This window comes from Alteromonas sp. KUL150, from assembly GCF_009811475.1.
Taxonomy (GTDB): Bacteria; Pseudomonadota; Gammaproteobacteria; order Enterobacterales; family Alteromonadaceae; genus Alteromonas; species Alteromonas gracilis.
The window spans coordinates 1-54,629 of the sequence record NZ_BLIJ01000036.1; the positions used below are offsets into that span (position 1 = coordinate 1).

Sequence of the window (54,629 nt, forward strand, 5' to 3'; positions counted from 1 at the left end):
ACTGGTATTACAAGAGTGAGAGGTCGCTCAGAAGGTTGGAAGGCTTGAAAGTTAAATGGAAAGAGGGCAGTAGAGTAAATGCGCGTTGGCATCTAATGTTTTAAGTACCTCGTCTTCCTCTAAATTCAAAATACGCAATATAGTTTTTACTTCGATACTTTTTAGCAAAACGTAGAAGTCGTGCGTGAGCAAGCATGATTTTGCCAATGAAAACCCCAGCAGAATAATGGCTTGTTCTTTTTGTAAGGATTTAGGCACTTCGCTAGTTGGCTTGTTGCACTGATGAATAACGGCGCGCCACGTCGAGTTTTGATGCCAACTCCCAGCAAGTTCAGATGCTATTGCAAGCCAAGGGGTGCCTGATTTTACTTTGAATGCGCTGTTAACGGTGACATTTTTAGTTTTATCTACGGGAAGCGACTGGGCCACTTTGAAGCCAGGTAACGTAAAAAGCGGAGAGCATACAAACGTCATGCTCAATGCCGCTGACTGAGGCGAAAATTTAGTATTCGCCGCTTGAGCAAAGTGGCTGGCAAATGAACAAGCGAGTAGGGTGACTTGTTTGCACATGGCCATCAGGGGGAATTGATTTTGCGTCAACCTTTCTAATAAGGCGAACTGAATAAGCATATCACCGACACGCTCAATACCGTAGGTCAATACCGCTTGCTTTAAACTTTTTACAGGAAGCTGTAGTCGATTATCTTGGCTCGCAGTATGTATCAGGAATTGATTGAAAGTTGGCACTTGTTCAATCTTATCGCAGAGCGTTGGAATATCTACATCAGGTTTTTGCAACGAATCTATGATGCCCAGTAACGCTTTTGGGGGGTGCTGTATAGCGTAGGTGGAGGGCACAAACGAACTACCACCGTGGCTTAACCTCGCCTTGGCGGTGTCAGTGTAAAGGGCGACAAAATGTTCGAATGGCACCGTCAATTTGACAGGGCTATGGATAGATGAAAGCGGGACCCATTTGCCATCTACATCTTCGTTACTTAAGGCAAACACAAAGGCATGGCTCTGTTGTCTGTCTACAATCACCCCAGGAATTCCGTTTGCGTAAACTTTTGCGCCTGGCAAAGGATATTCAAATAACAACATCAAAGAGGCGATGTAATGCCTGTGCTGAACAGGAATACGAGATGCTATTAGCGTGAACAGCAAAGCATGTTCTGTTTTGTCTGATTTAAAAGCAAATACTCCGGCAAGTAAACAAAGGCGCTGGGCAATGTTAAGCCTGTTATCTGCGATGTATTTCATTTGTCTTTCAGACTGGAACGCTTTCTGTAAGCGAAGCGTATCTAACCAAATTGTCAGATTGTGCTGTCGTAAAAAACGAACAACGTCAGCAATTTTGCTTTTATCTTTCTCGATATCAGTGAACCAATGCGTCGCGAGCAACGACCCGATAATGTGCTGCAAATAATGGTCATTTAAACGACAAAGTTTTCCAAACAATGCTAACAGTAAGAGTTGTTGGGTGCCCTTGGGGAGCTCATTGTCAAGATGAAGTAAAGACGCTGGGATCGCCGGATTTCCATTTATCAAAGCAAGAATGCGTTTAGCACTTTTTAACCAATGGTTTATGCGCTCTTCAACATTGAGCGACGCATCGCCTTGTTTTGCAAGTCGCTTAAGCGTGGAAATGATATCGCTCACTCCCCATCCTTTTAACTTTTTTGGTAACTGGAATAGGCTCCTTCGCCCCAAGCAATTAACTTGTCATTCTCGAACAACAATGGCGTACATTCGTCTTGCGTAGTCAAGCCATCCGCGCGCACATGTTGGGTGCGAAAAAACATAACTTGGATGGCCATAGAACCTTGACGCTTAGCCTCTGTGATATCTGGTGACCCAAGGAGAGCGAGAACTTCTTCTCGCGTACTTCCTAGTTTCAACTTGGTGATTTGAACTCGATTATATTCTTCACGATCTTTCCAATCCATGTTTTCTGGTTTATCGGGGTAGAAAGCGATAACCATAAAAACAAACACCGCGTAAAGCGCGACGCCAGCTAAAATTAGACGAATAACCTTGGTGTTCATGACCGTTACTTCTCAATTCTGAGTTCTTAAATACATGCGTGAGGCATGGATATCATATTGAACTTTGTCGACTCTTTATTTACTGCATAGCGCATTGAACCCACAATAAGGACACTCAATGTGCGTTATACAATTATCTACAGCACTCTTTTAAACAGTGTACCGCAAAACGCGCGGGAAACATAAGTGGTAATCGTAAGCAAATACGTCTTAAATAGCGTGCCTTTAATTCGTATCTTTCACCACATAACAGGGCTCATAAGCACTACCTGGTAACTTCATTCTGTGTTGCTTTACGAAGGACTCTAACAGTACATCCACTTTTTTCATTAGCGCGCTATCACCGGTAAGTTCAAACGGACCATGCTTTTTAATCTGTGCAATGCCTTCAGCCTTCACGTTACCGGCTACAATCCCAGAAAATGCTTTGCGCAGGTTTGCTGCAAGCTCGCTTTTGTTCTGGTCGAGGTGAAGTTTGAGGCCCGACATACTTTCATGGGTTGGGATGAAGGGTTGCTGGAAATCGTGCTCAATTTTCAATGACCAATTAAAACTGAAGGCGTCTCCCATTGCTCCTCTAAATTTTTTAACTTTCTCAAGTTCTGAACATAGAGTACGGGCCACTTCTTCGGGGTCGTTGACGATGATTTGATACTTTGATTGAGCTTCAGCGCCTAGGGTAGCGCCAACAAATTCATCAATAGCTTCAAAGTATTCCTCACTGCCCGCGGGGCCGGTTAATATGAACGGAAAAGGTTGTTGAGCATTGCGTTCGTTCACAAGAATACCAAGAAGATAAAGTAACTCTTCAGCAGTGCCTACCCCACCTGGAAAAACAACGATGCCATGTCCTAACCGAACGAATGCTTCCAAACGCTTTTCGATGTCAGGCATGATTATCAATTCATTTACGATTGCATTAGGTGGCTCAGCCGCGATGATGCTTGGTTCGGAAATGCCGATGTAGCGTCCTGCTTTATGTCGCTGTTTAGCGTGACCTATTGTTGCGCCCTTCATAGGACCTTTCATAGCTCCTGGCCCACATCCAGTGCAAATATTCATATCGCGAAGACCAAGCTGATAGCCGACTTCTTTTGTATATTTGTACTCTGTTTGATTTATCGAGTGGCCGCCCCAGCAGACGATAGTATTTACACCGTCATTGCCTTCAAGTGCCTTGGCATGGCGTAGCATATCAAACACCATGTCTGTGATTTCATTACCTTCGGCGGGTGCTGTTTGGTGAAGAAAAGCGTACTTGTTTCCCATATAAAGCAAATCGCGAAGCACTGCGAACAAGTGTTCATGTACACCACGTACTAATTTTCCATCGACAAAGGCGACTTCAGGGGGGTTAATCAGCTCAATTTTCACCCCTCGTTCACGACGTATTAGTTTAATTTCAAAACTTTCGAAAGGTGCAAATAGGGCTTCGAAATTGTCTTCGTCAACGCCACTATTTAAGACCGCTAGGCAACAATTTCTGAACATATCGAAAAGTTCGCTATTCGCTGCATCTTGAAGTCGAGCGACCTCTACCTGAGAGAGTTGGCTCATCCAGCCAACGGGATTAAGCTGTACCTTTTTCATACATCTACTTCCTATAAATCAGCGCTTAGGTCAGTCACAACAAGATTACGGCCGTCACGTTTTGCTTTATAAAGATATTCATCGGCCCGTTCAAATACAGATTCCGTGGTATCTTTTTCACCGAAGCAGGTTGCGCCGAAAGATGCGGTGATTTTTACTTTTTCCTGCTTAAACTTAAACGGCATGGCTGCGAGTTTAGTTCTGATTTCGTTAAGTTTTTTGTCAATATCTTGCATCGGTATTTCCGGCAGCAACATCACAAACTCTTCACCTCCCCACCGTGCAATAAACTCATTGTCTGAGAGGTTTTGCTTTAGAAACTTGCTAACCACTTGCAAGGTTTTATCGCCCGCGGCATGACCAAATCTGTCATTTATAGATTTGAAAAAATCAATATCGACAACTGCCACGGCTAAGCTACCGCCGGTTGCTTTATAATTGCTATATGCTGTTTCTAGACGCTCGTTGTAAGCTTGTCTGTTAGGTAAGCGCGTCAGTGCATCCGTTCGACTCTGCATCGCTTGTTCAGCGATTTTCTTTTTATAAATAACGGTTTGCTGCTGCAGTGTGTCAATACGGGATTGCATAGCGGAGAGTAAGGCCAATAACTTTTCTTGGCCTTCTTTATCATTATCTTGCTGTTCGCTTAGGGTATTCGCTAGCTCTTTTACACAGGTTTGGGTTTGTTCTTTTAGCCGTTCAAAAGACTGGCTTTCAGAGACCGCCTCTTCAATATGGCTAATGTGGCGGATAAGTTGTTCGTTGCCAGCGCGCCTTTGTTCAAACTGTGATTGGCTGCTTTCTATGGTGCTGTTGACATCGTTACTTACTTCGCCAAGTGAACGATGAAGGCTTTGGATAACCTTACCTGTCAAGCTAGCCTCTGACATGGCGTCTTGTACTATCATGCGTAAAATAACGACGCAGCTTTTTAATAACTGGCCTTCATCCATGCCTTCATCAAGTCGTTTCTTAATATCATTTAACTGCTGGTCGTTAGGCTTCTTTTGTGCATAAGAGGTTATCAGGTGGTTTAGCTCAACAAGAATAGAGCGGTAGTGTGGGTTGTCGTCTTTGACAGAGCGGGCTTGCCCGCGAGCATTTGTTTTTGCGTCGTTGTCAGGCGCCGCGACTGGCGACAATCCAACCATTTCTTTGTTAAGCGCGATACGGTGCAATGCTATGGCTTTAGCATATAGCTTGTAAATGCTGAAAATATCGGTAACAGGCTGGTTTAGCTTTATGAGCTCTTGGGTAGTAAGGCTTTTGAGTTCATTATCTTCAAACACAATTTTCTGCAGCTGTTTCATTGCGTCTTCTAACGAAGAAACGGTATCAACACTGTATTTTCTCAGCGTTATTTCTTGGTGTTGCAGCGAGTTGTTTAATTTTTCTATGCTTACTGCGGCCAGACTAAAATTGGGGGTGCCGGAAAGGTGCCCTCTTAATATTTTGAGCTCGGCATCTATTTTATCGGAAAAGCCCTCATAAAAAGCGGAGAGCTTTACGATAAATTGACAAAGAAGCGTATTATTTTGCTTTAGGGTTTGTAGTTGTTTTGCTTCCATATTCTCGTCTTCATTTAAATTCGCTTCGAGGCAGAATTGTAGCTAACCCACTTTACTTAACTCACCGCTATTTTTATTGGCGGGCTTGGCGATGATTGGGATAGGGCGTCTCGAAATTTGAGCGGAAGGGGTTTATATCCAATCCTCCTCTTCGCGTATATCTCGCACAAACAGTTAACTTTTCTGGGCTGCACTTGTGCATAATGTCGCTGTAAATGCGTTCAACACACTGCTCATGAAATTCATTATGCTGCCTAAAGCTAATTAAATATTGTAAGAGCCCTTCGCGGGCTATCGCCTTTCCTTCATATCTTATTTGAATACTAGCCCAATCTGGTTGGCTTGTTATTAAGCAATTAGATTTAAGTAAGTGGGAAACGAGTGTCTCTTTCACTTCTTCGTGGCTTTCATCGACAGTTAGATAGTGCGTATTAGGTGAATATTCATCGACAGTTATGTCTAGCTCATCCAATAGAACGCCTTCGAACTCTTTAAACTGCAGTTCAGCAAAATGCTGGGGCAAGATTAAGTTTACGTCCACCGGTTGTCCGGCACATGCAGATAGATCAGCTTGTAATACGTTTTTTACTTCATCGTCAGAGGAAAACTGACTTTGGTTAAAGCTGTTTAAGTATAACTTGAACGATTTTGACTCAATGAGATTTTCTGACGTTATCGGAACACGGCATTCTAAAATAGCGACACAGGGTTTTCCCTTCGGGTTTAGCCAGGAAAGTTCGTAGCCCGTCCATGTATCTATACCTGTAAAAGGCAGTTGGTTACCATTTAGATTGAGCGTGTCACGGCTAAGGCTGCGCGGCACTCCCTGCAATAGACTTGGATTATATTCAAACTCGTAGTCAACCTGTTTTCCCAAAGAAAGGTTATCAGGTGCAGAGATAATAATTTTTTTAGGTGGGTTGTCAGTCGACATAAGAACCTTTTATATATCTACTAGAAGGCGAAGGAAATTTGCGCTGAACCTCTGTGAGTTCGAATAGCGAGTACCGTGGCCTTGATATTGACTTAACTGTTTAGTTGTATAGTGTACCCCAAAAATACGCAGGTAACGTCACAATGGCTCTAACAATTTCAGAACAATTAACTAAATTTGTATCATCTTATGTCGAAGAGGCGAAAAGCGAAGGGCTCAAAATAGTTTTCGATAGCGACTGGCCATCACCCTGCTATCAAGAGGCGGCAGAAGACGGTGACTTTGTAAGATGGAAGCCAACGTTACAAACTCCTAAACTTTCTTTCGATAATGTGGAAGAAGCGATGTCGTTGAAGCTGCATCCGGATTATTGTAGTTATTTTACTGTCTATTACAGCGATAACTTAAAAGCGAAAGCCCCACAAGGTAACTGCGAACTGCTTCAGGTATTTAACCATGAAGACTTTGAGCGGCTTCAGCAAAACTTAATTGGTCACTTATTGATGAAGCAGCGGCTAAAGCAAGCTCCAACCTTATTTTTTGGCCTTACTGATGAAGAGGATTTTATTCTTACTGTCGTAAATGACAGTGGTGAAGTTGCACTAGAACAAGTAGGTAAAGAGCCAACACAAATTCTTGCGCCATCATTAGCTGAGTTTCTAGCGCAGCTTACGCCTATTACAAGGTAATACCTATCTATGCGGACTGGTATAAAGGCTCCCATCGTGTCGTTATCTCTTTTCGTTAACGAGCTGCTGTACTATCTGCTTTAGCTCAGTGACTTCTTTTTCTAACATTGCAATTTGTTCGTAAAGGTGTCGAATAGCACTAGAAGGTAATTCAGAGACTTGTGGGGGTAACGAACCACTTTCATTCCTATCAACGGCTGGTTTGTTAGCGTTAAAACGTTTAATGGCCTCAATCGCTTCGGTTACTGACACTTTATACGGCGCCTTTGCTCGCAAAATTCCTACTGTGGGTGTTTTACCTTCATTATGCATTTGGAGGCAAAGAGCGTGAAGTTGTTGTAAGTTCGAATTATTCATTATGAAGGAATGGTAGGTTGGAATGCGGATTAGTTTAGCTTGATAAGATGGTTAATTTCACCAAAAAATTAGTGATTTCGCTAACCGCAAAAGGTGGGGAACGATAGATTTTTATTAAAATCTTTAAATATTAATTACTTAAAATCTTGGTCCTATTCTTGTTTACTTTGTTTTCAATTACTTAATACGCATTTAGCGAGTGTCGAAACGTTGTAGGTATTTCGGATTGGAACTTAATGTTGCGTCAGGTTGCAGACTTAATACCTTACAAAACCTCGCGTCAAAATTGTAAATTACTGCACAAATAAAAATAAGGAATTCACATGAAAATTATGCTTCTTTCTGCTGCTTTAGCCTCTTCACTTCTATTATCGGGATGTGTTGTATCTGTTGGCGGAGGTTCAGATAGTCATTATGGCGCTGATTGGGAAGATAGAGAGTTTAACAATCGTAAGCACATCGCAAATCTTGAGAAGGGGACAAGCTATGAGAGCGTGCTCAGAAAGATGGGTGTAGCAGACTTCAATGAACTGTTTGAAAAGCAAGATGGCACTTACCGTGTACTTTATTACCGAACGCAAAAAACCATGGGTGACGGTATTACAACGAAAGATGAATGCACGCCTCTTGTATTTAGAGATGGAAACCTCGTTGGATGGGGTGATAGTGCTTACGGTCTAATGCACTAATTGTTCTTAGAACCAGTGCGTCAAGTGCTGGGTTAAGTGTTTTTTGTTAATAAAAAGTTAACATCTTGGGGGTTTTCGCGTAGGGTAAAGTTTGAGCGGGTGAAATGGTCGATAGAGGTTTTTAATTTAAAGATCGCAATAACTCATTTCACTGTAATGGTTAAGCCACTAACAAAACTTTGCGTTTGAGGAGCCCCTATGAGTAACGAAGCGATAGATGGTGCGTTAGCCCCTCTTCAAGACATTGTCAAAGCGATATACCTAACCGTAGACGATCTCAAAGTCGCCGCCTCTATCCTTTATAACGCTTATGTCGACGACCCTTTGTTTATAGATATTTTTCAAGCTGAGAAAGAAGGTTATGAGAACCGTCTTCGCTCTGCGATTCGTGAGGAATTAAACGCATTTTGGGTAGCAGAGCAACCAATGATTGGGCTTTTTGATGAAGAAAGGCTGATTGCAGTTGCTTGCTTAACAGCGCCTGACGCAGCATTCGGCTCTGGTCGATACTGGCACTGGAGACTAAGAATGTTGCTTACGGCGGGGCTATTTGGTACCAAACAGATGCTGGAGAAAGAAGAAAAAGTCAGGTCACTGGTGCCTGCTGATAACTTCCACATGCTCAGTTTTATTGCGGTTCATCCAGATTACCAACATCATGGTCTTGGTCATATATTACTTGGCGCTATTGATAGCGTAGTTGAGGAAGATGAAAAGAGTGAAGGGGTATCAGTGTTTGTTACCATTGATAAACACCGTTCTTTTTTTAACGACGATAATTATCAGGTAGTCGGGCAGCTAAGCCTTTCTCATGTTAAAGGCGACGTAATGTTTCGTCGCACCTGATTCCTTTCCAACCTCGTTTTGTTCGTTTCTTGAACCGCTCTGGCCATCTTAATCTTCGTAACGTTAAATTTATGACAGAGTTTGTAGGATATGTCTTACAAACTCTGTGCGTGATCCTACCTAAATTCATCAATACAAAATTAGACAAAAGTATAAAGCTATTGATTTTATTGGATTTTCTTATAGTTAGTCCAAAGTAGTAAGAAAAACTTTCTAAAATTGCTGTAATTCAACATGGCGGTAATATTTAGAAGGAATACTATAAACACGTCACAAGGAAACACGACGAGTCACGGATTGAGTAAGGAAAGCGATAGGACAACTTAAGGATAAGATTCTCATAGGATAGTGAGAGAAGGGAAAAGGAAAGCAGTTAGGAAACTGCAGCGATAAGGACATTGAAGGGATAGTAAGGATTTAGGATGTTTTGTGTGATAGGACATCACGACAGGATGTAGCAAAGGAATAGGGACAAATGCTAGCAAGGAGCTAGTCGGCATGGAGCCAAGGGCGAGGAAATGTCTTTAAAGGATACTGAGTTTGCATGGACGAGCAAACCAAGGATGAATAAAGGACATGCTGAAGGATTAGCAAAGCTGTAGCAGGATGTGCAGTATATGATGGATAAAGGAAAGGAATGTCAGCGGAGCCTGACTAGGACAGCCTCAGGATGAGGAACACTGTACAACGGATGTGCAGTTATGTAGGAGCAAGGGAAGGGACCTACGCATGGATGGGTAGCTCGCACAGGAAGGCGCGAGAGTAGATGGAAAGGGGCGTATACGGATTTTAATCGGGAAGATTTTAGTCGCAAAGGATCGCGGAGAAGGATACTCAAAATTCCAGGAAAAAGGGGAGCCGTCAGGTTCCCCTTTTTTTTGTAAAAATGTCCCGTCCTGAGAACTCGTTGGAGAATTAGGAAGCGTGCCCGCTTTCCGACTTAAAGGCTTAAACTCTATGTGGTGGCACCTCTGTTCGCATAATTCTTACACCTATCAATTCAACTTCGCCGGTGTACCTGTCCTCGCCATTACTTGAAAACTCAAAATTGAATAAGCTGTGCCAGTCTGGCTTACCATATTTAAATGAGAATCGGGTTCTTGCTCGTGCCACACTCAACAATTGCAAACCGTGTTTATCGCAGTATTGTTTTAGATAAGTGTTTGTTCGTTCGGAAATAGCGCGTATACGCCAAAACTGATAGCCTGTAAATCCAATAACCAGCCACACTACTAATTCGAGTAACGTCATCTACTTTCTCGCTTGTGCAAACAGTTGTTGAAATGCGTTTGAGAGAACGTTTGAGTTTGCATTTGAATGTAAGAGCGTCAGCACTTGTCTGCGCAATTTCGGGATTTGTACTAAATCGGAGAAAAAACCTGCAAATAAAGCACCTTGATGCCCCTCTTTCTCATCAACTTTGGCTGTTTGTTCAAGAAAGGCACTCAGCAGCAACGGTTCCATTTGTTCAAAGTGACGGGCAGCAATTACGCTAAGAATATCCAGTCTTTGTGATTTTTCGTCTTTTAATAAATCAAGAAGCTTATTATTTATTAGAGCGTTAAAGGACCCTTCTGACGAGCCCCTTAGCGCTGCTAAATTAATATCGGAACGCTTATCTATCTCGTTTAAATACATGGCTAACAAATGTTCAGACAACGCTACGCTTTCACTCATTTCCATTAGCGTATCAAGAAATACATTAGAATAAAGCGATACGTTGTTTCTAATCGCATTTTCTAAAGTATCTCTTTTGGGATGTGTACTGAAGCGATACGCAAAATCCGCGACGCTCTGCATTGAGATTTGCTGCCAGTCAACAAGTTGCGGAGCTTGAATATAGGCTTCAACTTTCTGTGCTTCTTCACTTAACGGTTGCGCTAAGGTATGTTTGACCAGTGCGTTGAACTGAGCGAGTTGCGATTGATTGGGAACAAAGGAATATGGATTATCCGGCAGCTTCTGCGCGTTTTCCGTATCTTCAGCAACAGATTGCCCTAGCGCATCAACAATAATCTCTAGAAAGTGATTTCTAGCAGCGGCAACCACCAAACCTTGTTCATCAAGCGGCAATTTAACGAACCAAATATAATGTTGCGCTGAAGCATTTTTATTCCAAAATACAATGCCAAACCAAGCATGCTGCTGACGAGGATAGGGCGCATAGGCGCTGCCGTTTTCTATTTCTAGAAAAATTTGACTATCTGTAGGTTCAAGGCGGCGACCTAAATCAAAAACTAGATATTCAGTGCCTGCATGTAACAAAAACTCACTGATAGAATTAATACTGTTAGCGCTCATAACTCGTTCCAAAAAACTGCTTTGATAAAAATGTTTCAGGGCGAGCATTCTTCAATGAGATATCGCCAAGAAACATTGGTAATGGTATCACAGCATAAGAATTTCAACGATAAGCCACACTGACTTATGTTCACCTTAAGCCCCTGCTATACTGCGCGCCTCAAAATTGAAGCGTTCATGTTTTGCGGGGACATAGTGAATCAGTCAAAAGGTATGCGTTATATTGCATTTAAATGCGCGCTGGAACAGTTAGAGACTACCATGAAAGAAGAGGGGGTTTGGCCGAGCAAAACGCCGAGTAAGCAAGACCTCAACAGAGCGATGGAGAGTACAGTCCCTTTTTCTGTAGACTGTTTAACGTTTGAAAGTTGGTTAGCCTTTATTTTTATTCCTAAATTGCGTGTTTTGCTGTCGCTAGAATCTCCTCTACCGCCAATGCAAATTGCGCCTGCCGCTGAAGTTTATCTATCCAGTGCAAAGCAACGAACGCTCTATCAACTGCAAAAAATTGATGATATTGCCAATGGAGACATTGGATGAATAGGCGTAACCAACCCCAATATTCTATAGACAGTGACGCAAGGTGCCATTTGAAAACAACGTCAGAAGAAAAAGAGGATCAACAAGGCGACTTTAGCGCTCTGCATCTACCTGTGCTGTATCAAGATGAGTATATCGTCGCTATAAATAAGCCGCCGGGTCTACTTGTACACAGAAGTCCGATAGACAGACATGAAACCGTGTTTGCGGTTCAAACACTCAGAGATCAAATTGGAAGGCACGTGTTTCCTGCTCATCGCCTCGATAGACCTACATCTGGCGTGTTGGTGTTTAGTTTCAGCTCTGAAATCGCGGCAAAGCTTGGTCAGCAAATGATGGATAAGCAAGTAGTAAAAGCATATCACGCCATTGTTCGCGGTTTTGTGCATTACACTGGGTTTATCGACTACGCGCTAAAATATCGCTACGATAAAATTGCTGATAAACACAAACGTCCCCAGCAAGCTCCACAACCCGCATCAACAATGTATCAGTCGGTGGCACATTTCGAAGTACCAGAGCCTGTTGGTAAGTATCAAAGCGCACGTTATTCTCTCGTGAAGCTTTCCCCGAGTACAGGAAGAAAGCATCAGCTTCGTAGGCACATGGTGCACCTCCGTCATCCGATCATTGGCGATACGACCCATGGAGACGGTAAACAAAACAAATTTGCTAAACAGCACTTTAATTTTAACAATTTGGCCTTAAGTTGTACCCATATGGGATTCTCCCACCCGCTAACTGGAAAGTGGATAACCATTAATGGCGAGATGAATCATGGAATGCAACAATTAGTAGCGCAATTGGAACCGTTTAGGGTTTGAATCTATAAAGAAGTCAGAATTCCAGCCTGTCGCTATAGGCAACGAATATTAGTTTAAGAGGTAAAAATGGCAACATTGAAAATTATTGCGGGTACGGTATACGGGAATGCGCAACACGTGGCCGAGCAGGTAGAAGAAAGCTTAGCCGAACAGGGGGTTGACTGCTCACTAGAAAGTGACCCTTCGGTTGCCGATTTCACCGATGCAGATGCGCTCCTTATTATTACGTCTACAACCGGTCAGGGTGATGTGCCACCTAACCTAGAGTTCGTTTTTTCGGATTTGAAAGACGAAGCGCCAATGCTGAGCGGAAAGCCATTTGCGGTAGCAGCATTAGGCGACAGCAGCTACGGAGAGAGTTTCTGTGGCGCAGGTAAACAATTCCAAGCGCTACTTACAGAACTACAAGGCAGCGCAGTTGCAGATATGTTGGAAGTTGACGCGATTGAAACATTAGAGCCAGAAAAAGATGTGGTAGAGTGGGTTAACGCTATTAAAGATAAATTGCTGGCCTAAACCAGTAGACGCTTTTTGATTATGAATAGAAAGAGGCGCTTATGCGCCTCTTTTAGTTTGTGACTCTATTAGCATGTGGCTCGGCTAATTAAAACTAATCCGAGCCGTTAGCGATAAGCCAGGAATACTACTTACTCTACGCCGCGAAGTAGCGCGTTGATACCTACTTTCGCGCGGGTTTTGGCGTCTACTTTCTTCACGATGATAGCTGCGTAAAGACTGTATTTACCATCGGCGCTTGGCAGGTTACCCGCCACTACTACTGAACCTGCTGGTACACGGCCATAATGAATTTCACCGGTTTCGCGGTCATATATACGCGTACTTTGGCCGATGTAAACACCCATTGAAATTACTGAGCCTTCTTCAACAATTACGCCTTCTACAATCTCAGAGCGTGCACCGATAAAGCAGTTATCTTCGATAATAGTAGGGTTTGCTTGGAGCGGCTCTAATACACCACCGATACCTACACCGCCGGAGAGGTGAACATTCTTGCCGATTTGTGCACATGAGCCAACCGTCGCCCATGTATCTACCATAGTGCCTTCGTCTACGAATGCACCAATATTAACATAAGAAGGCATTACTACCGCATTTTTACCTACGAACGTACCTGTGCGTACAGCGGCAGGTGGAACAATGCGCGCACCGTCTGCTGCAAATTGTTCTGCGGTGTAGTTAGTGTATTTAAGCGGCACCTTGTCATAAAACTTGCTTTCCGCACCTTCAATTACATCGTTATTGTGAAGGCGGAAGAAAAGTAGAACAGCTTTTTTAAGCCATTGATGTACCACCCATTCGCCAGCAATCTTTTCCGCAACACGGCCTTTACCGCTGTTAAGAAGGTCGATAGCTTGTGCTACTGCATCTCTTACTTCATCAGGTGCAGATGAAGGGCTAATGTTGTCGCGATTTTCGAAGGCGTCTTCAATAATGGCTTTCAATTCATTCATGGTATTGTGATATCTTCAAGTTGGTCGAGTTTAAACAGGATCCGCTTTTTAAGGTTTACCTGTTGTTCTTGGGTTAATGCTTTGCCAGCGTCATTGCTGACGATAAAAATATCTTCAGCTCGCTCACCTATGGTGGCAATTTTTGCAAGCTTTAGCGTCATATTAGTATCAACGAATGCATGCCCAATTTTAGCTAAAATGCCTGGAGCGTCTAGGGCTTCTAACTCAATAAGTGTGGCTTCGTCGTTGATACTGAAAAAACGAACCTTAGTCGGAACGTCTAATTGTTTCATTTGTCGTGGTAATTTGCGCCTGTTTTCGTGTGAGCGCCCCGGTTTTTCTAATTGGGCAGAAATAGCATTTTCAATTGACGAAATACGAGACTCGGAACTTATCCGGCTACCATCGTTTTCAAGAATGAGCATACTGTCAAATACATAGCCATCACGTGTTACTGTTACGTGGGCATCATGAATTGAACAATTGCGGCTATCAAGAACAGAAGCGACTTGAGCAAATAAGGCTTTTCTGTCTTTGCCATAAACAAACAACTCAGTGCCACCTTTGGCGCTGTTATCGTTTGCTTTAACGAGAAGCCCATCGTGTTCTGGCGAAAGCCAATCATCCTGCGCCTTTATGATCTCATCGGTGTGCCAGGCAATTTGCGTGGGTTTAAAGCGAACAAAATAGTCGTCATCAAGGCGTGCCCATAATGCATCAATGGAAATAGGGTCGATAGCTCGTTCCTGTAAAATCTGTCTCGCTTGATGCTTATGGGTGGCAACGCGTTCGTTAAGCGTTACCTGACACTGCAGGCCATTGTCCAACGCCTTCTGTGTCATTAGATAAAGTTCGCGAAGTAGCGAGGCTTTCCAGTCGTTCCATAAATTGTCGTTAGTTGCTCTGATATCAGCAAGCGTAAGTGTGTAAAGCAAGTTTAGATGGTTATGACTTCTTACTGCACTTGCAAACTCACTTATTACGTCAGGGTCATAGATGTCACGACGTTGGGCTACTACAGACATAAGCAAATGATTTTCAACTAACCATGCGATCATTTCAGCGTCGTCACTTGATACATTGTGCTGCTTACAAAACTTCGCCACATCTTGTGCGCCTAACGTTGAGTGATCGCCATTTCTACCTTTTGCAATGTCGTGGAAAATCGCTGCGATATAAAGAACTTCTGGCTTATCTAGGTTTCTGCAAATTCTGCCACAGCGCGGAAAGTCTTTGTTCTCTCTCGAGAAAAAGTAATTTACATGTTTAACAAGTCTATGGGTATGTTCATCTACCGTATAGGCGTGGAACAGGTCAAACTGCATCATGCCCACAATCGTATCCCATTCAGGTAAATACGCCTGCAAAATACCGTACTGATGCATGATGTCCCAAGCAAAATCGAAGAACTCAGGCTGTTTCATTAAGCGCATGAATTTTTCACGGCACAGCGGGCGTTCTACATAATACTCAGCTTCAAACGCGCGGTGAGCATTACGCAATTGACGAATACATATGGTGCTCAGGCCTTTTACGTCAGGTAGATTGGCCACCAAATTCAAAAAATCTAAAATTGCTTCAGGTGATGAAAATACGGTTTCGTGTCGTGGCGAAATCATATTGTCGAGAAGCTCAAAGTCTTCATTAATTACAACGCTTTTTTGAACGCTTTGATTAAGCATGTCGTATTTGAAGCGTTGAAGCAGCATTTGATTTAACTCTGATACACGCGCTACCGTACGGAAAAAGTCACGCATCATTTTCTCAACGGACGATTTCCCTTCTTCACCGTAACCCATCATCTTTGCAACGTCGGGTTGATAGTCAAAAAGTAATCGGTTTTCGCTTCTACCAGCAATTAAATGAAGTGCGCAACGCATTTTCCAAAGATGCATACGACAAGCGATTAATTCACTGTGCTCTTGTTCGGTAAAGTACCCGTGACCCACCAAATTCCAGCCGTCATACTCTTTAAAGTGCTTTTTCGCTACCCAGCCTATCGACTGAATATCTCGCAAGCATCCGGGGTTTTCTTTGATGTTTGGCTCAAGGTTGTAGGCGGTGCCGTTGAATTTGGCATGACGTCGCTTCTGCTCATCATATTTAGCAGAGAAAAACGCTTTACTCGACCAAGAGTTTCTACCATTAACTTCATCCCACAATTTATCAAAGGTAGTTTCACTGCCGCAAAGCAAACGGCTCTCAACTAAATTGGTCGCAATGGTAATATCGTCTTTTGCTAGCTTAACGGTTTCTTTAATGGTCCGGACGGACTGGCCCACATCAAGTTTAATGTCCCATAATAGGGTAATAAATTGACCAATCTTTTCTTGAACTTCAGGCTTCAGCTTCTTTCTACTGACAATAAGTAAGTCAATATCTGAGTGAGGCTGCAAGTGACCTCGACCATATCCGCCTACCGCGCAAAGTGACAGTTCGTCTACGGTGTCGAGACCGTAAAGTTGCCAAAGATGACAAAGAAGCGCATCGACAAACTGCGCACGTCCAGTAACGAGTTGATTAACTGGCGTTACGTCAAAGGACTCGGTTATCCATGTATAACTGGCCTCCACGCAAGACTTAATTGCGGGGATTTCATCCACAGAGTTTATGGTGTCGATATTCTTTATCAGTGATTGCAGCGTCAAAATGCACCTTTGAATTAGACTTCTTTTTAAACGCTACGAACAATAGCATGAATTGGTAGCACTTCGCAGTAGCAAATTAATGCATAAGTTAGGTTGAATTGTGAATATTTATGGTTTTTTGTTATAGGTGTGTAGCATGACAATAAAGAAGGCTAGATGGGTGTTGAAGTAATTTGTTCCACGTATTTATTTGAAAAAAGCGGCAACGATAAATCGATGCCGCTTAAATTAAAAACCAGAGACTATGGTTCATTTTATTAGTTATGAGAAATAACCCGCTCCAACGCTTCTTCTTCTCTAAGTGTTAGCACCTCAACACCAGTCTCTGTTACAAGCAATGTATGTTCCCATTGGGCACTTAAACTTCTGTCTTTAGTTACCACCGTCCACTGGTCTGGCAGCACTTTTGAATAGCGTTTACCCGCGTTTACCATAGGTTCGATAGTAAAGCACATACCTGGCTCTAATACATCGCCTGTGCCCGGTTTGCCGTAATGAACAATCTGTGGCTCTTCATGGAAGCTAGCGCCAATACCGTGACCACAATATTCTCGAACAATTGAATAGTTATGCGCTTCTGCATGAGTTTGGCAGATGTGACCGATATCACCGAGGCGCATGCCTGGCTTCACTTGTTCTATGGCTTTATACAAGCATTCTTGAGTTACGCGAATAAGCCGCTCAGCAAGAATTGAGGGTTTACCAACTACGAACATTTTTGATGTATCGCCGTGGTAGCCATCTTTTATAACAGTTACGTCAATATTGATGATGTCGCCGTCTTTCAATTTTTTGTCGGAAGGTATTCCATGGCAGATGCAATGATTTACTGATGTGCAAATTGACTTAGGAAACGGCGGGTGGCCATAATTTAGTGGTGCTGGCACGGCCTTCTGCTCGTTTACGATGTAATCGTGGCAGATTGTATTTAACTCGTCAGTAGTAACGCCTTTCTTAACATAAGGCCCTATCATTGTGAGAACCTCGGCAGCCAGTTTACCGGCAACGCGCATTTTCTCGATTTCTTCTGGGGTTTTGATAATAGCTGTCACAGCGCCTCTCAAATCTTTTGAAACTAGTGTTGATGAAGAATTTATTTCTCTACGCATTATAGCACTAAACAGGTCATTCTTAGTAAGATGCTGAAATTAAGTGATTTTATTTGTATAGCGCTGACGAATGTAAAAGTGTGCGCTATAGCGCTTCTTTTAATAAAGCTACACCATTTTGGCCTTGCCTTTTTACCCTCAAAACTTGAGGCTAGGGTTAGATTGTGATATAAAGCGCGCGCCCTGACGGAAAGCTCATTTTGCTGCTCGCATTTAGCACCGTTTTAGAGGGTAAATTTATTCTATTAAAACACACATATACCGACACTTCGTATCGGGGTGTTCAGTTCAATCTAGGTTGGTCTGAATCGATACAAGGGGTATATGGAGGCCTAACCCCAAGAGGAAAATAAAATGGCTAATGTTTCTATGCGTGACATGCTGAAAGCCGGTGTGCATTTCGGTCACCAAACTCGTTACTGGAACCCAAAGATGAAGCCTTTCATCTTCGGCGCTCGTAACAAAGTTCATATCATCAACCTTGAAAAAACGGTTCCACTTTTCAACAACGCACTTAACTACCTTTCAGGTGTTGCGTCTAAGAAAGGTAAAATCCTTTTCGTTGGTACCAAGCGTGCAGCTGGTGAAGCGGTTAAAGATGCTGCGCTTAAGTGCGACCAGTACTACGTAAACAAGCGTTGGTTAGGTGGTATGCTGACTAACTGGAAAACAGTACGTCAGTCAATCAAACGTCTTAAAGAGCTTGAGCAGCAAAGCCAAGACGGTACGTTTGAGAAGCTAACTAAGAAAGAAGCACTTATGCTTCAGCGCGAAATGGACAAGCTTGAAAACAGCCTTGGCGGTATCAAAGACATGGGCGGTCTTCCAGACGCAATCTTTGTTATCGACGCAGATCACGAGCACATTGCTGTAACAGAAGCGCGTAACCTTGGTATTCCTGTTGTTGGTGTTGTTGATACAAACTCTAACCCAGACGGTGTTGATTACATCATCCCTGGTAACGACGATGCTATCCGCGCTATCCAACTTTACTTGGATGCTGCTGCAAACGCTATTAACTCAGGTCGCGAAAGCAACCTTGAAGTACAAGCTGAGCAAGACGACTTCGTAGAAGCGGCAGAGTAATTCTGATTGCTGACTGTCATATCTTGATAATATGACAGGACTACAATACGAAACGTATTGAGAGGGGCGGTATCGCCCCTTTTACCTAACGAATTTATATTTAATGCTGAGGAATTGAAAAATGGCAGTGACTGCAGCACTAGTTAAAGAACTGCGCGAACGTACTGGCGCAGGTATGCTGGATTGTAAAAAAGCCCTGGTTGAAACCGATGGTGACATTGAGTTAGCCATTGAAAATATGCGTAAATCAGGTCAAGCGAAAGCGGCTAAAAAAGCAGGTCGTATCGCAGCTGAAGGTGTTATCCTTACTAAAGTTGAAGGTGGTCGTGCGACCATGCTTGAACTTAACTGTGAAACTGACTTCGTAGCACGTGACGAAGGTTTCCTTAAGTTCGGTAATGAGCTTCTAGAAGTAGCAGCAGCGAACAACATCAACGATATCGACGCACTTAACGACGCAGACCTTAACGGTTCTAAAGTAAGTGAAGTTCGAGATGCACTTGTTGCTAAAATTGGCGAAAACATCTCTCCTCGTCGCGTAATTAACGTTGAAGGCGATACGCTTGGTGCATACGTACACGGCGGCCGTATTGGTGTTATCTCTATCCTTACTGGCGGCGACGAAGAGCTAGCGAAAGACGTTGCAATGCACGTTGCAGCTGCAAGCCCGCAGTTCGTTAAGCCTGAAAACGTTCCAGCAGAAGTTGTTGAGAAAGAGAAAGAAATCCAAATCGAAATCGCTATCCAGTCTGGTAAGCCAGCTGATATCGCAGAGAAAATGGTTGCAGGCCGCATGAAGAAGTTCACTGGCGAAGTGAGCTTGACTGGTCAGCCTTTCGTTAAAGATCCTTCAATCTCTGTAGCTGAGCTTCTTAAGAACAACAGCGCAGACGTAATCAACTTCGTACGTTTCGAAGTTGGTGAAGGTATCGAGAAGAAGACTGAAGACTTCGCTGCTGAAGTAGCCGCTCAAATGGCCGCTGCTAAGAAATAATTCAGTGTTTATCTTTTGCATTACGCAATAGTTAGATAAACTACAAAGCACCTCCTAGGAGGTGCTTTTTTATAGCTGAACGTCTTTCGTCTTGCCATTGCAATGCGTAAGTGTGAAGCTAGGCGAGACAAGTGCGCGCCTGCCTAAAGAACGAAAGCGATTTGTCCTATGTTTTTTTGCGTATAATGCGCCGAAAGGCATAGGACAAACCGGGTTTACGAGGACAATTCAAACTATGAGTATCACACCAAAATCAGCATACCGACGCATTCTGTTAAAGCTCAGTGGTGAAGCCCTAATGGGGGCTGAAGGCTTTGGCATAGACCCTAAAGTGTTAGATAGAATGGCACAAGAGATTAAAGAGCTGGTTGAACTTGGTGTTCAAGTTGGTCTTGTTATCGGTGGTGGTAACTTGTTCCGTGGTGAAGGGCTAGCGAAAGCGGGTATGAACCGTGTTGTTGGCGATCACATGGGCATGTTGGCAACCGTTATGAATGGTCTTGCCATGCGTGACGCGCTTCACCGAGCATTTGTAAATGCTCGTATGATGTCAGCTATTCCGCTAAATGGCGTGTGCGATGCGTACAACTGGGCAGAAGCGATTAGCTTACTAAAATCAGGTCGTGTTGTTATATTCTCTGCCGGAACGGGTAACCCTTTCTTCACTACAGACTCTGCGGCTTGCTTACGTGGCATCGAAATTGAAGCCGATGCGGTACTAAAGGCGACTAAAGTGGACGGTGTCTATAGCGATGACCCAGTGAAAAACCCAGAAGCAACGCTTTATGACGAGCTGACCTACCAAGAAGTATTAGAAAAAGAACTTAAAGTGATGGACTTGTCTGCGTTCACTTTGGCGCGTGATCACAGCCTACCTATTCGCGTATTCAACATGAATAAGCCTGGTTGCCTAAAGCGTGTTGTGATGGGCGAGAAAGAAGGTACTGTAATTCGCCACGCTGACAACGATTAATTAAGAACAATAGGATACAAAACGTGATTGATGAAATTGAATTAGATGCGCAAGAGCGCATGGAGAAAAGCCTACTTGCATTAAAAGGCCAATTCAGCAAAATTCGCACAGGTCGTGCGCATCCAAGCCTTCTAGACGGCATCATGGTACCTTATTACGGCGTAGACACGCCGCTCAAGCAAGTGGCTAACGTTGTTGCTGAAGACAGTCGTACATTAGCGCTTACTGTATTCGACAAGAGTGCTATACAAGCAGTAGAAAAAGCGATCATGCAGTCTGACTTAGGCCTTAACCCAATGAGTGCGGGTGGTTCAATTCGTATTCCACTTCCTCCACTTACAGAAGAGCGCCGTAAAGATCTTATTCGTGTTGTTCGCAACGAAGCTGAAGGTGGTCGTGTTGCTATTCGTAACATCCGTCGTGACGCTAATGGCGACATTAAAGATCTTCTTAAAGAAAAAGAGATCAGTGAAGATGAAAGCCGTGCAGCTGAAGAGAACATTCAATCTATTACTAACGATTTCATTAAGAAAGTCGACAGCATGCTTGCTGACAAAGAAAAAGAACTAATGGAAGTTTAAGTAAGTATTATGATTGGAAAGCGTTTTAGCGCAGCCAAATCGACGAAAGCTGAGGTGCCGGCAGTCACTGCTGGCCCGAAGCACGTTGCGATCATTATGGATGGCAACGGTCGGTGGGCGCAAAAGAAAGGGAAAATTCGTACCTTTGGCCACAAGGCCGGGGTAGAGTCTGTACGTTCTGTTGTGCGCTTTGCACGTCAAAACGGTATTGAGTCACTTACGCTATTCGCGTTTTCAAGTGAAAACTGGAAACGTCCTGAGGAAGAAGTCAGTGTATTGATGGACTTGTTTAATCTTGTCCTTAATAGTGAAGCAAAACGATTACACAAAAACGGTGTGCGTTTGCAGGTCATAGGTGATGTTGAAGCGTTTGATGCTAAGCTAGTCGAAAAAATTCGCAAAGCCGAAGACATGACTAAAGACAACAAAGACTTAGTTTTAAATATCGCTGCAAACTATGGCGGTAGATGGGACATTGTCAATGCTGCTAAAAATCTTGCGATGCAAGTGAAAAGTGGTGAACTTGATGTTGAGAGCATCAATGAAGACGCATTTAATGCGCATATTTCAACGGCTAACCTTCCCGAGTTAGACCTTCTCATTCGCACTGGCGGCGAGCACCGTATTAGTAATTTCCTGCTGTGGCAGTGTGCCTATGCCGAATTGTACTTCACAGACGTACTTTGGCCTGACTTTAACGAAGACGTATTTCAATTAGCCGTAGACGATTTCAATGTGCGCCAACGTCGTTTCGGTCTAACCGGTGAACAGGTAGTCACAGCCGATGGTTAACACCATGCAGGCAATTATCAGGCTAGCCCTGGTAACTAAAGCCAAGGGCAAATTATGCTAAAACAACGAATAATAACTGCATTAATCCTAGCGCCACTGGCGCTTTACGCTATTCTTTTCCTTCCCATTTTTTGGTTCGAAATAGCCATTGCTGGCGTGGTTGGCATAGGCGCTTATGAATGGGCAAACATGTCGGGCGTGTGTGAACGCCCTAAGAAGCTCATTTATATGGCGGGTGCTTTTGCCATATGCATTGCACTCTCATTGATTGTTGATGCAAGTATGATTTGGTATCAAGGCCAACTTCATGGTTTGTACCGCGCCATACTTACCGTGGCTGTATTATGGTGGATAGCCTCGTTGTTTATGGTGCTTGCCTATCCTAAATACTCAAAGTTTTGGAAAGACAGCCGCAGTGTAAGAACCTTGTTTGGCGCGCTGACATTAATTCCAACTTGGGTGGCTGTGGTTGCACTTCGCACTAGTTTGCATGATGTTGACCCTTTCTATGGTGCATCGCTTATCTTTTATGTACTCGGTATTGTATGGGCTGCCGACATAGGTGCATTCTTTGTAGGTGTGAAATTTGGTCGCCATAAGCTGCGCCCTAATGTGTCGCCTGGTAAAAGTTTAGAAGGCTTATTAGGTGGCATTGCTGCTTCGTTCGCTATTATTGCTTTTGCGGCACTCCACTATCAGGTAGAGCCATCTCGCATTTGGCTTCATCTCGCTATAGGTGGTATTACGGTTGCCGTTTCGGCATTAGGTGACTTGAACGAGAGTATGCTAAAGCGTTGTGCTGGTATAAAAGACAGCGGTAAAATTCTTCCTGGGCATGGTGGCGTACTTGATAGAATTGACAGCTTAACAGCGGCATTTCCCGTATTTGCGTTTTGCTATGTAACTTGGATGGCGTAATGCAAACAGTTACCGTTTTAGGGGCCACAGGCTCCATTGGTTGTAATACGTTAGATGTTATAAACCGTCACCCAGAAAAGTATCGTGTTTTTGCTATCACGGGTAATTCACAGCTTAAATTGCTTATGGAGCAAGCCCAAAAAAGCTCGCCGCGCTATGTAGTTGTCGCTGATGAGTCGCATTATCAAGCAGCTTGTGAACTTGCAGTTCAATATGGTGTCGACGCTGAAATATTAGCGGGAAGTCAAGCGCTTGAAGAGGTGTCAAGCGCGCCGGAAGTTGATGCAGTGATGGCTGCAATTGTTGGCGCAGCAGGTCTTCTTCCTACATTAGCAGCAGTAAAGGCTGGTAAACGGGTTTTACTTGCAAATAAAGAAGCGCTCGTTATGTCGGGGGCACTTTTTATTGATGCGGCTAATCAAAGCGGTGCCAAAATTCTTCCAATTGATAGTGAGCATAACGCCATTTTTCAATGCCTTCCGCACGATTATGAGTACGGTAATTTTGCGGCATCCGGCATTCATAAAATACTGCTAACGGGCTCAGGCGGTCCTTTCAGAGAAAGACCTTTAAGTAGTTTTTCTTCAATCACTATCGATGAAGCGAGCACTCACCCAAATTGGTCTATGGGCAGGAAAATAACCATCGATTCGGCAACCATGATGAACAAAGGTCTTGAGTTTATTGAAGCTTGTTGGCTGTTTGGTGCGGGAGCCGGAGACATCGATGTGGTTATTCACCCACAAAGTATTATTCACTCTATGGTGCAATACGTTGACGGCTCGGTTATCGCGCAAATGGGCAACCCTGACATGCGCACGCCTATCGCTTATGGATTGGCGCATCCTGAGCGAATAGAGGCGGGAGTCGATCCGCTCGACTTTTCTAATATGGCGAATTTTAGTTTTCAAACTCCTTGTTTCGAACGCTACCCCAACTTAAAGCTCGCGATTGATGCTTGTAAAGAAGGGCAATGTGCGACGACAAGGATGAATGCTGCTAATGAAGTGGCCGTCGAGGCGTTTCTTCAAGGAAAGATTCAGTTTTCTAACATCGCTCAAGTGAACGAAGCCACATTAAACGCCATGCCCTATGTATCGGTTAGTTCGATACAGCAAATAGTAGAGCAAGACAGTTTGGCGAGAGCGAAAGCTGACGAGATTATTCGAGGAAAATTTCAGTGCTAGCATTTTTATGGAGCCTAGGCGCATTTATTGTTGCCTTAGGTATTTTAGTTGCGGTTCACGAGTGGGGGCACTTCTATGTTGCCCGTAAATGCGGTGTACAGGTAGAACGCTTCTCAATAGGTTTTGGAAAGCCAATTTGGCGTAAGTTAAGCAAATCTGGCACAGAGTATGTCATTGCTATGATCCCGCTTGGTGGATACGTTCGCATGCTTGACGGACGTATTGACGATGTACCACCTGAACTAGCAGACAAGGCCTTTAATAATAAACCGGTATTGCAGCGCATGGCGGTGATTGCGGCTGGACCTGGGGTCAACTTTATATTTGCCTTTTTCGCGTTATGGGTAATGTATTTAGTTGGACTAGATACCGTGAAACCTGTGGTCAAAACCATCGAACCCAATAGTATTGCAGCTATCGCAGGCGTTAAGCCAGGCGATGAAATTATCAAGGTAGGCGATAGAATTACACCAGATTGGGAAGCGGTTAATTTAGAAATTGTCTCAAATATCGGCGCTGAAAAAGCCAGTGTTACGGTTAAAAATCCATCAAATGTTGAAAAAGAACTGAGTTTTACGCTGAATGCTTGGAACTTTGACCCAGATCGCGAGTCTCCTTTAAGCAGCTTAGGGCTAACCCCTTACCGCCCTGATGCAACATTAACCGTTGGCTTTGTCGGTGAGGGAAGTGCAGCACAACAGGCTGGGTTGCAGCCTGGTGATAAACTGTTAGCGCTTAACGGTAATAGGCTGCAGTCGTGGGAACGTTTAGTGGAAGAGATTGTTGAAAGCCCAGGAGAGCAAATATTGCTCGAAATAGAAAGGGATGGACAAACACTTGCGTTAAATGCCACGATAGCGCGCCGCGATACACCACAAGGGCAAAGTGGTTATCTAGGCGTTAGCCCAACGTTTGAGCCTTGGCCTGAGGGGTATGTGTTTACGCATCAATATGGCATTATAGAGGCTATTGGGAAGGCGTTAGATAAAACGTGGCGTCTTATGACACTGAGTGTCGAAATGATAGGGAAGCTCATTACTGGCGACGTGTCGGTGAAGAATTTAAGCGGACCTATCTCAATTGCTCAAGGTGCGGGAACAAGTGCTGGGTATGGACTTGCGTACTTCTTGAGTTTTCTTGCCTTAATAAGCGTGAATTTAGGCATTATAAATTTATTACCCTTGCCCATGCTTGACGGTGGTCACCTCATGTTTTTTATCGTGGAGTGGATCACAGGCAAACCTGTGCCTGAAGCCGTGCAGGAATGGGGTTACAGAATAGGTGGCGTGCTTCTGTTTATGATAATGGGTATCGCAATTTTTAACGATATCGCTCGCATAACCTGATGGAAATCAGGAAGTACAAAACAGCTAATACAAAACGCGGCCAGGAAAAGAAAAATAGATGAAGTTAAAACAGTTAGTAGCAGCCGGAGCCATTCTTTCCAGTGCTAGCTTCGCCAACGCTGCGGCGCAAAACAGTGAATTTGTCGTTGAAGACATTCGCGTTGAAGGTTTGCAACGTGTTGCACTAGGTGCAGCCTTAACCTACTTGCCCGTTCAGGTTGGCGACGAGCTCAATACATTTAGGGTAACGCAGCTTATTCGCTCGTTATACTCTTCAACTCACTTTGAAAACGTTGAAATTCTTCGTGATGGTAATACGCTAGTTGTGCGTGTTGCTGAACGTCCAACGATCAGTAATATCATTTTTGAAGGCAACGATGATATTAAAGATGAGCAGCTTCAAGAAAGTTTGGACGGTAATGGCGTTCGTATCGGTGAGCCGCTTGATAAGACAGTATTGACCTCAATTGAGAACGGCTTAAAAGATTTCTTTTACAGCATCGGCAAATATAACGCTGATGTGACCGCCATCATTACGCCTTTACCGCGTAACCGGGTAGACTTAAAGTTATTGTTTGAAGAAGGCGATGCTGCTGAAATCGAACAAATAAATATCGTCGGTAACGAAATTTTCTCAGACGAAGAGCTGATGGAAGCTTTCGAACTGCAATATGATACGCCATGGTGGGACTTCTTATCTGAAACTCGCTATCAGCAGCAAACGTTGCAAGGCGATATGGAAACGCTTCGTAACCATTATCTGAATCGCGGCTACCTTCGCTTTAACGTAGACTCTACACAAGTATCAATGACGCCAGAAAAATCTGGTATCTACATTGCGATGAATGTGTCTGAGGGTGAGCAATACACTATCTCTGAAGTTGAACTAGTGGGTGATGTGCTGGGCCACGAAGAGTACATCGAAAGGGTGCTTCCCCTCACTACTGGCGAACTTTATAACCAAGCAGAAGTTACCTATACAGAAGAGTTCATTAGTAAGTACTTAGGGCGATTTGGTTATGCTTATCCAACAGTGACTACCGTTCCTGAAATTAACGATGATGACAAAACGGTAAAACTGACGTTGTCAGTTGACCCAGGTAAGCGTATTTACGTAAATCGCATCAAGTTCAACGGTAACGTTGTAACCGCTGATAGCGTGTTGCGTCAGAACGTAAGCCAAATGGAAGGTACGTGGTTATCTAATAACCTACTTGAATCTTCTAAAAACCAGCTTTCTCGTCTTACCTACATGGAAGATGTAGAGTTTGAAACAGTTCGAATCCCGGGCTCTGAAGATAAAGTTGATGTTAATTTCAACGTTAAAGAACAGCCTTCTGGCTCGTTCAATGCCGGTATCGGCTACGGCGACAGAACAAAACTCAGCTTACAAGCGGGTATCCAACAGGATAACTTCTTGGGTACGGGTAAGCGTATTGGTCTTAACCTTAGCACAGTGTCGTATCAGCGAAGCGCGCAAATAACTTACAACGACCCTTATTTTACTATTGACGGCATTAGTTTGGGCGGAAGTTTAGGCTACAGTGAATTTGATGGCTCTGACTTCAACGTTATTCAATATAACTCGAAACGGTGGTCTATCGGCGCGAACGTAGGTTACCCTATCAACGAATTTAACCGTATAAACTTTGGATTGACTTACAGTAATGTTGAGTTGTTCAACCGTGGTTATTATGAACAGACTGAGCAGTTCTACAATCAGTTTACCAACGGTGAAGACCCTGATGCTGCTATTAAGTACGACAGTTATTTAGCTAGCGTAAGCTGGAGTAGAAGTACATTAAACCGGGGGTTATTCCCAACAGCGGGCTCATCACAGCGTGCCTCTGTTAGTATTACTACGCCTAACTCAGACGTTAATTACTTTAAAACCGTATTCGATGGTAAGTGGTACTTCCCACTATCGCGCAACCAGCGTTGGTCATTCTTGGCGCGTATGCGTCTAGGGTATGGTAACGGTTATGGCGATATAAACGGCAACGAGCAAATACTACCGTTTACTGAGAACTTTACGGCAGGTGGTGCGGATTCACTGCGTGGATTCGAGAACAATACAGTGGGCCCAAGGGGGGTATTCCTTGGAAACGCGGGTAGTATCGTGGGGCCAGACGGTGAAGCTTTCCCAGGCGATCCAACAGATGCACAATTATCTTGGTCTACGCGAAGCTTAGGTGGAAACGCCATGGCACTCGGTGGTGTTGAGCTCATAGTTCCAACGCCATTTGTAGAAGAAGATATGGATAACTCTGTTCGCACAAGTTTGTTTGTGGATGTAGGTAACGTATGGGATACTGAGTTCGATTATGACTATTACAGTCAGTTTCAAGTGGCCGCAACACAGAGAGGCGAGCTATTAGACTATTCTGACTGGAGTCTGTATCGTAGCTCGGCAGGTATATCGGTTCAGTGGATATCTCCAATGGGGCCGATGGTATTCAGCTTCTCGAAAGCGATACAGCAACGTGATGGTGACGATGCAAGATTCTTCACTTTCAATATCGGTCAAACTTTCTAAAACATTAAAGCGAGCGTGTAATAATCGCGCTCTATAACAAGATTTACAAAAGGAGTTCCCTTTGAAACAGTTGGTTAAACATATCGTTGCAGGAGCAATGTTGGGTAGCGCTTTAGTAAGTACGTCTGTAATGGCTGAACAGAAAGTCGCTGTAGTAGACGTTCAAGGTATTTTCCAAGCAATGCCTCAAGCTGCTGAAATACAAAACGCTATTCAAGCTGAGTTTAAAGATCAGCTTGAAGAAGTGAATCAACTTCAGCGTGACGGTCAGTTTTACGCGGAGCGTCTTCAACGCGATGCGGCGACGATGAGCGATACCGAAAAGAAAGAACTTGAACAAAAAATCTTGTCAGTTCGTGAAGAGCTTTCTAAAAAAGGTCAGCCTTTACAGCAGAATATCCAACGTCGTAGCAACGAAGAACGCAATAAGCTTCTTGGCCTTATCAAACAGGCTATTGACTCTGTAGCAGCAAAGCAAGGTTACGACCTAGTGCTTAACTCTGGCGCAGTTGCATTTGCAAAAGAAGAGCACGACTTATCTGAGCAAGTACTTCAGCAGGTTAGCAAAGCTAACTAATCGACGGTTTGAAACAGTCGTGAAATATATCAGGCCAATTTCCGAAAGGTGTTGGTCTGATTTGTTTTTTGCGCTTAACAGCGTATGGTTGCCGCCGTTTTTAGTTTTTACGGCGAGTTTGACCAAATACCAATCAATTATCCGCATTGGTATGAAATAGTCATGGGTCATGCTTGTATACAGGAGAAAGTTTTTGGCCAATTCACTCAATACCATCGAAATTCAAGAAATTTTGGAGTTACTTCCACATAGGTATCCATTTTTGCTTGTTGATCGTGTAACAGACTATGTTCTGGGTGAGTCTGTAAAGGCTTATAAAAATATTACTATTAATGAGCCTTGTTTCACTGGGCATTTCCCTGGGCAGCCTATATTCCCAGGCGTCCTTATCTTAGAAGCCATGGCCCAAGCCGCCGGTGTTTTAGGATTCAAGACCATGGGTAATAATGATAAGTTATACTTGTATGCAGGGATCGACAATGCACGCTTTAAGCGTCCAGTTGTTCCTGGAGACAAGCTTGAGTTTGATGTTGCTCTGGTTAAAGAGCGCAGAGGGATTTGGAAATTTAAAGGTACTGCAAGTGTCGACGGCGACATTGCTTGCTGTGCAGAGTTTATGTGTGCGATGAGAGAGATAGCGTAACGTGATCCATCCTACTGCGGTAATTTCAGAAAGTGCAACGATTGGTGAGAATGTCACCATTGGTCCCTTTTGCGTGGTTGACGACAACGTCACCATTGGTGATGGGTGTATTCTGAAATCACATGTGGTGGTACGCGGCCCTACGCGTATCGGTAAAAATAATAAGTTTTATCAGTTTTCTTCAATCGGTGAAGACTGCCAAGATAAAAAGTATGCGGGCGAGCCTACTGAGCTTGTTATCGGTGACGACAACGAATTTCGTGAAGGCGTAACTGTTCACCGAGGCACTATCCAAGATAACAGTATTACCATCATTGGTTCTCGTGGTCTGTTTATGGCTAACGCACATATCGCCCATGACTGCGTGCTAGGTGACGATATTATTATCGCCAATAATGTAGCAGTGGCAGGGCACGTTCACATCGACGATTTTGTTATTGTTGGCGGCGCTACAGGCATTCACCAATTTTGCAAGATTGGTGCACACGCCTTCTTAGGTGCCGGCGGTATCATTTTAAGAGATGTTCCTCCTTTTGTGATGGTAAGTGGGCAAAAGAACATTCCTCAAGGAATAAACTCTGAAGGCCTTAAGCGTAGAGGCTTTTCGAAAGAAGAGGTACTTGAGATAAAGCGTGCTTATAAAGCTATTTATCGCGAAGGAAATACCATTGATGAAGCGATTGAAAAGCTTGCCGAGCCTGCTGATAAATTTGATGGTGTGGCATTAATGGTTAAGTTTTTGCAAGACGCTAAGCGAGGCATCATTCGCTAATTATGTCTAAGCCAATTCGTATCGGCATGGTTGCCGGAGAGCCCTCTGGTGATGTGCTTGCCGCTGGAATGGTTGCAGAACTAAAACGTCAATATCCTGATGCTATCATCGAGGGTATTGGCGGTCCAAACATGATAGAAGCAGGTTTCCATAGTCTTTTCGACATGGAAACCTTATCAGTAATGGGGCTTGTTGAAGTCCTCTCTCATTTACCTGCTATTTTAAAAGTCAAAAAACAGCTTCTCGCTCACTTTGCACAAAACCCACCAGATATTTTTGTGGGAATTGATGCGCCTGATTTTAATTTGAGAGTAGAGAAAGCCCTCAAAGCCCGCGGTATCAAAACCATGCACTATGTAAGTCCTACGGTGTGGGCGTGGCGTGAGAAAAGGATTCACAAGATAGCGAAAGCGGCTAATCGCGTATTGGGTTTATTTCCTTTCGAACAGCAGGTTTACGACAAATATAATGTTCCCTACACCTTTGTGGGGCACACAATGGCTGATGCTGTTGCCATAGAACCAGACCAAAAGGCGGCAAGAAAGACGCTTGGTGTAGACGAAGCTGCGCCAGTTCTAGCTGTGCTTCCCGGCTCCCGTCGTGGTGAAGTGGATACGCTACTTCCGGTGTTTTTAGAAACCATTGAAACTATCCATGCGAAGCGTAGTGATATTCAGTTTCTTATTCCCGCTGCAAACGAGCATCGTTTTGCGCAGATAAAATCACTATTGCTTGCAGCCAATAACGCAGAGGAGCGTTTACCTATTCACGTAACACAAGGTACTTCCCGTGATGCGATGATCGCAAGTGATGTTATTTTGCTTGCTTCAGGTACGGCTACGTTAGAGGCTATGTTGTGTAAGCGCCCAATGGTAGCCGCTTATTTACTTGCACCGCTCACTTACAAAATAATGCAGCGTTTATATAAAGCGCCGTTTTTCACGTTGCCAAATCTATTAGCTAATGAAGCGATTATTCCTGAATTACTCCAAGATGATGTCAATGCAGAGAATATGAGCAATCAGTTACTCAACTTCTTCGAAAGTGACAATTCAGCCCTTATTTCCCGTTTCACCGACCTCCACCATACGCTAAAATGCAATGCTGATAAAACAGCAGCAAAAGCTGTCGTGGAGGAATTGTTTGCATAAGTTAATTGCCGGTGTTGATGAAGTGGGGCGCGGACCACTGGTAGGTGATGTGGTCACTGCCGCGGTTATTCTCGACCCAGAGAATCCAATTGAAGGTCTCACTGATTCTAAAAAGCTCAGCGAGAAGAAACGGGTAGCGCTCGCTCAAGAAATTCGTGAGAAAGCGCTCTATTGGAATATTGGTAGAGCCAGTCCAGAAGAGATCGATAAACTCAATATTCTTCAAGCGACAATGTTAGCGATGGTCCGTGCAGTTGAAGGCTTATCTGTGAGGCCGGATTTTGTGCGCGTAGATGGAAACCGCGTGCCCGCTTGGAATTATGAGTCTGAGGCTGTCGTAAAAGGAGATAGCCTTCATGCTGAAATTTCAGCAGCTTCTATTATCGCTAAAGTAGAACGCGATAACGACATGATTTCGCTCCATGAAGCCTATCCACAGTACAATTTTGCAGGGCACAAAGGCTACCCAACCAAAGCTCACTTTGAAGCCATTGCTGAATATGGCATTTTAGATTGCTATCGTAAAAGCTTTAAGCCCGTTAAAGCGTTACTTGAAGAGAAATAACACCATGTCATCGCCATTTATTCATTTACGTGTTCACAGCGATTATTCGATGATGGACGGCTTAAATAAAGTTAAGCCTATATTGGGGAAGGTTGCCGAGCTTGAGATGCCCGCGGTGGCGATAACCGACCAAATGAATATGTGTGGCTTGGTAAAGTTTTACTCCGAAGCACATAACCTAGGCATTAAGCCGATCATTGGTACAGATTTTTGGGTAACTAACGAAACGTTTGGCGATGAGCCATTCAGACTCACCTTATTGGCAATGAATAACGAAGGGTATAAGAATATCACGGTTCTTATATCTAAAGCCTATCTTCGGGGGCATTTGGCTCATCGCGCGGTGATTGATCAAGAGTGGCTTATTGAGCATAGCGAAGGGGTTATTATCCTCTCCGGTGCTCAGCATGGCGATGTGGGCGTAGGTTTAACGAAAAACAATCCCAAGCTTTTAGACAGCGCTGTCGATTTCTATCAAACTCACTTTCCTGATCGCTTTTATTTAGAACTTATTCGAACAGGTAGGCAGGGTGAAGAAGATTATTTGCACCGTGCGGTAGAGCTTGCTGAGCAGCGCGGTATGCCTGTCGTTGCCACTAATGAAGTGTGCTTTATTGACCAAGAAGGCTTTGACGCACATGAAATTCGTGTGTGTATCCATGACGGTTATACGTTAGATGATAATCGCCGCCCTAAGCGCTATAGCGACCAGCAGTACCTTCGCACAAGTGAAGAAATGGTTGAGCTATTTGCCGATATTCCAGAAGCCATTGAAAACACGGTTGAGATTGCTAAACGCTGTAATGTCACGGTTCGCTTAAACGAGTATTTCTTACCTCAGTTTCCAACAGGTGGCATGACCACCGAAGACTTCTTGGTTAAGGTGTCTGAAGAAGGGCTCGAAGAACGGTTAGTGTTTCTTTTTCCTGATGAAGAAGAGCGCAAAGCCAAGCGCCCTGAGTACGATGACAGACTTCGCATTGAGCTAGAAGTTATCAACCAAATGGGTTTCCCAGGCTACTTCCTTATCGTTATGGAGTTCATTCAGTGGAGTAAAGATAACGGTATTCCGGTAGGGCCTGGGCGTGGTTCCGGTGCGGGTTCACTGGTAGCTTATGCCCTTAAAATTACCGACCTAGACCCGCTTGAATTCGACTTGCTATTCGAACGTTTCTTGAACCCAGAGCGTGTATCTATGCCCGACTTCGACGTCGACTTCTGTATGGATAGACGAGACGAGGTAATCGACCACGTTGCTGAACTTTACGGGCGTCAGGCGGTATCGCAGATTATTACATTCGGTACAATGGCGGCAAAAGCGGTTGTGCGCGACGTAGGCCGTGTACTTGGTCATCCTTATGGTTTTGTAGATAGAATTTCAAAGCTTATTCCACCAGATCCGGGCATGACGCTTGAAAAGGCGTTTAAAGCTGAGCCACAACTACCAGAAGTTTATGAAAGTGATGAGGAAGTTAAAGACCTCATTGATATGGCCCGTATTCTTGAAGGGGTAACCCGTAATGCGGGTAAACACGCCGGTGGCGTTGTTATTGCGCCAACGACAATCACAGATTTTTCGCCGCTATATTGTGACGATGAAGGTAAGAACCCAGTAACCCAATTCGACAAAAACGACGTTGAAACAGCAGGGCTTGTTAAATTCGACTTCTTGGGTCTTCGTACGCTGACGATCATTCAGTGGGCAATAGATATGATCAAGGAAGGCAAGAATGTTGATGTAGATATCAGCGCTATTCCCCTTGAAGATCCTAAGAGTTTTCGAACTCTTCAAAACGCCGAGACAACGGCGGTATTCCAGCTTGAATCTCGAGGCATGAAAGAGCTGATCAAGCGCCTTAAGCCGGACTGTTTTGAAGATATCATCGCATTGGTAGCCCTATTCCGTCCTGGACCGCTTCAATCAGGCATGGTAGATAACTTTATTGACCGTAAGCATGGTCGTGAAGAAATATCTTACCCCGATGCGGAATATCAACACGAGTGTCTTCAAGAAATTCTTGAGCCTACCTACGGTATAATATTGTATCAAGAACAAGTAATGCAGATTGCTCAGGAAATGGCGGGCTACTCACTGGGCGGTGCTGACTTGCTGCGCCGTGCAATGGGTAAGAAAAAGCCGGAAGAGATGGCTAAGCAGCGCGGTACCTTTGCTGAAGGCGCCAAGGGCAATAACATTGACCCTGATCTTGCGATGAAAATCTTCGACTTGGTAGAAAAGTTCGCAGGTTACGGATTTAACAAATCTCACTCAGCCGCTTATGCGTTGGTGTCTTACCAAACCCTTTGGCTGAAAGTGCATTATCCTGCGGAATTCATGGCTGCGGTAATGTCGGCGGATATGGATAACACCGATAAAATCGTGACGCTTGTGGATGAATGCGAGCGCATGGGCATTGAAATACTGCCGCCAGATTTGAACGCGGGTAAATACAAATTTACCGTCGATAGCGAAGGCCGCATTGTCTACGGTATTGGTGCAATTAAAGGGGTAGGTGAAGGTCCTATTGAAGCCATTATCGAAGCGCGCGAAACCCAAGGTGCATTTAAAGATCTTTTTGATTTTTGTGCGAAGGTTGATATTAAGCGCGTTAATAAACGGGTGTTAGAAAAGTTAGTGCTTGCAGGCGCTATGGACAACTTAGGTCCACATCGCGCTACATTGATGGCTACTTTACCTGATGCCCTTGCCGCCGCGGGACAGCATGCTAAGGCGGAGTCGTTTGGTCAATCAGACATGTTTGGGCTTTTAACTACTGAACCCGACGAGGTTAAACAAGCCTTTGCAGATGTACCGCAGTGGCCAGAAAAAGTGTGGCTAGAAGGTGAAAAAGATACCTTAGGGCTCTACTTGACGGGCCACCCCATAAATCAGTATGCGGAAGAATTACGTTATTACACCGATGGTCGCTTAGTTGATTTAAAACCGACTAATAAAGATCAAATGGCTAGCGCGGTTGGTTTAGTACTTGGCGTTCGTGTTATGACGAACAAACGAGGGCGTCGTTGGGCGATAGTGACACTTGATGATAAGAGTGCCAGAATAGATGTACGTTTCTTCCCCGATATGTACGAACAGTTCGAAAGCGTGTTAGAAACTGACAGAATATTGCTAATAAAGGGACAGGTCAGCTTTGATGATTTCTCTGGGGGCAATACAATCACCGCCCGTGATGTAATGGACATTGTTCAAGCACGAGAGAAAAACGCGAGAGCACTGGCGCTTAATATTGATACCCAGTTGCTTGAACCAAAGAAAATGAGTCAGATGCAATCTATCCTGCAGGCATTTAATGGTGGAAGTTGTCCTGTTCAGTTAGCGGTAACCCATCCGGACGCTGAAGTTACCTTGGCGTGTGGTGCAAGATGGTACGTTACCCCTGAAGACCAACTTTTACACGATCTCAAACAATGTTTGGGAGACAAAGCCGTATCAATTCTCTACCATTAAGGGTAAGAGTTCGTTAGATTGGACATCTCGCGTTTGTATAAACGAGCGTAGTACGAATAGGACATGAAATGAGTATACAGTTTTTGGACTTTGAACAGCCAATAGCCGAACTAGAAGCAAAAATTGAAGAGCTTAGGTTGGTAAATCAAGGTGGCGAGTTTGACGTTGGGATTGAAGAAGAGATTAACAAGCTTCGTGGAAAAAGCGCGGAGCTAACTAAGAAAATCTTCTCTGATCTTGGCGCATGGCAGGTTTCACAACTAGCACGTCACCCGATGCGTCCGTACACCCTTGATTATATTCCGCGTATTTTTACCGAATTCGACGAGCTTGCTGGTGACCGTGCGTTTGCAGATGACAAAGCTATTGTGGGCGGCCCAGCAATGTTAGACGACCAACCGGTGATGATTATTGGTCACCAAAAAGGGCGCGACACTAACGAAAAAATTAAGCGTAACTTCGGTATGCCTAAACCTGAAGGTTACCGCAAGGCATTGCGTCTCATGAAAATGGCTGAGCGCTTTAACATGCCTATCATTACCTTCATCGACACGCCAGGGGCATACCCGGGTGTCGGTGCTGAAGAGCGTGGTCAAAGTGAAGCCATTGCGAAAAACCTGTTTGAAATGGCAGAGCTTACTGTTCCAATCGTATGTACCGTGATTGGCGAAGGTGGCTCAGGTGGTGCACTAGCAATTGGTGTAGGCGATCGCGTTAATATGCTTCAATACTCGACCTACTCGGTTATTTCGCCGGAAGGCTGTGCCTCTATTTTGTGGAAAAGTGCAGAAAAAGCCCCTTTGGCTGCTGAAGCAATGGGCGTAAGTGCGCCACAAATTAAAGAGCTTGGGTTAATTAACAGTATTGTTGAAGAGCCGTTAGGTGGCGCGCACCGCGATCACAATAGTATGGCGGCTAACCTTAAAGCTGTTATTAAACAGCAGCTTAGTCAGCTAAAAGAGCTAGATAAAACCAAATTAATGGAAGAGCGTTACGCCCGTTTAATGTCCTTCGGTTACTGCTAGGCTTTTTTCGCCTCTGCGTTTAGTAGCGCAGGGCTGTTTAGTTAATGATATCAAGGGGTTGTTTACCAAAGGTAACCAACCCCTTGGCTTTTTTTAGACCATAAGATTAAGAGGCATACCGGTAAGTGTCCCGCCAAATTTTCTCAGTAAGCGAACATGTCGTTAATCGTATAGAGCACCTTCTAAGCGAAGCTGACATGTCTTTGCAGACCCCTCTCGTTGTCGCTTATAGCGGCGGTGTTGATTCTTCTGTTCTGTTACAAGCCGTAATCGCGTATCGCGAACAATTTAATGCGCCTGTCCATGCGGTACATGTACATCATGGTTTGAGTGAGAACGCCGACAACTGGGCACGTCATTGTGAATTGCAATGTCGTCTCGAAGATGTACAGTTTCACTTGTATCGCGTAGAGGTGAATACCGGTGCGCGCAAGAGTCTAGAAGCCGAGGCGCGGAAAGTAAGGTACAACGCACTACTTGAAGTTTGTGAGCAAATAGGCGGCGTATTGCTGCTAGGTCAGCACGCAGAAGATCAGCTTGAAACCGTTTTGCTGCAGTTGAAACGAGGCGCTGGGCCACAAGGATTAGCAGGGATGGGGGAAATGCAATACCGAGGCAAAACGCTCATCATGCGTCCCATGTTGGCATTAGAGAAGACTGATATAGTCACCTATGCAGAGGATGAAATGCTGCAGTGGGTTGAGGATGAATCTAACCAGCAAAATAGTTTTGACAGAAACTTTTTAAGAAACGAGATTATTCCACATTTATTAAATCGCTGGCCTCAGTTGACTAAGACAGTGGGGCGCAGTGCAACGCTGTGTGCAGAGCAGAGCGCGCTTGTGGTTGACTCGGCCCAGTCATTTTATGAGGATTGTAAGCGCACAGAGTTAAGGCTAGACGGTCAAAAACTCGCTTCTTTGTCACCACCTTGGCAAGCCATGGTTATACGTGCCTGGTTTAATGCACAACGCCAACTGTCACCGTCTAAAGCACAAGCTGACCAAGTACTATCGATGTTAAACGCGAAGCATGATGCGACGCCTGAAGTTAACTTCAAGTGGGGAAAGGTGATTCGGTTTGACAAAGACCTCTATTGGGTCGCAAATACAACACATGAACCTGACGCAGATGGCACATTAAATCTCAATACTGACAATCATCTTCCTTGGCTTAACGGGTCGGTAACCGTTCTTTTAACTCAGCCAAAAGAGGACGACATGGTTACGTTTCAAACCAATGCTCGTAACCTTCGCATTAAGCCTGAGCACGCTAGTGTATCTAAACCATTGAAGGAATGGTTCAAGGTGTGGCGTATTCCGCGATGGGAGCGAAATGGCGCGCCGGTTATTTACCTAAATAGGCAACCTATTGCGGTAATTGTTAATGGGGAATGTGTTTATTTACAACCCAGAGATCAGCGTATCCATGTGTCTTTCAAATCAGACTAAGACATTTTAGTTAACACGTTAAACGACACCAACTAAAAAAGCTGTTTTCGCTAATGGTGCTTTGATAGGAGCGTTTAAGTCAGCATTTATTGCATACCAAGCTGCGGCAATAATCAAGCTAAAGCACAGAAGCTTGGGGGCCTCAGACTGGTATACTGGGAAAGAGAAAGAGGCGAAGGCGGCAGTATTTTGCCTCTCTATGCGGATTGGTATTGACTCAAACATCTATGCCGCTTGATAGCTATTTTTTCCTGAATTTTTGACGCGATACAACGCGTTGTCTGCGCGGTCGAAAATGCTGCTGACTGTATCACCGTCTCGGTAGATAGCACCGCCTAAACTTGTCGATACTTCTAAGCCTGCCAAATAACTAGAGCTGTTTATGCTCGATTGTATACGCTGTGCAGCACAGGCAAGCTGAAGCTGTGTTTGGCAATCTAACAAGCAACAGAATTCGTCGCCGCCATAGCGGAATGCTTCATCTTCGTCGCGCAGCATTCTCGATAGGTGTGATGCCACATGCGCCAGAACTTTGTCACCTTCGCCGTGCCCGAAGTTGTCGTTAACGTACTTGAAATTGTCTAAATCTATAACTAAAAGAGCAAAGGGTTCATCGTGCCTTTGGGCCCAGCCCAGCTGTCTTGTCATAGATTGCTCAAATCCTGCTCGGTTGCCTAAACCTGTTAACGCATCTTTTGTCGCCATCTGCTGAACTTGCGCAAGAGTTAGCGCGTGTTTAACCTGTTTTCCAAATAAATCATGGAGTTGGAAAAGCGCTTCCCGTTGCGATAACGACAATGGTGAACTAATGTAATAATACGCGTGGGCTTGTTCGCCATTGATAGTGTTGGCACCTTGCAAAGGCAAATCAATCAGCGTTGACGATATCTTCGCATTGCCATAAATCCAGCGGGAGTCAAAATCAGATAGGCTAAACCCGATGACTGGCAGCAGCATATTAAGCTGCTGGAAATACACGCCACCTAACTCTTGAAGTTCAAGAGTGGAAAGTATCTGTGTGACAAAGCCTGATAGTTCACTAAATGTAAGTGAACTTGCAGTGCTCTCAGCAGGATAAAAGCTATTGTGTTGTGTGCTATCGTAGACCGAGGTTGAAAAATCCACAGTAGTGCCCCTATACAAAATGCGTTGATATGCAAAGAAACAAACGTCAAAGCCCTGACGTTCCTGTGGCCTAGCTTTCAATTTTTGAAAGGTTTTATGGCGGTCACAATGGCAAAACTTGCCGAATCTGCATTTGTACTAAAGGTTTTTGCAAAACAAGTGCCAATAAAGGCAAGCAGTTTGATTTTTATTATAAATGTGAGGATATTAATCTTACGTGGCTTTTTTGACGGCCTACAACAATACACACATAGGGTTAGATTTATCATTGGGTATACGATAGTTACTCGATACTAAAGCCGCAAAAATCTGTAGCGATATTGCATAGCATATTCATTAAATTTTCGGAGGTAATGTGGGAACAAGCTTTTTAAATGTTGTGATACTGATGTTTATATCTGTATGCGCTGTCGCTTTATTTAAACGTGTTCACCTCCCTCCTATTCTTGCCTACCTTTTTGCTGGCATTTTGGCTGGACCGCAGATCCTTTCGGTTTTCGCACACCCAGAGGAAATGCACCTTTTGGCCGAAATCGGCATCGTTTTTCTGCTTTTTTCCTTGGGGCTAGAATTCTCCCTACCTAAATTACTCGCCATGCGCTCTTTAGTATTTGGAGTAGGTTTAGGGCAAATGGTGTTCACTACCGCTGTCTTTACCTGCATCCCCTTATTTTTCGGTATTTCAATGAGCGCTTCAATAATCATAGGTGGTACTCTCGCTCTTAGCTCTACGGCGATTGTCATTAAACAAGCCACAGAAATGGGGATCCTCAATAACCGTCGCACGCAGCTCGCTGTCAGTATCTTACTTTTTCAAGATTTAGCGGTTGTTCCATTTTTAATTGCCATTCCTCTCCTAGCTCAGACCGGTGAAGTAAGCATTGCGCTTGCCCTCGGTGAAGCGCTACTCAAAGGCGTTTTCGTCATTGCATTTTTAATGTCTGTAGGTAAGTGGTTACTTCCTTGGGTATTTAGAGAAATAGCGAGAACCAGAACAGACGAGCTGTTTGTTCTGACCACTATTCTCATAGCATTGTTGGCAGGAGGGTTAACCTATTATTTCGGGCTATCTATGGCATTGGGCGCATTTTTGGCGGGCATGATGCTCGGAGAGAGCCAGTACAAATACCAGCTCGAAGCTGATATACGCCCTTTTAGAGACATATTGATGGGGCTGTTCTTTGTGACAGTGGGAATGCAGTTAGAGCTAACCGTACTATGGGACAGTTTGTTTGAAATTGTTTTCGGTGTATTTGCACTTATGATAACCAAAGTGGTACTCGTAAGAGTCGCTTCTTTATTGGTTAAAACAGACGCCATAGATGGATGGTCAGCAGGCGTTAAGCTATGTCAGATCGGAGAGTTTAGTTTTGTTATTGCAGCACTCGCCACTACACATGGTGTACTCACATCAGAACAATCGTCTCTCATCGTGAGTATGGGCGTAATCAGTATGGCACTAACACCTTGGCTAATGAACAATAGTGTCACCATTGCTAAACGCATCGTTAATAACGATTTATCTTTTGACGATAATATAAGTCACAGTGCGGGCGCTCAACTCACTAACCATGTGGTGATATGTGGGTTTGGTCGAGTAGGGCAGTCGGTGGCGAGAATGCTGAAAATGGAAGGTATTCACTTTGTCGCCATTGATATGGATCCTGTGAGGGTACACGAGAGTCGAAACGCTGGGGAGCCCGTTATTTTCGGTGACGCTAGTCAAAAAGATATTTTGCTTAATGCCAATATAGAAAGCGCCAAACTCGTATTGGTTACCTTTGATCAAGTCGATAAAGCGAAGCAAGTTATCACCCAAACAAGAAGCATTACCGAGACGACCGATGTTATGGTAAGAACGAAGCGAGATTACCAACTTGATAGTTTGTATACCGCTGGCGCTAATCAAGTGGTTCCGGAACTTCAGGAAGGAAGTTTGATGTTAGTTTCTCAAGTACTGCATTATGCCGGTGTTCCCATGTCACGTATTTTAAAGCGCGTTCGAGCGGAAAGGAAAGGCCGTTACGATCACATGCACGGCTTTTATCCAGGAGAAACCACTGAAATCACCTATGGCACAGAAGATAAACTAGAATTTATTCACGCGGTTGTGCTGTCTGAACATGCATCGTGTATCGGAAAAGCAATCAAAGATATAGATTTCTCTAGAATGCGGGTGGCAATCAAAGGGTTGAGACGAGACGGCAACGAAGTAAAAGACCCCGATAAGGACGCTATCTTACAAGCTCACGACGTCCTTGTGATTGCGGGTAAACCTCGACGGGTGGAGCGGGCAGAGCGCAAACTGTTAGAAGGGAGCTAGCGCGCGGTTTAAGTTAGCGCGCTGGCGGGGAGACAAGTTTGAGGTGACCTATGCGACGCGGTCTTTTTCTAAGTCCGCAAACTGCTTTTTTAAGTCGTAGCGTTCGTCGGTCACAATTTTCTCCAACACTGATACGCGCTCTTTCAAATCAGCAATTTCTTTTTTGTAAGCTTCCACTTCTTTAGTGTTAAGCTTTTTTCTACTTTTGTCTTTTGCACTATCGACAATACTGACAAGTGCCCAAGCACAAATAGCTACTATTGCAATCGCGGTCATATTCACGGTGGTATCCCTCACAAATGGCTTTAAAACAGTGTAGGTGAAAATATGTTCAGTTGTCTAATTCACCTGTATATCTAGTCAATTCGATCTAACTACTTATTGAGAAAATCCTGCTAGGCTTTCGGCAATATAACGGTTATTTTTCAACATTTTTGGTAAAAAATGTAACCAGTTAATTCCTTCACTTCAGCAGTGTTATAATGAGAGTTTGCAAGTACATTGCCAAGTGACAAAAGTCATTATTTTTTAATGTGTTAGGTTTTTTACTCGGCAGGTATGAAATAAAGATTAACAGATTTCACCAACTTAAATAGCAAATTTGACGAATGAATGACCAAAATAGTAACTCTCTGTCAGCAAGCCTCATGAAAGAACAGAAGCACACAGAAGAGCATCAGCAAGATTCATCTGGCGAATTAAAAAGACAGAGTGAAGAAAGGGATTTAGCAATTGAGAGTGAACCGTCGAAGCATGATGGTAGTTTATCCCTGCACGATAACGCGATTCAAATCAAACGACCCTTTCAAGATGCTTGCGAAACGTTCACAAGTGAAGAGATTGAGCAACATAAGCATTGGATGAAACATGCCTTAACGCTTGCCGATAAAGCGGAATTAATAGGAGAAGTGCCTGTAGGAGCCTGTGTGGTATTAAATGGCGAGCTAATTGGCGAAGGGTACAATACGCCTATAACAGATAACGACCCTTCTGCTCATGCTGAGCTTCGTGCCGTGAAAGCAGCTGCCTCTCAAGTACAAAATTATCGCCTTGTTGATGCAACCCTGTATGTCACACTGGAACCCTGCTCAATGTGCGCAGGCATGTTGGTACATGCGCGTGTTAAGCGGGTGGTGTTTGGCGCCAAAGATGCCAAAACCGGTGCAGCGGGTTCTGTCATGAATTTACTTCAACATTCAGCCCTAAATCATCAGATTGAGATAGTGTCGGGGGTACTAGCTGACGAGTGTGCACAGAAATTGTCAGACTTTTTCCGCAAGCGCAGAAAGGAAATAAAAGCGGCTAAAAAAGCCCAAAAACTTAAAGAGAATGGTGAGTCTGATTAGTTCAACATAGAAGTTTATAGAAGTGTAAATGTAAGAGATCTGAGGGCAGCGGGTTGAGCCGCCCATAGTACTAGCTCGGTGTGCGAGTTAGTTGAGTAAACATGTCACTGGTCACAAAGAGCTTGCGACGCTGAAGTACTTTTTGATGACAACGTTTAAGCATAAGCCTACGTCTATTATTGTTTTTCAATTTTATTCCTTTTTTCATAAAACGATTTCTTTTCATTTATTCTCCTTTCTCTCATCTCTCGCTGTAGAAAGACTAACCGTCCTTCTCGCATTGAATATGTTTATCGAATATTGTCTTTTGAGAAAGTGAGTTAGCGTTGACTAACTCTTTCTTAGGGTAGTGAATAAAGATGACATCGAAATGACAGTTTTCAAGAGAGGCGATAATGAATGGCGTTAAATTTTTCCTTGTTCGTCTAGCCAGACTAAGCTGTCGTAATAGCGACGAATATTTTCAACATACTGCAACGCCTCGTCGCCTCTTGCGTAACCATAGCGGGTAGTTCGATAGTATTTCTTTTGTCTAAGCTGCGGCAAACGGCGTTTTACGTCTACCCATAGATCAGGATTTCCACCTTGTCTTTCAGTAAGTACTCGCGCATCTTCTAAGTGTCCCATGCCGATGTTGTACGATGCCATAGCCATCCAGGTTCTATCGGGATCGCTTATACGCGCTGGGATCCTATTTAGTAAGCTGGCGAAATAACGTGACCCACCGCGAATACTTTGTTCAGGATCGGTTCTATCGTCCACGTTCCAGTCGCTTGCCGTGTCTAACGTAAGCATCATTAACCCACGTACGCCCGTCCGAGAGATAGCTTCGCTGTCCCAGTGACTTTCCTGATAGCTCATAGCCGCTAAAAGTCGCCAGTCGAGCTCGCCAGCATACTTTTGAAATAACGGTTTGTACTCTGCCAGTGAGGTTTCTGCAGCGTAGTTAAATGCTCGACTGTCCACATAATCAAACTGTCGAATATGGCCGAAATATTTATCTTCCAACACCGTAAACCAACCAGACTGATGCACGGTGCCAAAATATTCAATTAATGCAGCTTTAACCGAGTCATCTTGATTCATTGGTAGAGCCCATGCCATTGGCATCTTCTCATCAAGTGTTTTCGCTACTGCTAAATTGGGGTAGCGTCTGCGCTGAAGTGCTAACCGATTGCTGTCGGCCACTGTATACGCGATGTCACCATTAGCAACTTGTTGTAGCAGTTCTTCTGAGTCTGAATCTTCAGTGGTCATCAAATTGGTTTTTATGACCTTACCGCTCTCATTCAGTTCGTCGAAAATATCTGTTAAAAGATAGGCTTGGCTACTCCCTGATACTGCAACAATCGGTGCGTCCAAATCAGCGAGATCTCTAGGCCTGTTTGTTCCCGCCTGAAAAATAAGCTCTTGTTCGACGTGCTGGTAGGCGGGTCCGTAAGCGAAGCGTTTTTTCAATGAATCAGTGACCGCATCACCCGTTGCTACGATATCTAGGTTGCCTTCTTCAAGTTGCTCAAGCATGACTTCGTAACTATAAAACGGATACAAATCTAAGGTGACACCCAAGTAATCAGCGAAACCTGCCAGTAATTCGTACTCAAACCCTTGAGGGCCTTCTGCGCCATTATAAAACGTGCCTGCTCCGTAAACCGTGCCCACGCGAATCGATTCTCTCTCTAATAATGATGAAAGCGAAGTAGGCACTGATGGGACGCCACAACTCATTACCGCTATAGATAAAATAATTATTAACTGTAGTTTTAATCGCTTTTTATAGTCAGATGACTGCATAGACCTTTACTTGTTGTCATTAAACCGTCTAAGTTTAAAAAAAAGTTCACGTAAGCGCGTTATGAGGTTACTTACTGCTCATTATTACTTTATAATCCGCGCCGAAATACTCATCAATCCAAGAGGCAACGCGTCGCATTGGTGGTCGTTGTTTCTAACAAACCAGGTAAATCAATATGTTGGTCCTTCGAGGCGCTCCTGCACTATCAGAGTTTAACCAAACTAAACTGATTGCAAAGCTGGGTCAATCCGGCGTTAGGGTAAAAAACCTTTATAGCGAATATGTTCACCTAGTCGATTCCAAAGGTGACTTGTCTAAGCAGCAAATAGAAATACTCGAAAAGCTGCTCACTTACGGCCCCGCGAGGCAAGCACAAACACCTTCTGGAACTCTATTCCTTATCACTCCTCGCCCTGGCACCATCTCTCCCTGGTCTTCTAAAGCCACCGACATCGCTCATAACTGTAGTCTAAAAAATATCAACCGAATAGAACGCGGCTGTGCATTTTATATTGAGTCAGAGACGGCACTTAGCGAAGATGATTTTGCACTTGTTGCTAGCTTCCTACACGACAGAATGACTGAGTCAGTATTTACTAATACCGACGATGCAGCGGTGCTTTTTGCTCACACTGAAGCCAATACCTTCACCAGTGTTGATGTTTTAGGCGAAGGCAAAGAAGCGCTGGTTAATGCGAACGTATCGTTAGGCCTGGCACTTGCAGATGATGAGATTGACTACCTATTTGAAAGCTTTACAAAGCTAGGCAGAAACCCGACTGACGTTGAACTTTATATGTTTGCGCAAGCAAACTCAGAACATTGTCGTCACAAGATTTTTAACGCTAGCTGGACCATTGACGGCGAAGATCAAGAGAAGTCGCTGTTCAAAATGATCAAGAACACCTACGAGTTATTGCCTGATCACGTGTATTCAGCCTACAAAGATAACGCAGCGGTTATGGAAGGATGGGAAGCGGGGCGCTTCTTCCCTAATCCTCAAACACATCAGTACGAATACCATCATGAAAATATCGACATTTTGATGAAGGTAGAAACCCACAACCACCCAACGGCAATTTCACCTTTCCCAGGTGCTGCAACAGGCTCTGGTGGTGAAATTCGTGATGAAGGTGCCACAGGTCGTGGTTCAAAACCTAAAGCAGGTTTGGTTGGTTTCACCGTATCTAATTTACGTATACCGGGCGCTGAGCAGCCCTGGGAATTAGAATACGGCAAGCCACAGCGCATTGTTAGTGCCCTTGATATTATGCTTGAAGGCCCACTAGGTGGCGCTGCGTTTAACAATGAATTTGGTCGTCCTGCGCTATTAGGTTATTTCCGTACGTTCGAGCAAGAAGTTAATAGTTTTAACGGCGTCGAAGTTCGTGGCTACCATAAGCCTATTATGCTGGCTGGTGGCTTAGGTAACATTCGTCGTGAACATATTGAAAAAGGTGAAATCACCGTTGGCGCTAAGCTAATTGTGCTTGGCGGCCCTGCGATGAATATTGGTCTTGGCGGCGGGGCAGCGTCGTCAATGGCGTCTGGCCAGTCGAACGAAGATTTAGACTTTGCCTCTGTACAGCGAGACAACCCAGAAATGGAGCGTCGCTGTCAGGAAGTAATTGATGCATGCTGGCAGCTAGGGGACAACAACCCTATCCAGTTCATCCACGATGTGGGTGCGGGTGGCCTTTCAAACGCACTGCCTGAACTGGTTAATGATGGTGGCCGTGGCGGTAACTTTGAGCTTAGAAAAGTATTGTCTGATGAGCCTGGTATGACACCTTTAGAGCTATGGTGTAACGAATCCCAAGAGCGCTATGTTTTATCTGTCGCGCCTGAAAATATGCCGGTATTCGAAGCAATTTGCGCCCGCGAACGTGCGCCATTTGCTGTGGTTGGTGAAGCCACTGCCGAACAGCACCTGAACCTGAACGACAGTCAGTTTGAGAACAAACCTATTGATATGCCGCTAGATGTACTTTTAGGCAAGCCGCCTAAAATGCATCGCGACGTAAGTTCGTCCGAAGTAAGTTCGCCAGCATTAGACGACACAGGCATTACCTTAAGTGAAGCTGCAAACCGCATTTTATCTTTGCCAACTGTCGCTGAAAAAACTTTTCTTATTACCATTGGCGATCGCTCGGTTACCGGCCTTGTAAGTCGCGACCAAATGGTGGGCCCATGGCAAGTGCCAGTGGCGGATGTAGCAGTAACCGCTGCGGCATTTGACACCTACCACGGTGAAGCGATGTCGATGGGCGAGCGTACGCCTGTTGCACTTTTGTCACACGGCGCGTCAGCACGTCTTGCTGTGGGTGAAGCGTTAACCAACATTGCCGCAGCAAACATCGGCGATATTAAGCGCATTAAACTGTCCGCAAACTGGATGGCAGCAGCTGGACACCCTGGGGAAGATGCAGGTCTTTATGAAGCTGTAAAAGCAGTGGGTGAGGAACTTTGCCCAGAGTTAGGCCTAACCATTCCAGTGGGTAAAGACTCAATGTCGATGAAAACGGCATGGAATGAAAACGGAGAAGACAAAGCGGTGACTTCTCCGCTGTCACTGGTTATTTCAGCGTTTGGCGCCGTAAAAGATATTCGCAAAACGGTGACGCCTCAGCTTAGAACAGACAAAGGCGCAAGCCGCTTGTTGCTACTAGATTTGGGTGAAGGTAAAAATCGCTTGGGCGCTAGCTGTTTGGCACAAGTTTATACCCAGCTTGGTGATAGCCCAGCCGATGTGGTGTCCGCTAGCCGCCTTAAAGCCTTCTTTGACGCAATGCAGGCGCTTATCGAAAAAGGCTTGGTATGTGCGTACCACGACCGTTCAGATGGTGGCCTGTTTACCACTGTTGCTGAAATGGCCTTTGCGGGTAAAACAGGCGTAAGCGTTAACCTTGATAGCCTTAAAGGTAACGACATTGCTGTAATGTTCAATGAAGAACTGGGTGGCGTTATTCAAGTGCTTAAAAGCGACCAGGAAGCAGTTAACGCAGTATTGACGGAATTCGGTTTAACTGAATTTACTCACGATATCGGTACGCTTAATAGCACAGATATGATTGAGTTTAGTCGCGATGGCGTCGCTGTACTTGCAGATAGCCGCGTATCAATGCGTACAACGTGGGCGCAAACTACGTTTGAAATGCAAAAGCTTCGTGATAACCCAGAGTGTGCTGAACAAGAACATGCGGCGAAGCAAGATGCTGCCGATCCTGGTTTGCATGCAGCGCTATCTTACGATGTTAACGAAGACGTTGCCGCGCCCTATATCGCCAAAGGCGTTAAGCCCAAAGTGGCTATTTTAAGAGAGCAGGGCGTTAACTCGCATCTTGAAATGGCGGCTGCATTTACCCGTGCAGGCTTCGACGCTATCGATGTACACATGAGTGACGTGTTGGCAGGTCGCATTACCCTTGAACAGTTTGCGGGTCTTGCTGCTTGTGGTGGTTTCTCTTACGGTGATGTTCTGGGAGCAGGTGAAGGCTGGGCTAAGTCTATACTGTTTAATAGCATTGCTCGGGATCAGTTTGAAGGCTTCTTCAACCGTAACGATACTTTCAGTTTAGGTGTGTGTAATGGCTGTCAGATGCTCTCGAACCTTAAATCATTGATCCCTGGCACTGAGCATTGGCCGCACTTTGTCACTAACCAGTCGGCGCGATTTGAAGCCCGCGTTGCAATGGTTGAAGTGATGGAATCTAAGTCTGTGCTGCTTGATGGCATGGCAGGTTCGCGTATGCCTATTGCTGTGTCGCACGGTGAAGGTCAGGCTGAGTTCGCTAACGACAACGCGTTATCACTGGTGGGCGCGCAGGTGGCGATGCGTTACGTAGACAACTACGGCAAGCCAACCATGCAATATCCAGCTAATCCGAATGGTTCACCACAAGGTATTACTGGTTTAACTTCTGTAGATGGGCGCAGCACTATAATGATGCCGCACCCTGAACGTGTATTTAGAGCCGTTGCAAACTCTTGGCGTCCAGATGAATGGCAAGAGGACGGTGCGTGGATGCGAATCTTTAGAAACGCCCGTAAATTTGTTGGCTAGTTAACAGTGTGATTTTAATAAACAGGGGGAAACCCCTGTTTATTTTCTATAAAAATACTGTTTAATAAACGCGCATACCTTAAATAGGCGTCAAACCTTTGTCAAAGTGTCAAAAATCTGGTTTTTGCTCTTGTCATCAAGTTGTCACTGATCTATTGTAGTGCACGCAGGGAATGCAATTAGGTTACAGGAGTTGAGTTAGGGTTGTACCGGTATTCTGCATTTGCGAGCTGGTTTAAATAATAAGAGACGACCAATGAATCGTTCCTCAAAAGGGTTTGGCTTAACCGGAGTGGCTGTAGCTGTAGTGCTGATGTTCGTAACTGCTGTTTTTAGCACATCTGCGAAGTCTGCCGAAGCTCCAACAACGCTAAGTGTGCTGTTTTCAGTTAAGTAGTCTGAAAGAAAAATTCTAACGCCCGTATCAAGTTGCTTGATACGGGCGTTAATCATTGGCATGCGAGAAGAGGCGACTAAATAACATCGGTTAAGAAAAGGCGCTAAGCCAATAAGCACTTTTGAAGGCGCTACAGAGCGTTATTTCATAAGCCCTGCAGCCCTCAATTTAGAAAGCTTACGCTTTTATCCTTTCTTATTTTTCTCTCTATTAATTAGCTTTTGCTGAGGATGTTTTTTCAGTAACACATAAGTGGCACCAAACCCGCCGTGCATGGGTTGCGCCGTATGATACGCAATCACCTCATCAAGTTCTTTTAGCCAATGATTAACATAGCTCTTCTTTAATGCCGGAAAGGGTTTACTGTTTTCACCTGTTCCATGCTTAATGAGTAGGGCACGAACCCCTCGCTCGTGACTTGATTTAATAGTGCTATAAATCAGGTCGCGGCTTTGCTCTAGCGTCTTTCCTGATAGCGAAATGTTGGTCTCTAAAGGGTATTTCCCAAGACGAAGTTTTTTAAATACGCCGTCTTGAATGCCAGGCTGCTGGAAATGTATAAAATCATCAGGCGGTACCGGCTTTACACCTTCCATGCTTAGAGGGTTAACGAGTTTTTCGCGGATGCTCATCTGCCTGGCGGCACGTTTCTGCTTTTCTGCGAGCGCCTTTTCAGGATCGTGTAATAAAGCCTTATCATCTGATGCAATAGGTTTTACATCTTGCATTTCTGCAAAAAACGAATCGATATCATCGTTTTCAAATTGGCTCATACTATTCCCCGTATTAACTACTACATCATTATTTATACGTTATTTTTTGCCTGATGGTCTATGCGAAGTGTACTTATTGGAAAGCTAAATGCGCAGATAGACGACGCTTAAAATCGGCAACGGCTATAAAAGTGGGGATTAATTTCGAAATTTCATCGGTTAGTAGATGGCACCGGGCTCAGATAGTGCCTCTATGGCAAACCATTCCTCTTCGGTAAATGTTGAATCACTCGGTGTTTCAACATCATCGCCTGTTTCTTTTTGGGGGGACGAATCGAAAGTCATTGTGCTCTCCTGTTTAGAAGAGTATTGCTCAATTCGATTAAATTACAACCAAAGTAGAAGAAATAAACATGATGATAGGGGAGCGAAATGTATAGCAAGGTTTACTTAATTTTGGGTTTAAGCCAGTCAAAATGGCGTCCCCAGCTGGAATCGAACCAACATCTAAGCCTTAGGAGGGCCTTGTTTTATCCATTAAACTATGGGGACCTAATGCGTAGGAAGCTTTATTATACGTAGTTCCAGAAAATACGAAACCCTTTGATTAATCAACAAGGTGTAGTGTTTTATAACAACGTACTTATGCGGCTAAAACGGCTTATCTATGCGGATTGGTATGAATACCATGTGATTCTAATCTACCCAATAAAAAGCCCCCGTCGAATACGAGGGCTTTAGGTTAACTTCACAACAAGGTTAGATGTCAGTTGGTGGAAGTTTATCTATCGCTGTTTTCAAAACTTCAGACTCTGTCGGAGAAGCGGTTGTCACGTCACCGCCACTTTCTTTAGACGTATCGCCTACAAGTCCGTCACTAGCATCAGGAGATACGCCCTCACTATTTGAATCCACAGAAGTAGGCTCTGTTGATGGCAGAATCAACTCTTCTGGGGGAAGATCAATATTGACGAGGTCAACAGTTACCTCTGTCACCGGGCCCCCGGAGACGATATCGTCTTCTTCTGGAAGCGTGATGGTGTCATCAGGCAACGTGCTTTCAGGTGTTGATGCCTCAGGAGAAAGCGGGCTCGTTTCTTCTGGAGCAGTTGAAATCGGGTTGCCGATATCAACCGTGTCTAAAGTTATACCTGATAAATCGATGGTGTCGCCACCGCCAAAACCATCGCCAACAGTGGTGCCAAGTGTGCTGACCTCCTCTTCAGGAAGCGTAATGATATCAGGCTTGGTCTCTACTGGTTCCGCACTCATGAGCGGCGAAGTAGGCTCGTTTTCTGGTGTTACCAGACTAGTTTCAGCGTTAAGGTCGACTGTTTGAAGGGTTTGCCCTGTTAGGTCAATTTCGTCAGGTGCTGTAGGCTCGTCAGTAACCACGGTGCCGCTGCTATCTGATGCACTTACAGACTCAGATGAACTGCTCATTACCACTTCTGGTACACCTTCACCAGATGCCGTTACAAACACGTTAAATTCTGCCTCTTCGATAGTACCGTCTGGATATTCGATACGGTAAGTAAAAGTATCCGTTAAGGTCCCACCAAATACGGCTTGCGTGTTATCCGGGGTATAAGTGTAAGCGCCAGTTTCGTCAATTTGCAGCGTGCCGAAATCTCCCACTAACGTAATGCCGCCCGAAGCGTCTTGGAAGTTAGTTCCATCAGCAGATACACTCACGTCGTATGTTGGGCCAAACAGTATATCGTTTTCGAACAGATTACCGGTGGCGGTTTGTACGCTACTGACTTCAAACTGATCAAGGTAGTTGACGGTAGAGGATAGATCCACACTAATACTCCCCGCTACCCCAAGCCCCGTGGTGCCATTCATTGATAGACGATATAAGCCTTCAGTTAGTCCGTTGACGGTAAGCACGGTATCACCGTTAATGCCTAACAAACTAATGAGCTCGCCGTTTGGGAACACTCTATAAGGTTCCCACGATCCGTTTTCGAATCTTTCTACTGTTAAAGTAAGGCTCGAAACCAGTGATAATAGGCTGCCATTATCGACGTTCAAGGTGATATCTTGAGTGGTATTCGTAGCTACCGCAAAGGTACTGCTGGTATCACTAAAGCTTCCTCCAAGTCCTAGCAAATAGCTATGTGAAAGCGCACCTATGTCACTTGGACCAGCTTCAGATACAAAGTCATAGGTTAATTCAGCACGGGCCGAGTCAGCGGATACCCCTTGTCCAGACAGGTTAAAGTTCAAGTTTGCAGTAGACGTATTGGTTCCGTCTGAAATGGTGTAGCTAAAACTATCAGTATTGCCTAAGCCGTCGCGCACGCCGTTGGCTACATAGATGTAGCTGCCGTCTTCAAAAATGGTGAGGTCGCCATAGTCACCTTCAATAGTAATGCCCGACAAACCAGTACCTAATACGGTTACCGATTCCCCATTGGTATGGGTAACTTGCGTCACTACGCCGCCTTCAGCAATGCTATCTGCAACATCACCTGTATTAGCAGCATCAATAACATTTCCCGATGTTGTAGTGCTGCCCTCAAACGCGTATTCAGTGAGCGTTGAAGTTATATCGGTAGATTGTAGTAAAGTAAGTGTATTACTTAGCAATGCCGCCGCAACAGCGTCTAATACGGCATCTGCCAATGCGCCTAACCCTAATAGATTCAGGCCTGTGGTGATTGTGCTGACTAAATCGCCGGCACCTATAGTGTCTGCGGTGCTCAAGGCCGGCTCTAGAATAAGATTTCGTACTACCGTACCTAAACCCAGACCATTGAGAACACTCGCATTAGTACCATTCAGTGCATCTTCTACAGCAGTCAATACAACGTCTTGGTTCTCTTCCCCAAGGACAACACCACCGTCACCTAGTTCAGTTAAGGTAATCGAGCCGTCACCATCTTGATCAAGCAGAGACTCGAGTACACTATCATCGTTGCGAACTACAACGGTATATTCACCAGCTGGAAGCCCTGAAAACTTAGCAACAAGTATATCGTCACCTGTCAACCCAATCAGGTTTACGCCTGCTACATCACCTATTAAAGGGTTGTCTGGTGTCATGGCCGTGGCGACCACGTTGCCATCTGCATCAATAATATCAACACGATACGCATCAGCGACGGCGACTAACGCTGTTTGGCTAACTTCTACAACCACTTCGCCAAAGAAACCAGCATCAACGGTAAGCGTTGTGCTAGCCTCTGGCGACCCTGCCGCTGGTGAACCTTCGGCTAAGCCAATGACTTGGAAGTCACTATCGGTAACTGGGGCGTTCACAATGGCGGTTTGTGCGCCTAGCTCCATATCATTGTTATCGGTTTGGGCGACTACTGGTGGGAAGTCGCTGCCAGAAATGGTGATGGTAAGTGCCGCAATATCGGAAGTTTCACCATCTGATAGGGTGTAGTTAAACACTTCATCTTGCCCAATAGCACTGCGGTCACCATCAGCGGTATAGGTGTAAGTACCATCTGCAGCAATTTCCAGTACGCCATAGTTACCTTGGATAGTGACCGTACCTGTAGCAGGAACCGTAACACTTTCACCAGACGAGTTAGTAACAAGTGTCACTTGGGCACCGTCTAGAATGGTATCGGCACCCACGCCACTCAAATCACCATCGATTAGGTTACCTTGCGCCACTAAATCACCTGTATAGGTGTATTCTGTTAACGTGGTTGTGATGTCGGTGTCTTGCAATAGGGTTAGCGTATTGCTGAGCAATGCATCGGCAATGACGCTTAAAATATCATCAAGGAAGCCAGTTAAACCAATTGCATCAAGAGGCGCGGTAAGTAAATTAACAAGCTGACCTGCGCCAATTACTGTAGTCGTATCCAGAAGTGTTTCTAATACTCCCCTTACTTGCGTGCCAACCGTACCAAGTGGAATACCTAAAACGCCGGTATTTAACGTGGTTTCAATAGTATCAAGAACTACTGCTTGATTGTCGGGCCCAAGTACAACACCAGCTGTACCAAGTTCATCAAGGTCAACATCGTTACTATTGTCGTTGTCTAACAAGTCTTCAAGTAAGTTCTCATCATTGCGGACCACCACACTGTAGTTGCCAGCATCAAGGCCTGCTAACGTGAACGAAATGGTCTCGTCGCCGGTAACATCAAAAATGTCTAGTCCACCGACATCGGCAAGTTGTGAATCTGCGCTAACCCCTTGGTAAACAAGTTGACCGCTCTCGTCATACACCTCAACAATGTAGGCATCGGCAACAGCAACCAGTGCTATTTGATCAACTTCTACTAACACTTCACCCACATGGTTAGGAGAAACGGCAAAAGATGCGCTTGCATCGACACCGCCTGTAGACTCTGCTAAGCCAATCACTTGCACGTCGCTGGTGGTTTCCGGTGGGTTGACCGTGACCACAGGTTCGCCCATATCAACGGTGTTACCGTCGTTTATAGCATCAAGCGCTTGTACAACTACGTTTTGGCTAGCGGTACTCGCAGTATTTCCTGCTTCATCAGTGACGGTTGCCACTACGGCATAGGTGCCCGCTGGTAGCGGTGTGCCAGTTAAATCCAGGCTCCAGTTGCCGCTGCCATCAATAGTAAGTTCAGGGTCAGTGCCAAAGGTATAGGAAGTGCCATCAACGGTAACGGTTAGGGTAGTATTGTCACCAAGGTCTACCGTTCCGTTTAGCGTAAGCGTGCTATCGCTAGTAATAAAGTCTCCAGCAACGCCAGAGTCGTTTGAAATACTATCGAACGTTACCGTCTGACCGTTATTGTTTTCATCAATACTGGTATCGATAACAACTGTACCTGTGTCAGTAGCAAGGTTGCCTACAGCATCTGTGGCGGTAACCGTTGCCGTATAATTACCTTCAGCAAGCAGGGCGACAATATTGTCAGCCAGCGTCCATGTGCCGTCCCCGTTATTAGTGGCGGTATAGTCGTTGCCGTCAATCGTCACCACCACAACCGCATTAGGGTCGTTTACCGTACCGGTAAGTTCTGGCGTGGTGTCGTTGGTGGTTAGATCGTTAATGGCCACCGTAGGTGCAGTGGTATCAATTACCACCGTGCCCGTGCTGGTTACCGTGTTGCCTGCGGCGTCTGTTGCAGTCACTGACGTTGGGTAACTACCTTCAGCTAACGTGGCAACTACATCATCGGCTAACGTCCATGTGCCGTCCCCGTTATTAGTGGCGGTGTAGTTTTTGCCGTCTATAA

At 44.6% G+C, this 54,629-nt stretch carries 45 protein-coding genes and 1 tRNA gene; 27 read left to right on the forward strand and 19 right to left on the reverse strand.

Going from position 1 to position 54,629, the window contains the following annotated elements:
- Nucleotides 1–51 precede the first annotated feature (51 nt).
- The 5 genes from GVO62_RS08220 to queF all read right to left on the reverse strand — a co-directional run bounded on the left by GVO62_RS08220 (nt 52) and on the right by queF (nt 6,140).
- Nucleotides 52–1,662 carry a histidine kinase gene (locus GVO62_RS08220; protein ID WP_159118541.1) on the reverse strand — a complete coding sequence of 537 codons (1,611 nt, stop codon included), beginning with the start codon at nt 1,660–1,662 and terminating at the stop codon, nt 52–54.
- An 11-nt stretch (nt 1,663–1,673) separates the two neighbouring features.
- Complete coding sequence (locus GVO62_RS08225) at nt 1,674–2,048, reverse strand: DUF3192 domain-containing protein (protein ID WP_012517477.1); 375 nt, start codon at nt 2,046–2,048, stop codon at nt 1,674–1,676.
- Between the two features lie 225 nt (nt 2,049–2,273).
- Nucleotides 2,274–3,638 carry a nucleotide 5'-monophosphate nucleosidase PpnN gene (ppnN, locus tag GVO62_RS08230; RefSeq protein ID WP_159118542.1) on the reverse strand — a complete coding sequence of 455 codons (1,365 nt, stop codon included), beginning with the start codon at nt 3,636–3,638 and terminating at the stop codon, nt 2,274–2,276.
- Nucleotides 3,639–3,649: 11 nt separating this feature from the next.
- On the reverse strand, nt 3,650–5,206 hold the full coding sequence (locus tag GVO62_RS08235) for a GGDEF domain-containing protein (RefSeq protein ID WP_159118543.1): 1,557 nt from the start codon (nt 5,204–5,206) through the stop codon (nt 3,650–3,652).
- A gap of 73 nt (nt 5,207–5,279) precedes the next feature.
- On the reverse strand, nt 5,280–6,140 hold the full coding sequence (gene queF / locus GVO62_RS08240) for an NADPH-dependent 7-cyano-7-deazaguanine reductase QueF (protein ID WP_159118544.1): 861 nt from the start codon (nt 6,138–6,140) through the stop codon (nt 5,280–5,282).
- Between the two features lie 143 nt (nt 6,141–6,283).
- Here queF and syd point away from each other — a divergent pair, with 143 nt between their 5' ends.
- Nucleotides 6,284–6,829, forward strand: a complete 546-nt coding sequence (gene syd / locus GVO62_RS08245) for a SecY-interacting protein (RefSeq protein WP_159118545.1) — start codon at nt 6,284–6,286, stop codon at nt 6,827–6,829.
- A gap of 42 nt (nt 6,830–6,871) precedes the next feature.
- Here the strand turns inward: syd and GVO62_RS08250 are convergent, their stop codons facing one another.
- Entirely contained in the window at nt 6,872–7,081 is a 210-nt protein-coding gene (locus GVO62_RS08250) for a hypothetical protein (RefSeq protein ID WP_373996012.1), read from the reverse strand.
- 428 nt (nt 7,082–7,509) lie between these two features.
- Here GVO62_RS08250 and GVO62_RS08255 point away from each other — a divergent pair, with 428 nt between their 5' ends.
- Both GVO62_RS08255 and GVO62_RS08260 read left to right on the forward strand, forming a co-directional pair.
- Nucleotides 7,510–7,875: a DUF3192 domain-containing protein gene (locus tag GVO62_RS08255; RefSeq protein ID WP_105932290.1), complete on the forward strand. Its 366-nt coding sequence runs from the start codon at nt 7,510–7,512 to the stop codon at nt 7,873–7,875.
- 198 nt (nt 7,876–8,073) lie between these two features.
- Complete coding sequence (locus tag GVO62_RS08260) at nt 8,074–8,721, forward strand: GNAT family N-acetyltransferase (RefSeq protein ID WP_159118547.1); 648 nt, start codon at nt 8,074–8,076, stop codon at nt 8,719–8,721.
- Nucleotides 8,722–9,669: 948 nt separating this feature from the next.
- On the opposite strand, the gene GVO62_RS08265 is transcribed toward GVO62_RS08260, so the two are convergent.
- Together GVO62_RS08265 and GVO62_RS08270 are read right to left on the reverse strand one after the other, a co-directional pair.
- Nucleotides 9,670–9,972 (reverse strand): DUF3301 domain-containing protein, encoded by a 303-nt coding sequence (locus GVO62_RS08265; protein ID WP_159118548.1) that lies wholly within the window; start codon nt 9,970–9,972, stop codon nt 9,670–9,672.
- Entirely contained in the window at nt 9,973–11,022 is a 1,050-nt protein-coding gene (locus tag GVO62_RS08270) for a DUF3549 family protein (protein WP_159118549.1), read from the reverse strand.
- A 195-nt stretch (nt 11,023–11,217) separates the two neighbouring features.
- Between GVO62_RS08270 and GVO62_RS08275 the strand changes: the two genes are divergently transcribed.
- The 3 genes from GVO62_RS08275 to GVO62_RS08285 all read left to right on the forward strand — a co-directional run bounded on the left by GVO62_RS08275 (nt 11,218) and on the right by GVO62_RS08285 (nt 12,902).
- A complete protein-coding gene (locus GVO62_RS08275) occupies nt 11,218–11,562 on the forward strand; it encodes a YqcC family protein (RefSeq protein WP_236547108.1) in 345 nt (114 codons plus the stop codon).
- A gap of 50 nt (nt 11,563–11,612) precedes the next feature.
- Nucleotides 11,613–12,386: a tRNA pseudouridine(65) synthase TruC gene (gene truC / locus GVO62_RS08280; protein WP_308469236.1), complete on the forward strand. Its 774-nt coding sequence runs from the start codon at nt 11,613–11,615 to the stop codon at nt 12,384–12,386.
- A 66-nt stretch (nt 12,387–12,452) separates the two neighbouring features.
- Nucleotides 12,453–12,902 (forward strand): flavodoxin domain-containing protein, encoded by a 450-nt coding sequence (locus tag GVO62_RS08285; protein WP_159118550.1) that lies wholly within the window; start codon nt 12,453–12,455, stop codon nt 12,900–12,902.
- A 131-nt stretch (nt 12,903–13,033) separates the two neighbouring features.
- Here the strand turns inward: GVO62_RS08285 and dapD are convergent, their stop codons facing one another.
- From dapD to map, 3 genes are all read right to left on the reverse strand, one after another.
- The gene (dapD, locus tag GVO62_RS08290) at nt 13,034–13,858 is read right to left on the reverse strand and encodes a 2,3,4,5-tetrahydropyridine-2,6-dicarboxylate N-succinyltransferase (protein ID WP_120960526.1); all 825 of its coding nucleotides are present in this window, start codon (nt 13,856–13,858) and stop codon (nt 13,034–13,036) included.
- Nucleotides 13,855–16,506 carry a [protein-PII] uridylyltransferase gene (gene glnD / locus GVO62_RS08295; RefSeq protein WP_159118551.1) on the reverse strand — a complete coding sequence of 884 codons (2,652 nt, stop codon included), beginning with the start codon at nt 16,504–16,506 and terminating at the stop codon, nt 13,855–13,857. The genes dapD and glnD overlap by 4 nt, the downstream gene beginning before the upstream one ends.
- A gap of 257 nt (nt 16,507–16,763) precedes the next feature.
- On the reverse strand, nt 16,764–17,558 hold the full coding sequence (gene map / locus GVO62_RS08300; RefSeq protein WP_105932353.1) for a type I methionyl aminopeptidase: 795 nt from the start codon (nt 17,556–17,558) through the stop codon (nt 16,764–16,766).
- A 411-nt stretch (nt 17,559–17,969) separates the two neighbouring features.
- Here map and rpsB point away from each other — a divergent pair, with 411 nt between their 5' ends.
- The 17 genes from rpsB (at nt 17,970) to tilS (ending at nt 37,681) form a co-directional block, all read left to right on the forward strand.
- Nucleotides 17,970–18,701, forward strand: a complete 732-nt coding sequence (gene rpsB / locus GVO62_RS08305; RefSeq protein WP_105932282.1) for a 30S ribosomal protein S2 — start codon at nt 17,970–17,972, stop codon at nt 18,699–18,701.
- Between the two features lie 121 nt (nt 18,702–18,822).
- Nucleotides 18,823–19,695: a translation elongation factor Ts gene (tsf, locus tag GVO62_RS08310; protein ID WP_105932281.1), complete on the forward strand. Its 873-nt coding sequence runs from the start codon at nt 18,823–18,825 to the stop codon at nt 19,693–19,695.
- Between the two features lie 235 nt (nt 19,696–19,930).
- Nucleotides 19,931–20,668 carry a UMP kinase gene (gene pyrH / locus GVO62_RS08315; RefSeq protein ID WP_105932280.1) on the forward strand — a complete coding sequence of 246 codons (738 nt, stop codon included), beginning with the start codon at nt 19,931–19,933 and terminating at the stop codon, nt 20,666–20,668.
- A gap of 23 nt (nt 20,669–20,691) precedes the next feature.
- The gene (frr, locus tag GVO62_RS08320) at nt 20,692–21,249 is read left to right on the forward strand and encodes a ribosome recycling factor (RefSeq protein ID WP_159118552.1); all 558 of its coding nucleotides are present in this window, start codon (nt 20,692–20,694) and stop codon (nt 21,247–21,249) included.
- A gap of 9 nt (nt 21,250–21,258) precedes the next feature.
- Nucleotides 21,259–22,041 carry a polyprenyl diphosphate synthase gene (gene uppS, locus GVO62_RS08325; RefSeq protein WP_159118553.1) on the forward strand — a complete coding sequence of 261 codons (783 nt, stop codon included), beginning with the start codon at nt 21,259–21,261 and terminating at the stop codon, nt 22,039–22,041.
- Between the two features lie 54 nt (nt 22,042–22,095).
- Nucleotides 22,096–22,959: a phosphatidate cytidylyltransferase gene (locus GVO62_RS08330; protein WP_159118554.1), complete on the forward strand. Its 864-nt coding sequence runs from the start codon at nt 22,096–22,098 to the stop codon at nt 22,957–22,959.
- Nucleotides 22,959–24,146 carry a 1-deoxy-D-xylulose-5-phosphate reductoisomerase gene (gene ispC / locus GVO62_RS08335; RefSeq protein WP_159118555.1) on the forward strand — a complete coding sequence of 396 codons (1,188 nt, stop codon included), beginning with the start codon at nt 22,959–22,961 and terminating at the stop codon, nt 24,144–24,146. Before GVO62_RS08330 ends, ispC begins: the two co-directional genes overlap by 1 nt.
- Nucleotides 24,140–25,492, forward strand: a complete 1,353-nt coding sequence (gene rseP, locus GVO62_RS08340) for a sigma E protease regulator RseP (protein WP_159118556.1) — start codon at nt 24,140–24,142, stop codon at nt 25,490–25,492. Before ispC ends, rseP begins: the two co-directional genes overlap by 7 nt.
- Nucleotides 25,493–25,550: 58 nt before the next feature.
- Nucleotides 25,551–28,028, forward strand: a complete 2,478-nt coding sequence (bamA, locus tag GVO62_RS08345; RefSeq protein WP_159118557.1) for an outer membrane protein assembly factor BamA — start codon at nt 25,551–25,553, stop codon at nt 28,026–28,028.
- Nucleotides 28,029–28,089: 61 nt separating this feature from the next.
- Nucleotides 28,090–28,605 (forward strand): OmpH family outer membrane protein, encoded by a 516-nt coding sequence (locus GVO62_RS08350; protein WP_105932274.1) that lies wholly within the window; start codon nt 28,090–28,092, stop codon nt 28,603–28,605.
- A gap of 193 nt (nt 28,606–28,798) precedes the next feature.
- Nucleotides 28,799–29,248: a 3-hydroxyacyl-ACP dehydratase FabZ gene (gene fabZ, locus GVO62_RS08355; protein WP_105932351.1), complete on the forward strand. Its 450-nt coding sequence runs from the start codon at nt 28,799–28,801 to the stop codon at nt 29,246–29,248.
- 1 nt (nt 29,249) lies between these two features.
- Nucleotides 29,250–30,020, forward strand: a complete 771-nt coding sequence (gene lpxA, locus GVO62_RS08360) for an acyl-ACP--UDP-N-acetylglucosamine O-acyltransferase (protein WP_105932273.1) — start codon at nt 29,250–29,252, stop codon at nt 30,018–30,020.
- A 2-nt stretch (nt 30,021–30,022) separates the two neighbouring features.
- On the forward strand, nt 30,023–31,171 hold the full coding sequence (gene lpxB, locus GVO62_RS08365; protein ID WP_159118558.1) for a lipid-A-disaccharide synthase: 1,149 nt from the start codon (nt 30,023–30,025) through the stop codon (nt 31,169–31,171).
- Nucleotides 31,164–31,736 (forward strand): ribonuclease HII, encoded by a 573-nt coding sequence (rnhB, locus tag GVO62_RS08370; protein ID WP_201282649.1) that lies wholly within the window; start codon nt 31,164–31,166, stop codon nt 31,734–31,736. Before lpxB ends, rnhB begins: the two co-directional genes overlap by 8 nt.
- A gap of 4 nt (nt 31,737–31,740) precedes the next feature.
- Complete coding sequence (gene dnaE, locus GVO62_RS08375; RefSeq protein ID WP_159118559.1) at nt 31,741–35,205, forward strand: DNA polymerase III subunit alpha; 3,465 nt, start codon at nt 31,741–31,743, stop codon at nt 35,203–35,205.
- Between the two features lie 68 nt (nt 35,206–35,273).
- Nucleotides 35,274–36,230, forward strand: coding sequence for an acetyl-CoA carboxylase carboxyl transferase subunit alpha (gene accA / locus GVO62_RS08380; RefSeq protein ID WP_105932269.1), 957 nt, complete (start codon nt 35,274–35,276; stop codon nt 36,228–36,230).
- 125 nt (nt 36,231–36,355) lie between these two features.
- Nucleotides 36,356–37,681, forward strand: coding sequence for a tRNA lysidine(34) synthetase TilS (gene tilS / locus GVO62_RS08385; protein ID WP_236547109.1), 1,326 nt, complete (start codon nt 36,356–36,358; stop codon nt 37,679–37,681).
- An 18-nt stretch (nt 37,682–37,699) separates the two neighbouring features.
- Here the strand turns inward: tilS and GVO62_RS08390 are convergent, their stop codons facing one another.
- Together GVO62_RS08390 and GVO62_RS08395 are read right to left on the reverse strand one after the other, a co-directional pair.
- Nucleotides 37,700–37,906 carry a hypothetical protein gene (locus GVO62_RS08390; protein WP_159118560.1) on the reverse strand — a complete coding sequence of 69 codons (207 nt, stop codon included), beginning with the start codon at nt 37,904–37,906 and terminating at the stop codon, nt 37,700–37,702.
- The gene (locus tag GVO62_RS08395) at nt 37,907–38,806 is read right to left on the reverse strand and encodes a GGDEF domain-containing protein (protein WP_159118561.1); all 900 of its coding nucleotides are present in this window, start codon (nt 38,804–38,806) and stop codon (nt 37,907–37,909) included. It lies immediately after the preceding gene.
- Nucleotides 38,807–39,161: 355 nt separating this feature from the next.
- Between GVO62_RS08395 and GVO62_RS08400 the strand changes: the two genes are divergently transcribed.
- A complete protein-coding gene (locus GVO62_RS08400) occupies nt 39,162–41,129 on the forward strand; it encodes a cation:proton antiporter domain-containing protein (RefSeq protein WP_159118562.1) in 1,968 nt (655 codons plus the stop codon).
- A 48-nt stretch (nt 41,130–41,177) separates the two neighbouring features.
- Here the strand turns inward: GVO62_RS08400 and GVO62_RS08405 are convergent, their stop codons facing one another.
- Complete coding sequence (locus GVO62_RS08405) at nt 41,178–41,405, reverse strand: hypothetical protein (RefSeq protein WP_159118569.1); 228 nt, start codon at nt 41,403–41,405, stop codon at nt 41,178–41,180.
- Between the two features lie 563 nt (nt 41,406–41,968).
- Here GVO62_RS08405 and tadA point away from each other — a divergent pair.
- Complete coding sequence (gene tadA / locus GVO62_RS08410; RefSeq protein WP_201282651.1) at nt 41,969–42,475, forward strand: tRNA adenosine(34) deaminase TadA; 507 nt, start codon at nt 41,969–41,971, stop codon at nt 42,473–42,475.
- Between the two features lie 405 nt (nt 42,476–42,880).
- Here tadA and mltF read toward each other — a convergent pair whose 3' ends face one another.
- A complete protein-coding gene (gene mltF / locus GVO62_RS08415; protein ID WP_159118563.1) occupies nt 42,881–44,269 on the reverse strand; it encodes a membrane-bound lytic murein transglycosylase MltF in 1,389 nt (462 codons plus the stop codon).
- A 176-nt stretch (nt 44,270–44,445) separates the two neighbouring features.
- Between mltF and purL the strand changes: the two genes are divergently transcribed.
- Both purL and GVO62_RS19345 read left to right on the forward strand, forming a co-directional pair.
- A complete protein-coding gene (purL, locus tag GVO62_RS08420) occupies nt 44,446–48,333 on the forward strand; it encodes a phosphoribosylformylglycinamidine synthase (protein ID WP_159118564.1) in 3,888 nt (1,295 codons plus the stop codon).
- A gap of 256 nt (nt 48,334–48,589) precedes the next feature.
- Nucleotides 48,590–48,730 carry a hypothetical protein gene (locus tag GVO62_RS19345; protein WP_173359657.1) on the forward strand — a complete coding sequence of 47 codons (141 nt, stop codon included), beginning with the start codon at nt 48,590–48,592 and terminating at the stop codon, nt 48,728–48,730.
- A gap of 185 nt (nt 48,731–48,915) precedes the next feature.
- Here the strand turns inward: GVO62_RS19345 and smrA are convergent, their stop codons facing one another.
- The 4 genes from smrA to GVO62_RS08435 form a co-directional block, all read right to left on the reverse strand.
- Nucleotides 48,916–49,503, reverse strand: a complete 588-nt coding sequence (gene smrA, locus GVO62_RS08425) for a DNA endonuclease SmrA (RefSeq protein WP_159118565.1) — start codon at nt 49,501–49,503, stop codon at nt 48,916–48,918.
- A gap of 159 nt (nt 49,504–49,662) precedes the next feature.
- Nucleotides 49,663–49,788, reverse strand: a complete 126-nt coding sequence (locus GVO62_RS19595; RefSeq protein ID WP_268891133.1) for a hypothetical protein — start codon at nt 49,786–49,788, stop codon at nt 49,663–49,665.
- Nucleotides 49,789–49,920: 132 nt separating this feature from the next.
- Nucleotides 49,921–49,995, reverse strand: a tRNA-Arg gene (locus tag GVO62_RS08430).
- 207 nt (nt 49,996–50,202) lie between these two features.
- Nucleotides 50,203–54,629: beta strand repeat-containing protein (locus GVO62_RS08435; RefSeq protein ID WP_201282650.1), on the reverse strand; the 4,427-nt coding region annotated here is incomplete at its 5' end.

Excerpts from the sequence above, each read along its gene's own strand:
- syd (WP_159118545.1), top strand. The coding sequence starts at position 6,284 with ATGGCTCTAACAATTTCAGAACAATTAACTAAATTTGTATCATCTTAT.
- uppS (WP_159118553.1), top strand. The coding sequence starts at position 21,259 with ATGATTGGAAAGCGTTTTAGCGCAGCCAAATCGACGAAAGCTGAGGTG.
- GVO62_RS08225 (WP_012517477.1), bottom strand. The coding sequence starts at position 2,048 with ATGAACACCAAGGTTATTCGTCTAATTTTAGCTGGCGTCGCGCTTTAC.
- GVO62_RS08235 (WP_159118543.1), bottom strand. The coding sequence starts at position 5,206 with ATGGAAGCAAAACAACTACAAACCCTAAAGCAAAATAATACGCTTCTT.
- GVO62_RS08260 (WP_159118547.1), top strand. The coding sequence starts at position 8,074 with ATGAGTAACGAAGCGATAGATGGTGCGTTAGCCCCTCTTCAAGACATT.
- GVO62_RS08255 (WP_105932290.1), top strand. The coding sequence starts at position 7,510 with ATGAAAATTATGCTTCTTTCTGCTGCTTTAGCCTCTTCACTTCTATTA.
- purL (WP_159118564.1), top strand. The coding sequence starts at position 44,446 with ATGTTGGTCCTTCGAGGCGCTCCTGCACTATCAGAGTTTAACCAAACT.
- GVO62_RS08285 (WP_159118550.1), top strand. The coding sequence starts at position 12,453 with ATGGCAACATTGAAAATTATTGCGGGTACGGTATACGGGAATGCGCAA.
- ppnN (WP_159118542.1), bottom strand. The coding sequence starts at position 3,638 with ATGAAAAAGGTACAGCTTAATCCCGTTGGCTGGATGAGCCAACTCTCT.
- GVO62_RS08405 (WP_159118569.1), bottom strand. The coding sequence starts at position 41,405 with ATGACCGCGATTGCAATAGTAGCTATTTGTGCTTGGGCACTTGTCAGT.
- lpxB (WP_159118558.1), top strand. The coding sequence starts at position 30,023 with ATGTCTAAGCCAATTCGTATCGGCATGGTTGCCGGAGAGCCCTCTGGT.
- GVO62_RS19345 (WP_173359657.1), top strand. The coding sequence starts at position 48,590 with ATGAATCGTTCCTCAAAAGGGTTTGGCTTAACCGGAGTGGCTGTAGCT.
- smrA (WP_159118565.1), bottom strand. The coding sequence starts at position 49,503 with ATGAGCCAATTTGAAAACGATGATATCGATTCGTTTTTTGCAGAAATG.
- tsf (WP_105932281.1), top strand. The coding sequence starts at position 18,823 with ATGGCAGTGACTGCAGCACTAGTTAAAGAACTGCGCGAACGTACTGGC.
- dapD (WP_120960526.1), bottom strand. The coding sequence starts at position 13,858 with ATGAATGAATTGAAAGCCATTATTGAAGACGCCTTCGAAAATCGCGAC.
- queF (WP_159118544.1), bottom strand. The coding sequence starts at position 6,140 with ATGTCGACTGACAACCCACCTAAAAAAATTATTATCTCTGCACCTGAT.
- accA (WP_105932269.1), top strand. The coding sequence starts at position 35,274 with ATGAGTATACAGTTTTTGGACTTTGAACAGCCAATAGCCGAACTAGAA.
- GVO62_RS08330 (WP_159118554.1), top strand. The coding sequence starts at position 22,096 with ATGCTAAAACAACGAATAATAACTGCATTAATCCTAGCGCCACTGGCG.
- pyrH (WP_105932280.1), top strand. The coding sequence starts at position 19,931 with ATGAGTATCACACCAAAATCAGCATACCGACGCATTCTGTTAAAGCTC.
- GVO62_RS19595 (WP_268891133.1), bottom strand. The coding sequence starts at position 49,788 with ATGACTTTCGATTCGTCCCCCCAAAAAGAAACAGGCGATGATGTTGAA.
- GVO62_RS08390 (WP_159118560.1), bottom strand. The coding sequence starts at position 37,906 with ATGTTTGAGTCAATACCAATCCGCATAGAGAGGCAAAATACTGCCGCC.
- GVO62_RS08270 (WP_159118549.1), bottom strand. The coding sequence starts at position 11,022 with ATGAGCGCTAACAGTATTAATTCTATCAGTGAGTTTTTGTTACATGCA.
- bamA (WP_159118557.1), top strand. The coding sequence starts at position 25,551 with ATGAAGTTAAAACAGTTAGTAGCAGCCGGAGCCATTCTTTCCAGTGCT.
- mltF (WP_159118563.1), bottom strand. The coding sequence starts at position 44,269 with ATGCAGTCATCTGACTATAAAAAGCGATTAAAACTACAGTTAATAATT.
- GVO62_RS08265 (WP_159118548.1), bottom strand. The coding sequence starts at position 9,972 with ATGACGTTACTCGAATTAGTAGTGTGGCTGGTTATTGGATTTACAGGC.
- dnaE (WP_159118559.1), top strand. The coding sequence starts at position 31,741 with ATGTCATCGCCATTTATTCATTTACGTGTTCACAGCGATTATTCGATG.
- ispC (WP_159118555.1), top strand. The coding sequence starts at position 22,959 with ATGCAAACAGTTACCGTTTTAGGGGCCACAGGCTCCATTGGTTGTAAT.
- rpsB (WP_105932282.1), top strand. The coding sequence starts at position 17,970 with ATGGCTAATGTTTCTATGCGTGACATGCTGAAAGCCGGTGTGCATTTC.